This window comes from Enterobacter sp. 725m/11 (assembly GCF_011683705.1).
GTDB classification, from domain to species: Bacteria; Pseudomonadota; Gammaproteobacteria; order Enterobacterales; family Enterobacteriaceae; genus Enterobacter; species Enterobacter bugandensis.
Window position 1 is genome coordinate 1 of sequence record NZ_JAAQOK010000007.1, and the last position, 57,022, is coordinate 57,022.

Sequence of the window (57,022 nt, forward strand, 5' to 3'; positions counted from 1 at the left end):
TCCGTCGTCGGCAGCGTCAGATGTGTATAAGAGACAGCCACTGTACCGTCTGCCACGCTAATGCGATAGTTCATTGTGAACGCCCAGTCGATCATGCACAGCCAGAACCGTTGCCCGTCCCCCGTTTGCTCGCTGTCGGAGACTACGATGTCGTATTCGCTGAGCACCCACTGGAAAAATAATTGCGGTAATCCGCTTATTACGCGCTGGTGGACGGCGCGCGGGGTGCGCCATACCATCACCTGCGTGGCGGCACCGTGGGGAAAGGTAATTTCTTTATGAAATGTAAGCTTCACGGCATACGCCGTATAAGGCTTACCGTCATCGGTAGTCACGAGACGATATTCATCACCATAACGCGATTTTAAAAGCCGGTATCCGACAGGCAGCAAGAACCCCGGCAGATGAAAATCCGCAGTACCCCGCGCCAGAAATGCTTCGGTATGTTCGACGTTTCGGGAGATAAGCCCAAGTTTTTGGCTGAACTCTGCGGAATCAATCATTAGTGGCGACATTAGTTGTTTCTCATCGCATAAGTATAGTCAACTTAACTTCCAATAGAAATCGCGTAAATTCAGCAAGTTGATTAAGCGTCAATAGAGCGTAATCTGCGGATGCTTGATCCCGCACACCAGCGCATAACGCGTTAATGTATCGAGACTTGCCCGGGTAATATTCGCTTCCATTCTTGATACCGTTGGTGCGCTGACGCCCATCCTCTCCGCCACCTGGGCGCGCGTCAGGCCAGCATGATTGCGCCATTGCGCCAGCATCTCCCGCAAACGCTCCTTGAGCTCTTCTGCATCAAAGGAAGCCTGAACCTCTGAATCGCTTAACAGTTCAGCCCTGAGTTCATTCCAGTCAATAATCTTCTTGCTCATCCAACATCTCCTGTTGTCGCTTCAGTGCCAGACGAAGTTCAGCAGAGGGCGTTTTTTGCGTCTTCTTAACAAACACGCGCAAAAGAAAAATCGTCTTTTCCCGCGGGTAAACATAGATACCTCGGGTATGGATCAGCCCAACGGTCCTTATTTCAAACAGGCCATGCGGCAATGGTTTGCTGTCAGGTTCCCGAAGAGCCGTCGGGTTTAAACGCAATTTATCAAGCTGGCGAATCAGCTTCGCCTTCACCCCAGCAGGCAGTAAGAGAATCTCTTCCCTTACCGCCTCATGAACGATAAGTCTGAACACGATCTTTCATCCCTGATGATATTAGCATATAAGGCAATTTGCATTAAAGGCTAATTTAGCTTTTCGTGTCCCACCTTACCCATTTTTAACAGGAAGAACCGGACCCGCTTTGATTCCCTGAAAGCCCCTCGCAAAATACTTATTTCCCCTGCCCGGCCAGCCATTCCATCGCCCTTTCCCCCGCCTCATCCACCGGGAGATACACCAGCAGCCGCGATCCGTTTCGTGGCGCGGAGTACCAGTACATCTGCTGCAGCGTAAAATCTCCCAGTTCTGGATGGGTAAACAGCTTGAGCTGGTTCTCTACGCCGCGCACGTCGTTGCGCTGGTGCCACAGGGTTTTGAACTCTTCGGACACCGCGAAGAAGCGCGCCAGTTTGGCTTCCCACAGCGGGTCGCCCCGGTGCTCGGCCATCGCCGCGCGGAAATAGGAGACGAAAATCGGCAGCACGTCGTCGCGTCTGCCGAGACGCGCGCGCCACGCCGGATGGGTAAGGAACAGGTAAATACAGTTGCGGTCTTCCGGCGGGATATCATTGAAATCAACGCCCATCAGGTGCCCGAAGCTGTCATTCCACGCGACGATGTCGAAGTTGGGCTTCTGAATGCTGGCGGGTTTAGGCATCAGGGTATCGAGCAGGCGGCGCGTGCCTTCGCTGATGCCCTCGCAGCAGACCGCCTGCGGGGCTTCACCCGGCGGCAAGCCGGCGAGCACGAAAAGATGCCGGGCCTCGGTCGGGGTGCACTGCAGCGCTTTTGCGATGGCGGCCATCACTGCGCTGGAGGGGTTGACGTCCCTGCCCTGCTCAAGCCAGGTGTACCAGGTCACGCCCACGTCAGCGAGCATCGCCACCTCCTCCCGGCGCAGGCCCGGCGTGCGCCGTCGACCGCTGCGCGGCAGGCCGAGACGCTGGGGATCGAGGCTTTCCCGCCGGGCACGTAAAAATGCCCCCAGCTGTTTTCGGGTGTCATCCTGAAGTGAGGTGACGGGTTCAGACATCAAGGCCATAAATCCCCCTGCATGGTAGTGCCAGTACCAGTATAAGCAAGAACTGGTACCCGTTTATCAGATGGTTGATGCTACGACCATCTGATGAATGACGCAATGGAGTTACCATGAATACGTCAGTTGTTTCACCGGGTCGCGCAGGCCTGATATTGCTGTTAACCGGCCAGATGCTGCCGATGATTGATACCTCAATCACCAACGTGGCGCTGGACGCCATCACCCACTCGCTGCACGCCACCGCCACCGAGCTGGAACTCATTGTCGCTCTCTACGGCGTGGCCTTTGCCGTCTGCCTTGCGCTCGGCAGCAAGCTGGGGGATAACCGTGGCCGCCGTCGCCTGTTTATGTGGGGCGTGGCAGTTTTTGGGCTGGCCTCGCTGCTGTGCGGGATGGCGGGAAATATTGAACAACTGCTGGCCGCACGCATCGTTCAGGGCGCGGGGGCAGCGCTCATCATGCCGCAGATCCTCGCCACGCTGCACGTCACGCTAAAAGGTAGCGCCCACGCGAAAGCCATTAGCCTGTTTGGCGGCATTGGCGGGATTGCGTTTATCGTCGGGCAGATGGGCGGCGGCTGGCTGGTGTCGGCGGATATCGCCGGGCTGGGCTGGCGTAACGCCTTCTTTATCAACGTGCCGATTTGTCTGGTGGTGCTGGCGTTAAGCCGCCGCTACGTGCCGGAAACCCGCCGTGAAACGCCGTCGCGCATTGACTGGACAGGCACCGTGCTGCTGGCCCTCATTCTTTGCTGCCTGCTGTTCCCGATGGCGCTCGGTCCCCAGTGGCACTGGCCGTGGTCGCTGAAGGTTATGCTTCTTGCCATTATTCCGCTGGCCTGGCTGATGGCGCGGAACGCGCGCAAAAAGGAGCGAGAGAATGCCCATCCGCTGATCCCGCCACGCCTGCTTCAGCTTCGCAGCGTTCGCTTTGGCATCGTGATTGCGCTGCTCTTTTTCAGCGTCTGGTCCGGGTTTATGTTCTGTATGGCGCTGACCATGCAGACCGGTCTGGGGATGGCGCCGTGGCAGTCCGGGAACAGCTTTATCGCCCTGGGCGTGACCTATTTTATCTCTGCCTGGTTCGCGCCACGGTTGATTGCCCGCTACAGTACCAGCACGATTCTGCTGACGGGTCTGGCAATTCAGATAATCGGCCTGCTGGCGCTCATCGCGACGTTCCGGATTTGGGGCGTAAACAACACCGCGCTGACGCTGGCCCCTGCCACCGGGCTGGTGGGCTACGGTCAGGCGCTGATTGTAAACAGCTTCTACCGCATCGGGATGCGCGATATCCAGCCTGACGACGCAGGGGCCGCAAGCGCCATTCTCAGCACGCTGCAGCAGGCCGCGCTGGGTCTGGGACCGGCCATTTTCGGGGCGATTTTGCTGCACGGGCTGCAGCATTACCACGGGGATTACGCGCAGGCGATTACCCTTTTCCTGGCGGTGGAAACCTGCCTGATGATTATCCTGGCGCTGGCGACGCTGCGCATGCGTCATCGTCTCTGCCTGCCGGTAGTGAAGGTCTGTGAGGCCGCCAAATAACCCTGTGAATTTGCATAATAGATCCGCAGCCGCCATTATGGGGCTGCAACAATACAGGAGACGTTATGCAGGAATTAATTGCTCAGGTTGAAGAGTTAGGGATTGAAATTAATCACACCACCTCTTTAGTGATTATCTTTGGTATTATTTTTCTCACCGCCATCATTGTTCATTTTATTTTGCACAAACTGGTGCTGCGCGCATTCGAGAAACGCGCGCAGGCCAGTAGCCATTTATGGCTGCAAATCATTACCCAGAATAAATTATTTCACCGTCTGGCCTTTACCCTGCAGGGGATAATCGTCAACGTTCAGGCGGTACTGTGGTTGCAAAAAGGCAGCGAAGCGGCGGAAATACTCACCACCTGCGCGAAGCTGTGGGTGATGGTGTATGCCCTGCTCTCCTTCTTCTCGCTGCTGGACGTGATATTTAATCTGTCGCAAAAGATGGCGACCGCCTCGCAGCTGCCGCTGAAGGGGATCTTCCAGGGCATCAAGCTGGTGAGCGCTATCCTGGTGGGGATATTGATTATCTCCCTGCTGATCGGCCAGTCCCCGGCGATTCTGATCAGCGGTCTGGGTGCGATGGCCGCCGTCCTGATGCTGGTGTTTAAAGACCCGATACTCGGCCTTGTGGCGGGTATTCAGCTTTCCGCCAACGACATGCTCAAGCTCGGCGACTGGCTGGAGATGCCGAAGTACGGCGCTAATGGTACGGTGACGGACATCGGCCTGACGACCGTTAAAGTACGCAACTTCGATAACACCATCACCACCATTCCGACGTGGGCGCTGGTCTCCGACGCTTTTATCAACTGGAGTGGGATGTCCGCCTCCGGCGGGCGACGCATCAAGCGCAGCCTGAATATCGATACCACCAGCATTCATTTTCTCGACGAGCAGGAGCAGCAGAAGCTGATTCAGGCGAAACTGCTGAAGCCTTATCTGGCCGCGCGCCATGAGGAAATTAGCCTGTGGAATCAGCAGAACGGCGAAGGGGAATCGGTATTAAACCTGCGCAAGATGACCAATATCGGCACCTTCCGCGCCTACCTGAATGAATATCTGCGTAATCATCCGCGTATTCGTAAAGATATGACGCTGATGGTGCGCCAGCTGGCGCCGGATGCCAACGGGCTGCCGATTGAAATATATGCCTTTACCAATACGGTAATCTGGGCGGAATACGAAGATATTCAGGCCGATATCTTCGACCATATTTTCGCGGTAGTGGATGAGTTTGGCCTGCGTATTCACCAGTCGCCGACCGGGAACGATATTCGCTCCCTGGCAGGCGTTATTGCCAGATAATCAGGTGCTGGCGCGGGAAATAAAGCGCCAGTCCATCATCACCCTTTCCGTGGGCGCATCCGGGTTGTCGATTTTGTTTAAGAGAAGATTGACCGCCTTGCGCCCGATATCCCGCGACGGCTGTTCGATGGTGGTAAGTGAAATCATGTCCGCCAGCTCCGTACCATCAAAGCCGACCACGGCAATATCCTCTGGCACCCGCAGACCTGCCTGCTGAATGGCGCGCAGCGCGCCCGCCGCCAGCGTATCGGAAACGGCAAATACCGCATCCGGCGGATTATCTTTTAACAGGTTTTGCATCGCCGCCATGCCCGCCCCGGAGCTGAGATCGCTGGCATACTCCACCGCCTGATAGTCCAGATCCCGCAGGTGGAGCACGCTCTTGTAGCCGCGTTCGCGCAGGCGGGCATATTTGTAGCTGAGATCGTGGTTGATCATCGCGATACGCTTGCGGCCGCCGTCGGCCAGCTGGCTGACGGCATGCTGTGAAGCGTCCACATCATTGATGCCGACGCAGGAGACCGCGCCCGCATCGGCGTATTCGGCGCACTGCACCCACGGTGCAGAACCAATCAGCGCGGCAAGTTCCGGCAGCTTCGAGAAGGCGTCCATGGTGATAATGCCGTCGACGATTTTGCCGGAGAGCAGGCTCAAGCCCGAGCGGGAGCGCTCGATGTCCGAGCCGGAGTTGCATAGCAGAATGCGGTAGCCGTTTTTCTCCGCCTCGGCTTCGATGCCCTTCACCACTTCGGCGCAGAACGGGTTGGCGATGTTGGACACCATCACCAGGATCATATAGCTGCGGGCGGTGCGCAGCTGACGGGCGAGCAGGTTTGGCTGGTAGTTGCTCTCCTGAATCGCCTGCAGAACGCGCTCGCGGTTTTTCGCCTTCACGGTGTCGCTGTTATTCAGCACGCGGGAGACCGTTGCCACGGAAACCCCGGCCAGCTGAGCGATTTTCTGAATTGACATAGCGACGATACATCCTGCGGTTAGCGTTTTGTGCAGGCTACCATAAATTTGTTGCCCGGCGAACCGGGCAATGCGTCAGCATTCCACGCGCACCCAGCGCTGCTGCTGATGGCTTTTCACAATGGCATCAATGATATACATCACGTTTGCGCCATCGTGAAACGTCGCAAACTGCGGCGTCTCCGGCATTGCGCCCGCCTGCACGGCACGGTAGAACTGCGCCATCATATTTTTAAAAGCATCCGGCCAGCCTTCAATGTGCCCGCCGGGGAAATGGGCGCTGTCGGCAACGTCAGGGTTCATCAGCCCCGGATCGTCGGTGAGCGTCTGGTTTGCCTGCGCACGATGGCCGATCCACAGCTGCTGCGGCACCTCCTGGTCCCACGCCAGCGAGCGCTCGCTGCCGTTGATCTCAAACGTCAGGCGGTTTTTACGCCCGGCGCTCACCTGCGAGACGCTAAAGCAGCCCTTGCTGCCGTCGTCAAAGCGGAACAGCACCGAGCCGAAGTCTTCGGTCGTGACTGGTTTGTCTTCATACTCCGCCTGTTCGTCATGGGAGAAGGTTTGATTCCCGCCCTTGCTGGCCCTGCGCGTCGGCCAGACGATGGATAAATCAGCCATCACCTCGGTAATGCGCCGCCCGGTGACGAACTGCACCGTGTCGCACCAGTGGGAGCCGATATCCGCCACCGCGCGCGATGCGCCGCCGAGCGCGGCATCCACCCGCCAGTTGTAGTCGGTTTCCAGCAGCATCCAGTCCTGTAGGTAGCTGCCGTGTGAGGCAAAAATCCGCCCGAGGCTGCCCGCGCGCAGCATGCTCGCCGCCTGACGCACCATCGCAAACTGGCGATAGACGAAGCTCACGCCATGCACCACGCCCACCTGCTCCGCCAGCGCCACCAGCTCGCGCGCCTCCTCAGGCGTCATGCACAACGGCTTTTCGGAAAACACGTGCTTGCCCGCGCGCAGGATCTGGCGGTTAATCTGTGCATGCAGGTGGTTCGGCGTGCAGTTGTGCACCACGTGCAAATCAGGGTGCGCGAGCAGCTCCTCAACGCTGCCGTACGCGTGCGGTACGTTTAGCAGGCGCGCCTTTTCCTGCGCCTTAACGAGCGAGCCGTCGCACAGCGCGACCACCTGAACAAACCCGAGGCGCCTGAGCGCCTCGATATGTGCCGGGCCAATAAACCCGCTGCCGACGATCCCGACGTTAATCATGACTGCCCCCTGCGGCGAAATCATCAAACGCCCGTCCGGAAACGGGAATGATATGGCGGCGGATAAATTCGCTGCCTTCGCGCGCGCCGGTATCGCCATCCTTCAGGCAGCACTCCCACTCCAGCACCGCCCAGCCGTCGTAGTCGTACTGGGTCAGCTTGCTGAAAATGCCCTTAAAGTCGATCTGCCCGTCGCCGGGCGAGCGGAAGCGTCCGGCGCGGTTGATCCACGGCTGGTAGCCGCCGTAGACGCCGCTGCGCCCGCTGGGGCGGAACTCGGCATCCTTCACGTGGAACGCCTTGATGCGCGCATGGAAGATGTCGATAAAGGCCAGATAGTCCATCTGCTGGAGCAGCATATGGCTCGGATCAAAGAGGATGTTGCAGCGCGGATGGTTATCCACCAGCGCCAAAAAACGCTCGAAGGTCACGCCGTCGTGCAGATCTTCCCCGGGATGCAGTTCAAAGCAGACATCCACCCCCTGCTCGCCAAAGGTATCCAGTATTGGCCGCCAGCGGGTTGCCAGCTCCTCGAACGCTTCCTGAAAACGCTGCTCGTTATGCGGCGGCCACGGATAGAAAAACGGCCACGCCAGCGAGCCGGAGAAGGTCGCGTGCGCCTTCAGGCCTAATCTGGCCGAGGCTATCGCCGCCTGCTTCAGTTTTTCGGTTGCCCACGCCCGACGCGCAGCATCGTTACCGCGCACGGACGCGGGCGCGAAGTGGTCAAACGCGTCGCTGTAGACGGGGTTCACCGCCACAAGCTGCCCTTCCAGATGGGTCGACAGCTCGCTGATAACCAGCCCGTGCGCGGCCAGCGTAGCGGCGATGTCATCGCAGTAGGCCTGGCTCTCTGCGGCTTTCTCGACGTCAAAGATGTGCGGATGGTTGCAGGGGATCTGCACCGCCTTATAACCTTTACCTGCCGCCCATTCAGCCAGCCCGTCGAGCGAATTAAACGGCGCTTCTGCGCCAATAAACTGAGACAGAAAAATGCCGGGTCCTTTCATCGTCCTCATACCACCTCCTGAACGTTACGCCTTGTCATCGTCATACTTAAACGTGAGAAGGAAAATCAGCGCGATCGCCGCGGCCGCTACCGCCGGGATCCACCAGAATGTCACCCACGCCTGCGGCACGGTCTGCCCTGCCACCAGGCGGTTATAGAGCGCGCCGGAAATCTGCGAGCCAAGCAGCATGCCGATGCCGTAGGTGAACATCACGATCATGCTCTGGGCCTGGCCTTTGACCTTTTCGCCTGCCACCCGGTCGGTGTAGATAAAGCCGACGACAAAGAAGAAATCGTAGCAGACGCCGTGGAGCAGAATGCCGAGATACAGCAGAATGCGCCCCTCCTCGCTGACGCCCAGCGCGAACATGGCGTAGCGCACGAACCACGCCAGCATGCCGATCAGTAGCATGACCTTCACGCCCAGACGGCGGAACAGCAGCGGAATGACCAGCATGAAGAAGATCTCGGACATCTGCCCGAAGGACATGGCGGTGCTGACGTCGGCAATTCCAGCATCCGCCAGATACGAGGCGGTGTAGGCGTAATAGGTGCCGAGCGGGACGGAGATCAGCATCGCGCAGACGGAGAAGACGAAAAAGTGGCGGGTTTTGAGCAGCGCAAACGCATCCGCGCAGAAGAGATCCCGCACCTTCACCGGCAGGCCTTTCGCGGGCGCAGGCGTGTGCGGCAGCGTCAGGCTGTAAAGCGCCAGCAGCACGGAGCTGGCCGCCGCTACCTGAAAGATGGTAACGCTGGACGCCACGCCGGTGACGCCGATGAAAATGCCCGCCACGATCCAGCCGATGGTGCCGAACACGCGCACCACCGGGAAGGTTTTATCCACGTTTGCCAGGCTATGAAACGCGATGTTGTTGGTCAGCGCCAGCGTCGGCATGTAGCAGAGCGTGTAGCCAAACAGCAGGCCAATCAGCAGCGCGCCGTTCTCGGCAATCAGCGCCCCCGGCACGAACCAGAGGATCGCCGCGCCCGCGAGGTGCATCACCGCCATCACCTTCTGCGAGGCGAAGAAGCGGTCCACCAGCATGCCGAGCACGAACGGCGAGAGAATGGAGGCGATGGGCCCGGCGGAGAAGGCATCGCCAATCAGCAGAGACATGTTGTGCTGGGTCATCACCAGGCCAAGCGTGACCGACCAGCTACCCCAGATAAAAAATTGCAGAAACATCATCAGCGACAGCCGCGGCACCAGCAGCCGGTGCTGCGCTATCGCCTTTTCACTACTTTCAGTTGACACCATGTTAAGCCTCACCCGGAAAAAGTAATCGATTACAAAACAGCTCAAATGAAAAGTAATCGATTACAAAACAAAGATCCTGTGGATCGTAGAAGATTTGGGAGGGGGGTCACGATAAAGATGAAGCTGTGTTTTGTAGGCCCGGTAAGCGCAGCGCCACCGGGCGTGAAGGCAGGTGCGGTCTGGTTTGGCGCGGTCTGTTGCCCTCACCCCGGCCCTCTCCCACAGGGAGAGGGAGAAAAACGGGCTACTTTTTGCGTGAGAGCTTAAACGCGATAAACAGGAACACCACCCATACCGGCAGCAGCATTGCTGAAAGCCGCATCTCATCCATGGTGCACATCAGCACCAGAATCAACGCCAGGAACGCGATACAGAGGTAGTTCCCCGCCGGATAGAGCAGCGCTTTGAACTGCGTCTCGCGCCCCTTGCGGCGCATCGCCGCGCGGAAACGCAGGTGCGCGAGGCAGATCATGATCCAGTTCAGCAGCAGCGTCGCCACAACCAGCGCCATCAGCAGGCCAAAGGCCTGTTTCGGCAGCAGGTAGTTAATTAGCACTACCAGAGACGTAATCGCGCCGGAAAGGAACAGCGAATTGACCGGCACGCCGCGGCGGCTGACGCGGGTAAGGAACTTCGGTGCGTTGCCCTGTACGGAGAGGCCAAACAGCATACGGCTGTTGGAGTAGACCCCGCTATTGTACACCGACAAAGAGGCCACCAGAATGACGAAGTTCAGTGCCGAAGCCACCACGTTGCTGTTCAGATCGTGGAAAATCATTACGAACGGACTGCTGTCGGATTTCACTTCCACCCACGGGTAAAGCGCCAGCAGCACCACCAGCGAGCCGATATAGAACAGCAGAATACGGTACACCACCTGGTTGACCGCTTTCGGAATGCTTTTGTGCGGATCGCGCGCTTCGGCCGCGGTAATGCCAATCAGCTCCAGACCGCCGAAGGAGAACATAATCACCGCCAACGAGAGGATGAGCCCTTTCCAGCCGGTCGCCAGGAAGCCGCCGTGCTGCCACAGGTTGTCGATAGTGGCACGCTCGCCGCCGTGGCCGGAGAACAGCAGCCACAGGCCAAAGCCGATCATGCCGATAATCGCCAGCACCTTAATCAGCGCAAACCAGAACTCGGTTTCACCATACAGGCGCACGTTGACGAGGTTAACGGCGTTAATGATGATGAAGAAGGCCGCCGCCCAGATCCACGTGGGCACGTCCGGCAGCCAATACTGCATGTAGATGCCTGCAGCGGTCAGCTCCGCCATCCCCACCAGCACGAACATCACCCAGTAGTTCCAGCCGGAGAGGAAGCCTGCGAACGGGCCCCAGTATTTATAGGCAAAGTGCGCGAAGGAGCCTGACACCGGCTCTTCAACGACCATCTCGCCGAGCTGGCGCATGATCAGGAAGGCGATAATCCCGGCGATAGCGTAACCCAGCAGAACCGCCGGGCCGGCCATCTGAATGGCGGGGCCGATGCCGAGAAACAGCCCGGTACCGATTGCGCCGCCGAGGGCAATTAACTGAATATGTCGATTTTGCAAACCACGTTGCAGCGTCGGATTCTGATCCGACGAGGCTTCAGCGCGACCATGGCCTGAAGCGGATGACGCGTCTTTCACGCCCTACCCCTGTCTCTTTTTTAGAAGGGGCACGTTTTAACACTTCATGCTGGTGGTAGCAAGCTTAACGCCGGGCCAGCGCGTGCGCCCGGCGGATAAACGTCACGACCCGATAATTCCGCCGTCCGCTTTAACGATCACCACCGTGGACGATCGCGGGCGTCCGTTCGGACTGGCGTCCGGCCAGTTAGAGACGGCGCGAGGATTGGCCGGGTCGGTAATATCATCCCCGCCCTCCCCTGGGTGCTGAATGTTGATAAACAGCGTGCGGTTGTCCGGCGTAAACGCAATGCCGGTGATCTCACACCCGCGCGGCCCGGTCAGGAAACGGCGATACTCGTTGGTGCCCGGAATGGTCGCCACCATCTGGTTATTGCCCATCCCCTCGTACGCTTTCTTATTGATGGTGCTGGAGGAGACGTCGGTCTGGATCCACAGGACGCCCTGATGATCGAAAGAGAGTCCGTCCGGACTGCCGAATGCCGCGCCCTGCATGGAGCCTTTGGCCTTCGGATCGTCGCCGTCGGTGCGTCCGGCCATGACCAGAATATCCCACTTAAAGCGTGCGGCAGCAGGGTCCGCGCCGTCTTCGTGCCAGTGCATGATATGCCCAAACACGTTGTTGGCGCGCGGGTTGGCGGCATCCACCGGCGCTTTCCCCTCTTTCCCGCGATCGCTGTTGTTGGTGAGCGTACAGTAGACGCTGCCGCTGGCGTGCGGATCGACGGCTATCCATTCGGGGCGATCCATTTTGGTCGCCCCCACCGCGTCGGCCGCCAGGCGGGTTTTAATCAGCAGATCGCCCTGGTTTTCAAACCCTTTACTCTTATCCAGGCCATTTTGCCCGAAGATTAGCGGCAGCCAGTCGCCGCTCCCGTCCTCGTTGAACCTGGCGACGTACAGCGTGCCGGAGGTCAGCAGCTGCATATTGGCTTCACGGTTCGCGGGATCGTATTTTTTGTCCGAGACAAACTTATAGATGTACTCAAACTTCTGATCGTCCCCCATGTAGACCACCACGCGGTTATCGGCGGCGAGCGTGACGGCTGCCCCCTCATGCTTGAAGCGGCCCAGGGCGGTGTGCTTGCGCGGTGTGGAGGTGGGGTTGTAGGGATCGATCTCCACGACCCAGCCGAAACGGTTGGGTTCGTTAGGAGTTTTATCGACGCTGAACCGCTCGTCCACCTCGTTCCAGCGGTAGGATTCATCGCTGTCGCTGATGCCGTAGCGTTTTTCCAGCGGATTGAGATCGGCTTTTTTGACAAAAATATCCGACCAGTTTTCCTCGCAGGTGAGATAGGTGCCCCACGGCGTGTGGCCGTTGGCGCAGTTTTGCATGGTGCCCAGCACGCGCTCCCCCTGCGGGTCGGCGGCGGTTTTCATTAAGTCCTGATGCCGTGCCGGGCCGGTAAGCTGCATCGGCGTATTGACGGTGATGCGGCGGGCATATGAAGACGGGCGTACCACCTGCCAGTCTCTGCCCGCTTTTTTCACTTCCACTACCGAAACGCCCATCGCGTTCTGCCCCTTGCGGGCCTTGTCGAGGCTCCAGTTCGCCGTACCGTCGGTAAACAGCATCCCGTTGTCGATGTATTCATGGTTCATCGCCAGCAGGCCATGCTCCGGGTTTTGCTCCCCCTGCGGCAGGCTAAACCACGCCATGCCGTCGTGGTGCATGCCCGCCTGCACGGCCTGTTCGTCCGTGGTGTTGCTGGCGTCCGGCTTAAAGGCCGGCATGTTGTTTTTGATCCCCGTCGGGTCACCCCAGCGATAGAACGGGCGGGCAATATAGCCTTCCGGCACCCTGACCGTATCTTCGGTGGAGACGTCGATGCTGGTAAAGCCCAGGGAAACCGCTTTTGCCAGCGCGGAAGGCTTCGATACCGCGGCAATGGCGATCTCAGGTTTGATCAGAAACGGGAATGATACGGCGGCCCCCGCAACGGCCCCCATCTGGAGAAAACGGCGGCGGGAGAGGAACACCTCCGCCACCTCGGAGAATACCGGGTTTGCGCTGCGGTTAGCGATGTCGTCGCGATGTTCTTTTTTAAAAACGGATTTGAGGGGTCTGCCCATAGCGGCTTCCTGTCATTGGCCAAGAGGTAAAGAGTTGGCGACCAGTGTAAGAAGCTTTTATTACAATTTTATAACACGATGACGGAAGGATGGGGGCATCCGTGCCCCGGATAACGAGGTGGAACGCTTAGAACTCGTAGCCAACCGAGACCTTAAAGGTACGCGGTTCGCCCTGAGTGATGTAGGTACCGGAATCGTCCACGCTGGCCCAGTAGTTCTCATTGGTCACGTTGTCGATGCCCGCGCGCACGGTCATCTGGTTTGCGTTGTGGTTCACCGCGAAGCGATAGCGCATGCCCAGATCCAGCGTGGTGTAACTATCCAGCTTTTTGCTGTTCGCGAGGTCGGCATACTGCGTGCCGGAGTGGTTCACGCGCGCGGTCGCTGTCAGGCCGTCAACCGGCTTGATGTCGTACTCCGCGCCCAGCACGGCGTAGAAGTTCGGAATACCAATTGCATCGTTGCCCTGGTTCACGCCGTTTTTGGTTTTGGTTAGCTCCGCCTGCAGCCAGGTGGCGCTGGCGTTCAGACGCATCCCGAGCATCGGCTCGCCGAAGACGTTCAGCTCCACGCCACGGTTACGCTGCTCCGCATCCAGGCCGTAGTGATTGTTAGCATCGAGGATCGCCGAGGGCATTTTAATCTCAAACAGCGCCAGAGAGCCGCCCACGCGCCCGAAGTCCGCCTTCACGCCCACTTCGTTCTGCTTAGAGTGAACGATGCCGGTGCTCTGGCCGTAGTTGGTGGCGGTGTTAGGTGCGGTTTTGCCCGGCTGCAGCGCTTCGGTGTGGTTGGCGTAGAGGGAAATTTCTTCCCACGGTTTGTAAACCACGCCGTAGGTTGGCATCCAGCGGCTGCCGTCGAAGCCGTCCGCGTCGTTTTCTGCGCCGGTAATTTTGTTATACCCGCGAACGACCACTTTCTGATGGCGCGCGCCTGCGGTGAACAGCAGCTTGTCATCAAGCACGCCCAGGGTATCGCTCAGCAGCCAGCCCTGGGTGCGGGTGCGCCCGCTGGTCAGCGGATCGCTGTATTTACCACCGGAGCCGTTTAAGTTGGTGCTGTCCGGCATATCCACGCCGGTGTTGTGGTAGATGTTGGTGGTCGGGTTATCCTTCGCCGCCGACATTTTCCACGCGATTTTTTCGTTTTTGGTCATCGCGGAATAGCCAACGTTGACCTTGTGCGATACGAAGCCGGTAGTGAAGTTACCGCGAATGCCCGCCATCCCGCTGACGGAATCGCTGATGCGGTTGGTATCCAGACGGCTGACCGTTGCGTTACCGCTCTTGTCCACCAGCTTCGGCGCGCTGTAAATCCCTTCTTCATGCGCGTGCTGCGCGCCGAGGCCGGTATAGGCCGTCCAGCTATCGGTGATGTCGTACTCGCTGCGCCACATCCCGAACTCGTTTTCGATATCGCTGTAGGCCCACTTCTGCGAGAAGTTACGATCGTTCTTCGGTGGTTCTGGCACGAAGTCCACCGCCGAGATGTTGACGCTGGTCGGGCTGCCGTGGAAGGTTTTTTTCTGATAGCCCAGATCCAGCGAGGTGCGGAAGCGGTCGCCTTTGTAGTCCAGGCCGGTGGAGAGCAGCGTGGTGCGGCGGCGATCGTTCGGTACGCCGGTTTCGCCTTCACGATGCACGAGGTTCACGCGCGCGCCGAACTGGTCGTTATCGCCAAAGCGACGCCCCGCATCCAGCGTGGTGCCAATCTGGGAATCCGAGGTGTAGTCCACGCCCACTTTCGCCTGCGGCGTTTCCCCGGCATGCTTTGGCTCAAGGTTAATCATCCCGCCCACGCCCGAGCTTGCCGCGCCGTTCATCAGGGAGTTTGCCCCTTTGAAGATCTCAATGCGGTCAACCATCTGGGCATCCACCACCTGACGCGGCAGCACGCCGGAGAGGCCACCGAAGGTCATGTCGTCGCCGTCAAACTTCAGGCCGCGAATGCGGAAGGTTTCTGCGCTGTTGCCGTAACCCTGCACAAACTGCACGCCCGCGTCGTTGGCGACCACATCAGCAATGGTTTTCGCCTGCTGATCTTCCACCAGTTTTGAGGTGTAGCTGATGATGTTGAACGGCACGTCCATGGCGTTCTGCTGGCCGAGCATCCCCATTCGCCCGCCGTTCGCCACCTGTCCGTCAAGGAAGGCCGGCACCAGCTGGTCGCCACCGGGTTTAAAGTCACCGGCAGGTGCAGACTGCACAACGATGGTGTCTTCTTTTTTATCCTCTGCCGCCCAGGCGGAATGTGTAACCGCGCCAATGGCGAGCGCCAGCAGCGTTTTGTGCATTTTGGTGTTGTTCATCGTTAACTCGTTTGAAAGTGCGCGCAAAAATAGCCCGTGGACGGGCTTTAGAATATATTGGTTGCAATGCAAATGAGAACTATACGCATTATCTATGCTTTGGCAAGCGCAAATCTCTGCAGGATCCTGCTCAAATTAATGCGTGATAAAAGGGGATGCTCCCTTGCGCTGAACCCTTTGAGATCACACGCACGGAAAATGAGGCCATTTTGGCAACCATGACGCAAATACGACACAAGGAGAAAATCAGGATGGTTTGAAACTGGCGTAAGTGCCTGTTTCTAAATGGCACGCCCTGTAGGATTCGAACCTACGACCTACGGCTTAGAAGGCCGTTGCTCTATCCAACTGAGCTAAGGGCGCACTGAGAAGAGTGAACTTCGCGGTGGTGAAACGCGAAGAATTATACGGTCAATGTCAGGTGAGTCAATGCCTTTTCCGTTTTCGGGGGCAATTACCGCTAGCCGATTGTAAATACGGCTATTTTCTCAACATTTCTCGCTGTTTCACCGTAAAATTTAGCGCTGCGAAAAGGCTTAGTTGTATTTAAGTAACGCCTGCTGTTTTCCTGCTCGTCGGCTCGTCACACTAGAGCGAGGTTTCCCGGCCGCCTGGAGGCTGACAGACAACAGGACAATGGAGTGACAGCGCAAAACCCGTTCGATACGCCCCCCCGATTACAGTTTATTTCTCAGGACATCGTCGGCATCAAACTGGAGCCTGTCGTCGCCCTCACCTCTCAGCGTCAGGTTGGCGTGGAGGTGCTTAGCATTCTGTCCGAAACGCAGCACAGCGAGGATTTTTTTCGCCATCAGTCGGCAGGCTGGTCAATGACGCTGCTTGAAGCGCAGCTTGCCGCACTAAAAAAGACGCCGCACGGTAATAACCTTTTTATTAATCTGCCGATAACCGTTATGACAGAGCCAGCGTCTTTTCAGCGGCTCATCAATCTGAAAAACACGCCGCTGAATATCGAGATTGTTGATCTCTCTGCCTTTCTGGCTTTCTCTGCCGCACAGAAGCAGCGCGTCATTCAAAACCTGTCGAAACTCCGGGAACAGGGGCACAGTATATGGCTGGATGACATCGACGAAACGGTCATTCAGCCGTTTTTATTTTGTCGATTACCGTTGAACGGCATCAAAATTGATAAGGGCGCATTCTGGCGTTTACGCGCCACACCCGCGCTGAGGCAGCTGGTTTTACGTTGCTTTCAGCTGGCCGGGAGCGTGCTCATCGAAGGTATTGAGACTGAACGCGATCGCACCTGGGCACTGCAGGCAGGCGCAGATCTCGGCCAGGGATATTACTGGCCGTCCTGGACATGGCCGGAGGATTAAAGAGCCATTTCCAGGAGGGAGACCATGCGAATGACAGTGCGCCGTTACCGGCGGCGGCGTACAGGAAGTGATGCACTGGGATTTACGCGCTCACCTTTTGCTCCCCCCTTTTTCGACCGGCTCGAGTTTTTGAGCCAGTCCATCAGCCAGCCCCGAAAAACCGACGCTCCGTTTATCATTCTGGTCACGGAGGATCATTTTCTGCGCACCGGTTTTCTCAATGGACAGTTTCCCCTGAGCAGCTGTTGCGACTATATCTCACTGGATGATGCGCTCGGCGCTCAGGCACAATGGCCTTCAGCGCGTCTGGTGGTGGATGTAGAAAGCCGTTCCACCGGGCTGATTGATCAACTGGATCAGTTAAGAAGGCATAGCCTGTATCCCCCCTTCCTGACGCCGTGGCTACTGGTCCGGGCAGATAATTATGATACCCGCCTCTTCTGCAAAGCGGCGGGGCCTTTTCACGTGCTGGAACGTCAGATGAACGCGGCAGGGCTTCAACACAGCCTGATGGATGCCCGCCCACCGCAGGGGTCCGATAAAGACTGGTTTTCCCGCAATGAATGGCCCATTTTGCAAGAGCTTGCCCGCGGTAAGACGCTGCGTCAGATTGCCCTTCTGCAGAATCGCCCCTATAGCCGCATTATCTATCGTCTCAGCTGCATCCTGCTTAAGCTGGGGCTGAGCCATCGCCAGGAATTGTTACACCTTCTTAATAACCTCTCTGACTGCACGTTTTAACTTACGCACTAACTTCTTATTTCCTAAAGCGCTTTAGGAATTTACTTACCATGCATGTTATGAAATGGTTAAATTTTAACAATGTATTCGATTTTATAACTATTCCTAATTTATGGTTCGGAACCATGTGAAATGTCACAGAATGAACCAAAGGCAGCACTTTCCTCCATCCGTTAAGTGAATGCAGAAGGCGTTAATAAGATGATAATGATGTAAAAACAAGCAGCTTCGCTTAACTCTCCAGGAGCTGAAAGCAAAGTGGATAGCATGTTCTCCTGCGCGATGATGGCGTGACGTTGATGCGCCTTAAGCACTTTCAGATGAAGGTTTGACACCTTGCGAGGGCACTTTTTCGCCTCTTTGACCCTGGGTCGCCCGCCGAATCGACGGCCTTTTTTATTAACAATTACGCAACATAAAGAGACATCTGTTATTTTTTGTTATTACATAAAGATGAAAAGATGCGGTAAATGGGATAACAGGATATTTCCGCTAAATTTAAAAACATAGCCATTAAGATCCAGAAGATAATACAAACCAATAAGCGGAGACTAATTTACAGGGTTTTCGGAAAAAACTTACTCTGTATAATAAGATGCGTACCAAATCTGAATAAGAAAAATCTTTTTGCCAACACCAGCCAAATGAGATGACCGCGCTGAGGCACTGTTCTTTTCATTACGTAAACAAGGATGCTTTCGCTCTTTCCAGGGAAATACTACGGTATAGGGATCTGCACTTTATATCCTTCCGGCATTTCGAGAGTTTTACAAAACTCTGCATAACGCTTTTAACAATCTGAGGCATTAAAAATGAAACCGGCATCCGTTATCATTATGGACGAACATCCTATCGTCAGAATGTCGATAGAGGTCCTGCTACAGAAAAATAAAAATATCACAGTCAAGCTTAAGTCTGGCGATAGCCATGAAGTTCTTGACTGTATTCGCAATCATCCTATCGATTTGGTGATCCTTGACATCGAACTTACGGGCACAGACGCCTTCGCTTTACTGAAGAGAATCAGAAACTTAAACAAAGACATCAAGATTCTGTTCCTCTCCTCTAAATCAGAGTTATTTTACGCGGGTCGTGCGATTCGCGCCGGGGCCAACGGCTTCGTCAGTAAACGAAAAGATTTGGGTGAGATCTACAACGCCGTAGAGATGATTCTGATGGGTTATTCTTTTTTCCCGTCGGAAACGCTGAATTTTATAAACCATATGGGTTCGGGAAAAGGGATGGCAGCGGATATGCCATTATCGAATCGCGAGGTCACGGTATTACGTTATCTGGCGAATGGATTATCCAATAAGGAGATTGCTGAACAGTTACTGTTAAGCAATAAGACCATCAGTGCGCACAAATCCAATATTTATTCCAAGCTTGGCGTACAAAGCATCGTGGAATTAATAGATTACGCCAAAGCGCACGAGCTGCTATAACCTGAATTCACTCCCTGCAGTTTATCCGAGCTGCAGGGAGTGCGGTCAGTGCTAATTATAATTAATCATGAAGGTAGCATCCGCATCAGCCCGTCCGGGCTGAGGGTTATCGGCCGTGGCAATATAATTGGCATAAAATGATAGGGTCGCATTCCCCTGTGCATCAACCGTCACCGGCTGGCTGGCCTGCTGAAGCGCCAGACGCGTTTTATCCGCATCCCTGATCTCGACGGCGACGTGGCTCGCTGTACTGGCATCATTCAGCGCCAGTAACCCGCTATTGCTCCCGTCAGCCTTACCCGAGAACGTAATGGACGCCGCCCCGGGCGGACAGCCGGTCAGCTTCAGCGTGAAGGGCATAGGTTGCGTGCGGCTCCCCGTGGTGTTGAGTTGCTTCGTGGGCCAGGTGCCCAGCGTGACCGTTTTGTCGCTATCGTTACCCTCTGCGACGCAGGTGAAATCGACAATATTGCCGTAGAGCCGAATATTAATTTCGCCCAATGCGGTTTCCGCCTGAGCCTGGGTGCAAAGCGCAAAGAGCGCCACGGTGATAAAACGGATCCCGTTTCGCATGTCTGCTCCTTAGTCGTAATCCACACGCAAATATCCGCGCGAGGTAAAGCGTCCTTCCGCTGGCTTGTTGCCCGTCACGCTCACCGGCCAGACCCGGATCCCCACCTGCGCCTGCGCGCTGTCGTCCAGGCGGAACGGAATTTTGCTCGTCAGGTTGTTAGGCGTGAGCGGCGCACCGCTCTCGTTGGCAATGATAAACCCCACATCCGGGTTATCCGACACCACCACATTATTGGAGACCTTTTCAGCCTCGACGCGCATCGTCAGCATAGCGTTTGCCTCCACGTTGGTGCATTTAATCGCGATGGTTTTGCTTTGCGATGAGACGCCCTCCGGCTTGTTACCCACGCCCGCCTTGCTGAACAGGGAGGCGCCAATGTCGCCGAAATCAAATTCAACCACATTGCCGGCGTTGATGGCGCAGCTCTGCGGCACCTGAATGGTTCCGCTGTAGCTGATGGTGTAGACCGGCGTGGTCAACGGATCGGAGGAGGTGGTGGTGACGTAAACGCGGAACATGGTGGCACGCGGGATCACCACCATATTGATAAAGCGTCGGGTCACCTTAAGACGGAAAATAAGGCTGGAATCCTGCACGCCAAACGGTTTGTTTTTTGAAACGTTCGGATGGCTCCCCATCTGGATATAGTTTTTGGGTGGATAAAACGCGCCAGCATAGCTATCCGTGATCTTCATCGCCCCGTCCAGATAGTCGTTAAGCTTCAGATACTGATAGCCATCGCTGGTCCCGGTGATCGGGTAATCCGTCACGTAGCTGCGCTTGGTGGTATTCCCGACGGTGCCCTTCGGGCAGACGGCGTTTACCCCCACCCACTGCGATTTCTCGCTGAGGGTGACAACCTGCCCAACCTGGTTATTCGAGCTGTTGAATTTATCCGTCAGGTCGTAATGCACCTCCGTCGGCACGCCCTTTTCATTGACGCACACGGTGGCTAACGCGTTTGTCGCGGGCAGGAGTGCCAGAAGCGACAAGGCAAAGATATGGATTTTAATCACAGCGGATCCCCTTAAGTGTGATCGCCTGTTGCAGGCTCTTTTCAGGCAAGCTGTAAGGCGCACGGCACTGGGACTGCGCCCCGTTACCCCACTGGACCAGCAGTTCGCCTTCCAGCGGCAGCCCACTCAAGTAAATTTGCCCGTCATCCCCCACCATGCTGGTCACGCCGCTCTGGGTTTCGCGCACCACGGCGCCGAACGGCACCGGCTGGTTGCCGCGCGTTACCGTCAGCAGGGCGCGCACGCCAATGCGGGTATCAAAGCTGGCGCGGACCAGCGCGCCTTTGGTCGGCACCACGCTGCTCACGTTGTTTTCGATGTCGGTGTTGTTGCTCATGGTATTGGTATCCAGCGCCACGCGGTTATAGCGGTAGACGGTGGCATACGGCATGACCGCGTAGCCTCGCCAGTCGGTCTTCACGCCGGTCTGGTTTTCCACGCTGACGCCTGATGCCCCCGGCGCCTTAATCAGCACGTTGGTATCGCCCAGCGGCTGGCTGAAGGTCACGCCGTCTGAATGGCCAACCACCCCGCCGGAGAGCTGCCAGTTGAGATCGTGCTGATCGCGGGAATAGTTGTAGCCCACGCCCAGCGTGCCGTAGGTTGCCTGCCAGTTGGCGCTGGCGCTTCCGCTTGAGCCGTTGGTGCTGGCGTGTCCCTGGGTCACGCTGTAGTTCAGGTTGCGGTCCTCAAGCAGCGTGCCGCTGACGCCGGTTTGCCAGCTCGTGTCGCCATCGCTGTTTCGGCTGGCGGATGCGGTGGCATAGGCGCGATCGATCGCGCTGTCCCGGCGATAGCCCTGGCGGGTAAAGAGGCTAAACGGTACGGAGACGTTAAACGACGCGATCCGGTCGGTACCGTCGATCCCGACGGATTTGTTCCACGACCATGACAGGGAGTAGTTGATCCCCTTCACGCCCCCCGCGTAGCCCAGCTGATACCAGAGGTTCGTTTCGTCCGTCCCCCAGTAGGTTTGCTCGCTCCCGGAGATATAGACCGAGCCGTAATCCCCCAGCGACTGGGAAATGTTGAGCTGGAAGCGGCCTTTTTTATTCCACGTCAGGTTGTGATAGCTCTGCACGTCCGGCACATCGTTATCGTCCTGGCTATCGGCATACTGGTAGCCCTCCATTGAGCGCCAGGCCACGTCGTCCAGGGTGTAAAACCCCTTCGTTGAGTAGCGGTAGCCCAGCAGCTGGAAGTTGGTGCCAAACCCGTTCAGCGATTTTGCATAGAGAAAACGCAGCGATTGCCCTTCATGTTTGCTGTCGTCCGCGAGCTGGCTGCGGGCGTGGGTGATATCGACGGAGACTGCGCCCCAGTCACCAAGGTTTTTCCCGGCACCAACGGCCACTGCGGTATAGCGTGACGCCAGCTGGGTGCCGCCATAGAGCGTAACGCCGTTAGCAAGGCCGGTAATCAGGGTGCCCTGGGCGAAAAACGGTGTATCCTGGTCGCTGTTACCGCTGCGGTAATCCCCCGCCACGAGGTCATATTTCCAGCGCCCTTCACGCTGCAGGAGCGGCACGGTGGAGTACGGCACGGTGTAGCGCTGCTGGCTGCCGTCTTTCTCTTCCACCGTGACGTCAAGGTCACCGCTGGAGGAGGTCGGGTTAAGATCGGTAATGGCGAACGCACCGGGCTGGACGTAGCTTTGATAGATAACGTAGCCGTTCTGGCGAACCACCACTTTGGCAGGCGTACGGGCAATACCGCGTACGGTCGGCGCGTAACCCTGCAGGCTGTCGGGGTACATGCTGTCAGACGAATAGAGCCGCCCGCCGCGAAAACCGACGCTGTCGAAAACGTCATTCCCGGTGTTGCTGTCGCCCAGCACCAGCTCACTTTTCAGTGGGATAACGGTGCGCTGCGCCCAGGTGCCAATATTCTGCCACTCGCTGCGCCGCTTCCCGTTATTTTGCGTGTAGCGCCATGCGCCGTTGTTGCGTAAACGCCAGGCACCATAGTTCAGCCCGCTCTGCAGGTTCAGGTAATAGCTGTCGTCTTCGCTTCCCCGGTTGCCCGTAAAGCTGTAGTTCACCAGCGCGGCGGGAATGCCTTCATCCCACTGTTCAGGCGGAATATAGCCGCGCGCGCTGTTTTGCATTGCCACCTGCGGCAGGCTGACGTTCAGGCGCTGTGAAGCAAAGTTAAATACCGTTTCGCTGCCGGGAATAGCCGTGGTCAATGGAACGCACGTTTCACCCTGCACCTTCGCCAGCTCGGGAAATGCGGCAACGTTGACGCCAAAGCGATCGAGCATCGCGCGCGTAATGCACGGCGACAGGCCGCCCGCCACCGGCGGCGTGTTCTCGGCCTGTTCAAAACGCACGTCCTGGGTGCCGATAAACTCATCGTTACGCCAGATATCCACGCGATAGATGCCGGGTGCCTGCTGGTGCCCCTGTTCAAAACGTGACAAATCCGCCACGCTGGCGGTGTCGTCGGATAAGAAGGCCGGGTTGAAGTAGCTTTCGCTCCAGCCAGCCTGCGGCCAGAGCGCGGCCATCAGCGCCAGTGCAACCGGGCAGTAACGTCCCTGGTGGTTTTTCATCGCCCTGACTCTGCTCACAGGTTGACGCTGCGCGCCGGTGTAATGGCACCGTAGTCATTCACGCTCTGCCAGGAGAGCGTACCGCCAGCCCCGGCAGGCAGCACCTGCTGAGCCGAGTTTTTCGGCGCGACCATCAGGTTTTCCAGCGTCTGACCGCCCAGCTTCAGGTTGACCAGAGTGATGTAATACGGCGAGGCGTTGCTGACTTTGAGATGGTTCCCCACGCGCTCAAAGCGCAGCTGGGAAAGCGCCTCATCCGGCTGCATCGCCAGGTTATTCGGGCGCACAAACAGCTTGATGCGCGAAAGGATCGCCAGCTGCAGCACGTTATTGTTTTCCGTTTTCGCTTTGTTCACTGACGGGATCGCCTTCACGTTCATGTAAAAGAGCGATTCGCGATCGGCGGGCAGCGCGGGCCCGGCGTAAATAATACGCAGCGTGTTTTCGCTGTCCGGCTCGCTAACGAACAGCGGCGGCGTGACGGCAAAGGTTTTTTCCTTTTGCCCGCTGGCATTTTCGATCCACGCGTTAATTAAGTAGCGTTCTTGTTTATTGCTGTTGGTGATCGCCAGCGACGTTTGCTTCGCATCCGCCGGATAAATAACGCGCGTGGCCCCCAGCGCAATACCGCCGGAAGCATTCGCGCAAGCAGAAACCATCATTAAAATAAACGATAAAAGCAGTCCTGGTTTAATTAGCATATTCATCAAAACCGTACCTTTAATAATGTGTTCGCAGGTGTTATGGATAAATCAACGTAAACCAGACATCCGACTGAATATTGCCTGGCACGAGGTGTTCGGAAATAGCGCGATAGCGGGCGCTAAAATGAAATGCGAGCTCGCTGGTATTCACGGGCAACCAGCTGACGGCCGTCGCATTCGGGATAATCTGACGCTGCTGCTCATCAAAAAGCGCCAGCCCTACGCCGCTGCTGACAGGCGTTTCACCTGGCCGCGATGTCGCCAGAAAAACCTGCGGATCTTCCGCGGGCGTCACGCCCTGAAACTGGATCCCCACGATGCGAGAGACATCCACGCTGCAGTCCAGCAGCCGCACGGTGAACGGCACATTAACCGTTGAAAAGCTGCCCACACCGGAAAATGAATTGGTTCGGTACTGCCCCATGTCGATGCGCATATTCTGGCTGTCGGGCGCCACGGCGCAGCCGCCGTTTACCAGCTCCCCACGAAGATGCACCTTGCCGCCTTCGATCACCACGGTATGCGCCGATGCCGGGCAGGCCATCGCAAGGGTTAACAGCAGTAGTGTTCCAGTCCTTGTCATCCTTCGTTCCTGGCAGTAGCGTATGACGGGCCTCGTCCCTGAGGCCTGAACATCCCTGTGCGAGGGTATTATTCGTATTTCATTACGAAGGTGGCGTCAGCGTTCGCCTGGCCTGGCTCGGTGGTTGCAGCCGTTGATTTGTAGCGCGCGGTGAATTGCAGGGTGTTAGTCCCTTTAATCAGGTCTTTCGCGGCAGAGAAGGTGGCACCGTCCGGGGTCAGCACGCTGGATTTGCTGTCGAGGATCTCGATACCCACGCCTTTCGCGGTGTTGTCGTTGTTACCGGACGTCACGGCCAGCAGGGTTTTGTCGGTCGCGTCGATCTGGCCGGTGAAAGCAACGGCAGCGGTTTTCGCAACCAGCGGATCGCAGTCATTCAGTTCAATGTTGAACGGAATATTAGAGGTGGTGTCGCCCACTTTGGTGAATTTCGCGGTACGATACTGACCGAGATTAACCGTCTGCTCGGAAGAATCGGTATTTACTGAACAAGCAGCATTAACCAGTTCACCTTTAAAATGCACGGTACCGCCATTTACGGTAACCGGCGTAACGGGATCGGCTGCATTAGCGGCACCCGCGACCAGGGCCAGTGTTGCAATAACAGAAGAAGCAATGTTGCTGAGTTTCATGTCTATTCCTTTAAAATGTAAATAACCCTTCCCGCGAAAAATCGGGAATAAGAAATACGTTCAATTGCGTAATTGAAAACTTATTTCGGAGGAGACAAAGTAGCTCAGGATGTAATTTTTAAATATGTCAAAACACTGCCATTTCGCCAGGTCACATCCTAATCCCGTCTAAGAAATTGACCATCACTTAAGAAGGGTTTTTGCGCCTCACGGATGAAAACTCGTAAAGGGTGACTGACAGCGGCGCTCGCTTCTGACAAAATACAGGCAATCCCCCCTTTCAAACGTTACAGACGGAATCTTCTCTCTGATGGCAGCAAAGATTATTGACGGTAAAACGATTGCGCAGCAGGTGCGCTCTGAGGTCGCGGAAAAAGTGAAGGCGCGTAAAGCCGCCGGAAAACGCGCTCCCGGGCTGGCCGTTGTGCTGGTTGGCAGCAACCCGGCATCACAGATTTATGTCGGCAGCAAACGCAAAGCGTGTGAAGAGGTGGGGTTCGTCTCCCGCTCTTACGATTTGCCGGAAACCACCAGCGAAGCGGAACTGCTGGAACTTATTGACACCCTGAATGCCGATAAAGAGATCGACGGCATTCTGGTTCAGCTGCCGCTGCCTGCGGGCATCGACAACGTGAAGGTATTGGAGCGTATCGCGCCGGATAAAGACGTCGACGGTTTCCATCCGTACAACGTGGGCCGCCTGTGCCAGCGCGCGCCGCGTCTGCGCCCGTGCACCCCGCGCGGCATCGTGACGCTGCTGGAGCGTTATAACATCGACACCTACGGCCTGAACGCCGTGGTCATCGGCGCGTCCAATATCGTGGGCCGTCCGATGAGCATGGAGCTGCTGCTGGCCGGCTGCACCACCACAGTGACCCACCGCTTTACCAAAAACCTGCGTCACCACGTTGAAAACGCCGATCTGCTGATCGTCGCGGTCGGCAAGCCGGGCTTTATTCCGGGCGAGTGGATCAAAGAGGGCGCGATTGTCGTGGACGTCGGGATTAACCGTCTGGAAAACGGCAAAGTGGTCGGCGACGTGGTGTACGAAGATGCGGCGGCTCGCGCCTCTTACATTACGCCAGTGCCGGGCGGCGTTGGCCCGATGACTGTAGCAACGCTGATTCAGAATACTTTGCAGGCATGCGAAGAGTACCACGATGTAGAGGAAGCATAAGATGGCCACATTTTCATTAGGCAAACACCCGCACGTTGAGCTGTGCGATCTGCTCAAGCTCGAAGGCTGGAGCGAAAGCGGCGCGCAGGCGAAAATCGTTATCGCCGACGGGCGGGTTTTAGTCGACGGCGTGGTGGAAACCCGCAAGCGCTGCAAAATTGTCGCCGGCCAGACCGTGAGCTTTGAAGGGCAGAGCGTGACCGTGACGGCCTGAGTCCTCCTCACCCTCTCCCCAAAGGGGAGAGGGGATCAAAAATCCCCCCATATCCATCACGGTTATTTATCGATCAACTTCAAATAATCACTATTTCATCTGTTGAAAGGTGAGATTTCAGTTGCGCGTTTTTCACTCTTTCCCCACGATAAGTAGAACGTTCTACTAAAACGTTCTACTTACAATAACAGCGCTTAAAAAGCGCTACTCGGGGGAAATCAGCATGAGTCTGATATCAGGGTTTGTTAAATCGCTGTCTAAGTTATCGATGATTGGTCGCGCCTTAATGCTGCCAATTTCACTGCTTCCCGCTGCGGGCCTGCTGCTGGCCTTCGGCGATAAGTTCCACCTGCCGCTGATGATGAACGCCGGCGGGGTTATCTTTGATAACCTGCCGATGCTGTTTGCCATTGGCTCTGCTGTCGGTCTGGCGTCGGAATCCGGTATCGCGGCGCTGTCCGCGGCGGTGTCGGTGTTTGTCACTAACATCACCATCAGTACCGTATTAAGCATTACGCCGGAAATGGCCTCACAGGGCGGAAAATATGCCATGGTGGTCGGCATCCCGACGCTGCAGATGGGCGTCTTCGGCGGGCTTATCTGCGGCATTCTCGCAGCCTGGTGCTACAACCGCTTCCACACCATGCAGCTGCCGGAGTTCCTCGGCTTCTTCTCCGGGAAGCGCTTTGTGGCGATCGCCACGGCGTTCCTCTCTTTCCTGATGGGGCTGCTGCTACCGTACGTCTGGCAGCATATTCAGGCCGGTATCGACGCGCTCTCCGTGATCGTAAACGGTGATAACCAGGCGGCATCAACCTTTATCTTCGGGCTGGTGGAGCGCGCGCTGATCCCGCTCGGCCTGCACCACATCTGGTATCCGTCCTTCTGGTATTCGTTCGGGGATTACACCACCCAGGCGGGCCAGGTGATCCACGGTGACCAGACCATCTGGTTCAAGATGCTCGAAGAGGGGGTGAAATCCTTCAGCAGCGACACCTACCAGAACGCCGGTAAGTTCATGCAGGGCGAGTTCCCGCTGATGCTGTTCGCGCTGCCTGCGGCATGCCTGGCGATGTACCACGAAGCGCATACGAAGAATAAGAAAATCGCGGCCGGTATTCTCTTCTCCGCTGCCCTCACCTGCTTCCTGACGGGGATCACCGAGCCGGTAGAGTTCACCTTTATCTTCGTGGCGCCGATTCTGTACGTCTTCAACGCCATCATGGCGGGCCTGGCGTACATGACTATGTACCTGCTGCACGCGCATATCGCCAAATCGTTCTCGGCGGGCTTTATCGACTACCTGTCGTTCGGGATCCTGCCGTCGTTTAACGGCTATCAGACCAACTTCCTGAGTGCCATTATCATCGGCATTCCGATGGCGCTGATTTATTACTTCACGTTCCGCTTCGTGATCCGTCGTTTCGACGTGAAAACGCCGGGCCGTACGGAGGTGACCGCCAGCGCGAATGACAAGTCCGATTCCGAACTTGCCACCGAAATCATCGGTCTGCTGGGCGGCGCGCAGAACATTGACTCCGTCGGCTCCTGCATCACCCGCCTGCGTCTGGAAGTGGCGAAGAGCGATGCGGTGGACAGGGACGGACTGAACGGGCTTGGCGCGCGCGGCGTGGTCTTCGTCGGCGACAACGGGATCCAGGTGATTTTCGGTGCCAGAGCACAGTTTATCGCCCAGACCATGTCCACCATGATCGGCAAATAATAAGATGCCTGAACGACACGTCTCCTGTACGCTGGGAAACGTGTCTTATCCGGCTGATAATCGGTAAATTTCAGGGAGCGGTTTTGAAGAAAGTCAGCATCATTGATGTCGCAAAGCACGCGGGCGTCTCGGTCTCTACCGTGTCGCTGGTGCTACGTCAGAAAGGGAAAATCTCAGAGGCGACGATCGAGAAGGTCAATGCCGCCATCACGACGCTGGGCTATGTTCATAACGTTGCCGCTGCCAACCTCCGCGCCAACACCTCCAATCTTATCGGCCTGATCCTGCGCGACTTCAGCGACAGCTTTTCCATCAAGGTGATGGCGAGCATCGTTCAGGAGCTGGAGAAGCAGGGTTATATGGTGTTTCTCGGCCAGCCGCTGAACGACCAGGAACATCTGGAACGGACCCTGCTGTCGTTTAAGCAGCAGGGCGTCGCGGGCGTTATTTATCTGGCGTCTGACACCCGTAACGCCGCTTTACCGGAGCAGATCCGCCAGTGCCCGCTGCCGCTGGTGGCGGTCTCGCAGTCTCTGCTGGACGAAAAATGCAATCTGGTCATGCGCGATAATCGCCAGGCGGCGAACCTGGCCGCACGCTATCTTATCGAACGCGGACACCGCACGATCGCCTACATTGGCGGGCGCGAGGGCTGTCTTATCCGCGAGCAGCGCCTGCTCGGCTTTCGCAGCGCGATGACGCAAAACGGGCTGGTCTGGCGCGATGATTATTCACCGGCCTGCAGCGACGACACCCAGGCCGCCGCGATGGCAACGCGTCAGCTGCTGGAGAAAAACAGCTCCATCACCGCCCTGCTTTGCCACTCCCCGGATGCGATGATCGGCTCCATTTCCGGCATTCACCAGGTGGGCCGCACCGTGGGGAAAGACGTGTTCCTGACCCAGCAGGTGGCGCTGATCGGTTTTGAAGATATGCTTCACGTCAACCTCACCTCCCCTTCCTTCACCTACGTCTCCTCGGCCAGCGATGAAACCGGACGACAGGCGGCGGGGCTGATTATCCGCAAGCTGAAGGAGCCGGATCTGCAAACCCAGCGCATTACGCTGTCCGGGCAACTTATCGCCCGCGAGTCGGCGTAAAATCAGAATTTGACACAGGTTTGCTGCAGCGAATTCGCTGCTATATTGCTGTGATTTGCCATGGATAATTGCAATGCCTACCGTTATCACTCACGCTGCTGTTCCCCTTTGCCTGGGCTTAGGTCTGGGAACGAAAGTCATCCCTCCCCGCCTGCTGTTTGCCGGGATCGTGCTCGCCATGCTGCCGGACGCCGACGTGCTGGCGTTCAAATTCGGCGTCGCCTACGGGAATATTTTCGGCCACCGCGGCTTTACCCATTCGCTGCTGTTTGCCTTTGCGGTACCGATACTCTGCGTGCTGATTGGCCGACGATGGTTCCGGGCCAGCCTGACGCGCTGCTGGCTGTTCTTAACCGTTTCACTGCTGTCGCACAGCCTGCTGGATTCCGTTACCACCGGCGGAAAAGGCGTCGGCTGGCTGTGGCCGTGGTCAGACGAGCGCTTCTTTGCGCCGTGGCAGGTGATTAGGGTCGCGCCGTTTGCGCTGTCGCGCTACGCCACGCCGTACGGGCATGAGGTCATTATCTCGGAACTGCTGTGGGTGTGGCTGCCGGGGGTGGTGCTGATGGGGATGTTGTGGTGGAAAAGAAGGTAAAAGTAGGCCCGGTAAGCGTTAGCGCCACCGGGCGTTACAGACTTACTTACGACGCCAGGTCGTCCCCTGCGGGCCGTCTTCCAGAATGATGCCCATCTCGGTCAGACGGTTACGCGCCGCATCGGCCGCCGCCCAGTCTTTGGCCTGACGCGCTTCCAGACGCGCCTTGATCAACGCTTCAATCTCCGCCACTTCACCGTCATCCGCCTGCGCGCCGCTCTGCAGGAACGCGTCCGGCTCCTGCTCCAGCAGGCCAAGCACGGAAGAGAGCTTACGCAGATGAGATGCCAGCGCATTCGCCGCTGCCATGTCCTCTGACTTCAGGCGGTTCACTTCGCGCGCCATGTCGAACAGTACGGAGTAGGCTTCCGGGGTGTTGAAGTCATCGTTCATCACCTCAACGAAGCGCGCTTCGAACGCTTCGCCCCCCGCCGCAGGCACAGATTTGTCGGTGCCGCGCAGCGCGGTGTACAGACGCTCCAGCGCCGAGCGCGCCTGCTTCAGGTTCTCTTCGCTGTAGTTCAGCTGGCTACGATAGTGGCCAGACATCAGGAAGTAGCGCACGGTTTCCGCATCGTAATACTTCAGCACGTCGCGCACGGTGAAGAAATTGCCCAGCGATTTCGACATCTTCTCGCGGTCAACCATCACCATCCCGGAGTGCATCCAGTAGTTAACGTACTCGCCGCCGTGGGCGCAGGTGGACTGCGCAATTTCGTTTTCGTGGTGCGGGAACATCAGATCCGAACCGCCGCCGTGAATGTCGAAGTGATTGCCCAGCTGCTTGCAGTTCATCGCGGAACATTCAATGTGCCAGCCCGGACGGCCTTCGCCCCACGGGGATGGCCAGCTCGGCTCGCCCTCTTTGGACATCTTCCACAGCACGAAGTCCATCGGGTTACGCTTCACGTCAACCACGTCCACGCGCGCGCCGGCCTGCAGCTGGTCCAGGTCCTGACGGGAAAGCGCGCCGTAGGTTGGGTCCGTCGGGACGGAGAACATCACGTCGCCGTTTTCCGCTACGTACGCATGACCGCGTTCGATCAGCTTTTCGGTGATCTCGATAATTTCGTGGATATGGTGGGTCGCACGCGGCTCGCTGTCCGGACGCAGAATATTGAGGGCATCAAAATCTTTGTGCATCTCAACAATCATGCGATCCACCAGCGCAACAAAGCTTTCGCCGTTTTCATTAGCGCGCTTGATGATTTTGTCGTCGATGTCGGTGATGTTACGCACGTACTTCAGGTTATAGCCCAGGAAGCGCAGGTAGCGAGAGACCACGTCGAACGCGACAAAGGTACGGCCATGGCCGATATGACAGAGATCGTAAACCGTAATACCACACACGTACATGCCGACTTCCCCGGCATGGATAGGTTTAAATTCCTCTTTCTGGCGCGTCATTGTATTAAAGATTTTTAACATCGAAGATTCCATGTAAACACGTGTGTGAGTTGTTTGTTCCCTATAATACCCATAATTCGGAATAGGATCAGCACACAATGCAAGGTGATCGCGTCCTGTGGTTATGCTATAACAAGCCCCTATATATGACCCGAAGGCGGGTCGACGTACCACAATAACGGAACAGGATGCAAAAATGGTTACTTTCCACACTAATCATGGCGATATCGTAATCAAGACCTTTGATGACAAAGCGCCTGAAACAGTTAAAAACTTCCTGGACTACTGCCGCGAAGGTTTCTACAACAACACTATTTTTCACCGCGTGATCAACGGCTTTATGATCCAGGGCGGCGGTTTCGAGCCTGGCATGCGCCAGAAAGAGACCAAGGAAGCGATCAAAAACGAAGCGAACAACGGCCTGAAAAACACCCGCGGTACGCTGGCAATGGCCCGTACTCAGGCACCACACTCTGCCACCGCGCAGTTCTTCATCAACGTAGCGGACAACGACTTCCTGAACTTCTCCGGCGAAAGCCTGCAGGGCTGGGGCTACTGCGTGTTCGCAGAAGTGGTTGAAGGTATGGACGTGGTCGATAAGATCAAAGCCGTCTCTACCGGCCGCAGCGGCATGCACCAGGACGTTCCTAAAGAAGACGTTGTGATTACAAGCGTGACCGTCAGCGAGTAATTCGTGGCGACACTCTTTATTGCGGATCTGCATCTGCAAACAGAAGAACCGGCGATAACCGCCGGTTTTCTGCGTTTTTTACGCGGTGAAGCGAAAGGCGCCGATGCGCTGTACATCCTGGGCGATCTGTTTGAAGCCTGGATTGGCGACGACGATCCTAATCCGCTGCACCGTGAAATGGCTGCCGCCATTAAAACGCTGGTAGATTCCGGCGTCCCCTGCTACTTCATTCACGGCAATCGTGATTTCCTGCTCGGCAAGCGCTATGCCCGCGAAAGCGGTATGACGCTGCTGCCGGAAGAGCAGGTGCTCGATCTCTATGGCCGCAAGGTGCTGATCATGCACGGCGACACGCTCTGCACCGACGATACCGGCTACCTGGCGTTTCGCGCTAAGGTCCACACCCCGTGGATCCAGAAGATGTTCCTTGCCCTGCCGCTGTTTATCCGCAACCGCATCGCCGCCAGAATGCGTGCGGGCAGCAAAGCCGCCAACAGCAGCAAATCCCTGACCATCATGGACGTCAACCCGCAAGCTGTGGTGAGCGTGATGGAAAAGCATGGCGTTCAGTGGCTGATCCACGGTCATACCCATCGCCCTGACGTGCATTCTCTGAGCGCCAACGGTGAACCGGCCCATCGCGTGGTATTGGGCGCATGGCACACTGAGGGTTCGATGGTCAAAGTCACCCCGGAAGGTGTCGAACTGATCGCTTTTCCGTTTTAACGTTTTCTCGTCGTTTCGCTTGTTTCTCAGCCACGCAACCGTTTTCCTTGCCCGTATAACATGCTATTCTCTGTGCCCTCGAAAGCAGTGTGTTTCGCACCACAGGAGTTTTAAGACGCATGTCTTCCCGCAATAATCCGGCGCGTGTCGCCATCGTGATGGGGTCCAAAAGCGACTGGGCTACCATGCAGTTCGCCGCCGAAATCTTTGAAATCCTGAATGTTCCGCACCACGTTGAAGTGGTTTCCGCACACCGTACGCCGGACAAACTGTTCAGCTTCGCCGAAAGCGCCGAAGAGAACGGGTATGAGGTGATTATTGCCGGTGCGGGCGGCGCAGCACATCTGCCGGGCATGATTGCCGCCAAAACGCTGGTGCCGGTTCTGGGCGTCCCGGTACAAAGCGCCGCGTTAAGCGGTGTCGATAGCCTCTACTCCATCGTCCAAATGCCGCGCGGTATTCCTGTCGGCACGCTGGCAATTGGCAAAGCGGGCGCGGCGAACGCCGCCCTGCTGGCCGCGCAAATTCTTGCTACGCACGACAAAGATTTACACCAACGCCTGGCGGAGTGGCGTAAAGCCCAGACCGACGAGGTGCTGGATAACCCGGACCCGCGGGGTGCGGCATGAAGCAGGTTTGCGTCCTCGGCAACGGCCAGCTGGGCCGCATGCTGCGTCAGGCTGGCGAACCGTTGGGGATTGCCGTCTGGCCCGTCGGGCTGGACGCCGAGCCGGAAGCGGTGCCGTTCCATCAGAGCGTAATCACCGCCGAAATTGAACGCTGGCCGGAAACCGCCCTGACCCGCGAGCTGGCGCGCCATAACGCCTTTGTGAACCGCGACGTGTTCCCGATCATTGCCGACCGTCTGACGCAGAAGCAGCTGTTCGACAAGCTGGGCCTCGCAACCGCCCCGTGGCAGCTGTTGTCTGATAAAAGCGAGTGGAACGACGTCTTCGCCATGCTGGGCGAGCTGGCGATTGTGAAGCGCCGCGTGGGTGGCTACGACGGTCGCGGCCAGTGGCGCCTGCGCGCAGGCGACACCGCCGAGCTGCCGGACGACTGCTACGGCGAGTGCATCGTTGAGCAGGGCATCAACTTCAGCGGCGAAGTGTCGCTGGTAGGTGCCCGCGGGCACGATGGCCGCACGGTGTTTTACCCGCTGACGCATAACCTGCATCAGGACGGCATTCTGCGCACCAGCGTCGCCTTCCCGCACGCCAATGCCGACCAGCAGGCGCAGGCGGAAGAGATGCTTTCTGCCATCATGCACGAGCTGGGCTACGTGGGCGTGATGGCGATGGAGTGCTTCGTCACGCCGTCGGGCCTGCTGATCAACGAGCTGGCGCCGCGCGTGCACAACAGCGGCCACTGGACGCAAAACGGCGCCTCCATCAGCCAGTTCGAACTGCACCTGCGCGCCATCACCGACCTGCCGCTGCCACAGCCCGTCGTTAACAGCCCGTCGGTGATGATCAACCTGATCGGGACCGATCTGAACTACGACTGGCTGAAGCTGCCGCTGGTGCATCTGCACTGGTATGACAAAGAGGTTCGCGCGGGTCGTAAAGTGGGTCATCTCAACCTGAACGACAGCGATACCGACCGCCTGAGCGCCACCCTGGAGGCGATCGTTCCTCTCCTGCCGCCAGAATACGCGAGCGGAATTGTCTGGGCACAGTCAAAGCTCAAGTAAGACATCTGCGCCGGGGAGTTGACCTTCCCCTTCCCCGGCGTACAATCCCCGCCCATTGCTGCTGAGTTTTCTTCTGGAATCACCATGAACGATGGAACGGACTATCGCGCGATCCTCGCGTCTGATACCCCTTTAATCGACGTTCGCGCGCCGATCGAATTTGCCCAGGGTGCGATGCCCGCCGCACTCAACCTGCCCTTAATGAACGACGACGAGCGTGCCGCCGTCGGTACCTGCTACAAGCGCCAGGGACCCGACGCCGCGCTGGCGCTCGGCCATAGCCTGGTGAGCGGCGAGACGCGGGCGGCGCGCATTAACGCCTGGCGCGAAGCCAGCCTTGCGCACCCCGAGGGCTATCTCTGCTGCGCGCGCGGCGGTCAGCGCTCGCATATCTCTCAGGCCTGGCTGAAAGAGGCTGGCATCGACTACCCGCTGATCCGCGGCGGCTATAAGGCCCTGCGCCAGACGGCGATTCAGGTCACCATTGAGCAGTCGCAAAAGCCGATGGTGCTTATTGGCGGCTGTACCGGCAACGGTAAAACGCTGCTGGTGAAGCAGCACGCGCAGGGCATCGATCTGGAAGGGCTGGCGCACCATCGCGGCTCGTCGTTTGGCCGCACGCTTACGCCGCAGCTTTCCCAGGCGAGCTTCGAGAATCACCTTGCGGTTGAGCTATTGAAAAAAGACGCCGCGCGCTGGGTGCTGGAGGACGAGGGCCGGATGATTGGCTCCAACCACCTGCCGGAGTGCCTGCGCGACCGCATGGTTGACGCCCCTATCGTTGTCGTCGAAGACCCGTTTGAAACCCGACTTGAGCGCCTGCGCGAAGAGTATTTTGACCACATGTGGGCGGATTTTTCTGCCGCGTACGGTGAGGAGGCGGGCTGGAAGGAGTACAGCGAGTACCTGCACCACGGCCTGTTTGCCATTCGCCGTCGGCTTGGGCTACAGCGTTTTGCGGAATTTACGGCGCTGCTGGACGCGGCCCTTGCCGAACAACAGCGAACGGGCAGCACCGACGCGCACTTCAGCTGGCTTGTACCGCTGCTGAAGGACTATTACGACCCGATGTACGGCTATCAGCTGGAGAAGAAAGCGGAGAAGATTGTGTATCGCGGGACGTTCGCAGAAATTGCCGAGTGGCTTAATCGCTAAAAAAAGCCGGGTGGCGAGGTAAAAGCAAAACGGCAACCTGGGTTGCCGTTTTTAATGTTTTTTCCCTCTCCCCGTGGGAGAGGGTCAGGGTGAGGGCATCAGGCCGCACCCTACATGACACCTTAGAAGTCGTAACGCAGACGCACCAGGTTCATGTCGCCCAGGTTGTCGGTGCTGGAGGTGAACACGTGTTCGTAATCCACGCGGAAACCGTAATCCAGCTGGAAGCTGATACCCACGCCGTTGTCGATGCGCTGGTAGTTACGGCCGTTCACGTACTCGATGCGGTCACCCATGAAGTAAGGCTGGATGGATTTCACCGCGTACTGACCGATTGGGAATTTGTACCCTGCGAAGTATTCAATACCCCACGCGTCGCCCGCAAAGTAGTCGTTAACAGACACTTTTTTGGTGGTCAGGAAGTTCTGGTACCAGCCGCCGCCAGCGGAGAAGGTCCAGTTGTCCGGCGTCCAGCTCAGCGCAGTACCGACAATATTCTGGTCGTAGGATTTGCTGTCGCCGTTGTCCGGATTACGCATGTCCGCACGGGTGTAGTTCCACGCAGCGCCCCAGGTCAGATCGGTGGTCAGGTGGTAATCGATACCCAGTGAGCCGCCGCCTTTACGCTTGTAGCGCAGGCCGTTGCCCGGCAGGTATTCGCTGTCTTCAAACAGGTAGGATGCATAGATGTCCGCATCGCCCACGGTTTTCTTATATTTCAGCATCTGGCGTGAACGGTAAGAGCCGTCGTAGTCGCCGTTGATCCCGTTACCCGGCGCCTGGCCGATCATGTCGTAGTCCCAGATATCGGTTTTCGCGCCCACCACATCGTAGTACACGCTGTTCTGCTGGCCGAAGGTCAGCGTACCCCAGGTATCGCTCTTCAGTCCGGTGTAGAGCATACGGCGTGAGGTGTCGTGCGCGCCGTCGGCGTAGTGGTTATCCCAGTTAAACTGCGCCGGAATGTTCACCCCCAGCTCGTAGTAGCTGATCCAGCTGATGTCGTCAAACAGGTAGTAGTCTGCCGCGAAACGGAAGCGGGTACCGCCGTCAAAGCCGTTACGCTTGTAGCCGTTTTTGCCGTCATCGCCGGTCATGTTCTGGAACTGAGGACGAATGCTGCCGCCAACGGTGAAGTTCAGGCGGCTCAGCGGGTTACCCGCCTGAGGATCCTGCTTAAGTACGGTGATTTCTGCCTGAGATGCAAAAGTAGTCAATGCCACTGCCGCGCCGATCGTTGCCGCCAGCGCTGATTTTTTTATAGTCATTATTTTTCCTTAATAGACACGCTGCTAAATATTTAGCTGGTGAATATTAACCGGAAATTTTCGGGCTGTGTGGGCGGGTTTTTAATGTTTTGTGCTACTAAATGCGTTGGCATTATCACTTTGTGCTATTTAAGCATTATGCACCGGCATAAAAACCGGTGCGTAATTATTACCATGCCAAATCAATTCACAAACTGCCGGAACAGGGCCTTGCCCTTTAACAATCGCGCCCCGAGCCAGCCCCCGCAGAGTGAGAGCAGCACCGCGCCGCAGAGAGGGAGTACTAGCCAGAGACGCCAGTCAGGCTCCCACGGGAAGTCGAAGACCTTTGTCTGCAGCACCGCCAGCGCCGTCTCCGCGCCAATCGCCGCGACCAGACCCGCCACCAGCCCAAGCAGCGCAAACTCGCTCCAGAGCGTCGCCCGCAGCAGCCGCTTACCCGCGCCGAGCGTGCGGTAGACTATCAGTTCCTGATGACGCTGGCGCATGCCCACCTGCACCTGCGCCAGCAGCAGCAATATGCCGCAGATTGTCACCAGCACCACCATCACCTCCAGCGCGCGGCTCACCTGCTCCAGCACTTGCCCGACCTGTTTGAGGATCGCGCCAATATCCAGCAGGCTCACCGTCGGGAACTCCCGGTTAAGCTGCGTCAGCATGCCGTTGCCGTTTTCCCAGCGGAAGCTGGTCAGCCAGCTCTGCGGCTGCCCGTCCAGCGCGCCCGGCGGGAAGATGAAGAAGAAGTTTGGCCGCAGGCTTTCCCAGTCCACTTTACGGAGGCTGGTGACTTTGGCGGTAAAATCCTGGGTATCACCGGTGAAGGTCACGCTGTCCCCGAGCTTCACGTTCAGGCGCGTCGCCAGCCCCTCTTCCATCGACACCTCTCCCGCTTTCGGCGGCCAGCTACCGGCGGTAATCGGGTTATGGTCGGGACGTTTCGCCTGCCAGGTCAGGTTGAGTTCGCGGTTAAGCGACTCGTCCTTGTTCCCCTCGGTTGACTGGCCGTTGATCTGCGTCAGACGCGCGCGGACGATGGGATAGAACGACTCGGGGATAATGTGATGCTCCGACAGGAAGCCCTTCAGCGGCGTTACCTGTTCCGGTGCGATGTTGATCAGGAAATAGTTCGGGCTTTCCGGCGGAAGCTGCTGCTGCCAGCGATCCAGCAGATCTCCGCGAAGCACAAGAAGCAGCGCCAGCAGCATAAACGACAGCGAAAAGGCCGACAGCTGGCTGAGCGTTGACCAGGGCTGATGCAGCAGGCGGTTGACCGCCAGCCGCACAGGCAGGGATTTTACCGTCAGCGTTTTCAGGACGTTGAGCAGTATCCAGCCCAGCACACCGCACAGCAGCGCCAGTACCACCGCGCCGGCCAGCACGGCCCACAGCAGGGTGCTGCCGCCCATCAGCCAGGCCAGCAGCCCGACCGCAACAGCAATAATCGCCGGAAGATAGAACTTCAGCGGCCAGACGTTCGCCACCACATCATTGCGCAGCACCCGCAGCGGCTGCGTCGCGAGCAGCAGGCGGTACGGGCGCAGCCCCACCAGCACCGAGATCACCGTCATCGCGCCCATCGCCCACAGCCACGGCCAGAGGCTTGCCGGGGGCAAAGCGGCTGGCAGCACCGGTTTCAGCATCACCATCAGCAGTTTTTCAAACAGCAGGCCTATTATTCCGCCGGTGAGCGCAGAGAGGGCCAGCAGCATCAGCCACTGACCGACGATCAGCTTGCGCAGCTGCGCCCGCCCCGCGCCGAGGGTTTTAAGGATCGCCACCAGGTCGTAGCGGCTGCGGCAGTAGTGCCCCATCGCCACGGCAACCGCCGCCACCGCCAGCAGCAGGGTTAACAGCGCCGACAGCAGCAGGAACTGTTGGGAACGTTCGAGGGATTTGCCGAGCGCCCCTTCGTCCTGCTCCAGCCCGTACCAGCGGTGTTCCGGCTTGAGCTGCGGCAGAAGCCATTTTTCATACGCCTCCAGCTGCGCGGGCGTGCCGCCAAACTTGTAGCGCCAGGTGACGCGGCTTCCCGGCTGGACGGCGTTGGTTTTCGCGACATCGGCGGTGTTCATCAGCAGGCGCGGCGCGAGCTGGAACGGGTTAAAGCCGGAGTCGGGCTCCTGCACCACTTCCCCGGCGATTTTCAGCGTGGCATCGCCAACGTCAATACTGTCGCCGGGTTTCAGGTTGAGAAGTGCCATCAGGCGCGATGCCAGCAGCACCGTGCCGGGCGTCGGCTTTAGCCCCGGCGGGCTGGTTTGTAATTCCCCGTACATCGGGTAGATGTCGTCCACGGCCTTCACGCTGGCGAGCTGCGGGGTGTCCCCCGCGAAGGTCATGGTCTGGAAGGTGAGCTGCTCCCCCACCTTTAGCCCTTCCTTGCGCGCTTCCTCAATCCAGCCAGGCGGCACAGGACGCGAGCTTTGCAGCGCCCGGTCCCCGGCCATAAATTCGCGGCTCTGCTGGCTGAGCCCTTTTTCCATACGGTCGCTGACGCTGCCGAGCGCCAGCACACAGGCCACCGCCAGGCTTAACGCCAGCCAGACAATCAGCAGCGAGGGCGAGCGCCATTCGCGCCAGAACCAGCGGGCGATCATGCTTCCTCCTGAAGAATACCGTTCACCAGCCGCAGGCGGCGGTCGCAGCGGGCGGCCAGCTGCGGATCGTGGGTCACGAGGATCAGCGTGGTGCCATGTTCGCGGTTAAGCGAAAACAGCAGGTCAGCAATTTTGTCGCCGGTTTTACGGTCAAGGTTGCCGGTGGGTTCATCGGCAAACAGCACTTCCGGGCGGCCGTTAAACGCCCGCGCCAGCGCCACGCGCTGCTGCTCGCCACCAGAAAGCTGTGCCGGAAGATGGTCGAGGCGCTTGCCCAGGCCGAGCTGTTCCAGCAGCGCCTTCGCATGCGTGCGGCTTTCGCGACTCTTTTCGCCGCGCAGCAGCGCCGGGAGTTCGACGTTTTCCAGCGCGTTCAGGGTCGGGATCAGCATAAAAGACTGAAAGACAAAACCGATATGCCGCGCGCGCAGCGCGGCTCGCGCCTCTTCATCAAGCTGGTGCAGCGGTTGCCCGACCAGGTGGACTTCGCCGCTGCTGCCATCGTCCAGACCGGCCAGAATCGCCAGCAGCGTAGACTTGCCGGAACCGGATTCGCCAATCAGCGCGATGGTTTCGGCGCGTTTGACAACGAGTTCAACTCCGGTAAGGATTGAAAGCTCCTGCTCCCCCTGACCGACGGACTTCTTAAGACGATGAACTTCAACACTGTTTTCCGCTGGCATTTGCCCTTCCTGTTTTTGATGCTGATGACCTTCCGCGCGGCGGCAGCGGACACGTTACTGATTCTTGGCGACAGCCTGAGCGCGGGCTACCGCATGGCGGCCAGCGCGGCCTGGCCGGCTCTGCTCAATGACAAATGGCAAAGCAAGACGACCGTTATCAACGGCAGCATCAGCGGCGATACCTCGCAGCAGGGTCTGTCGCGCCTGCCTGCGCTGCTCAAGCAGCATCAGCCGCGCTGGGTGCTGGTTGAGCTTGGCGGTAATGACGGCCTGCGTGGCTTCCAGCCGCAGCAAACCGAGCAAACGCTGCGTACCATTTTGCGGGACATCAAGGCGGCAAACGCCCAGCCGCTGCTGATGCAAATTCGCCTGCCCGCCAACTACGGTCGTCGGTATAATGAGGCCTTTAGCGCGATCTACCCTAAGCTTGCCAAAGAGTTTGATATTCCGCTCCTGCCATTTTTCATGGAAGAGGTCTATCTCAAACCCCAGTGGATGCAGGACGACGGTATCCACCCCAATCGCGATGCGCAGCCGTTTATTGCCGACTGGATGGCAACGCGGCTGGCTCCTTTAGTTAAACATGACTCGTAATTCAGCGGAGTTCCTGACAGGTAAAGTTATGCAAAAATCGGTCTTAATTACAGGATGTTCCAGCGGAATCGGCCTTGAGAGCGCGCTTGAACTAAAGCGCCAGGGATTTAGGGTGCTGGCAGCGTGCCGCAAGCCTGACGATGTCGAGCGCATGAACGGGCTGGGCTTTACCGGCATACAGCTGGATATGGACTCGCCGGAGAGCGTTGAACGCGCCGCCGACGAGGTGATAGCCCTGACCGAAGGCCGTCTGTACGGTCTCTTTAATAATGCCGGTTACGGCGTGTATGGCCCGCTGGATACGCTCTCGCGCGAAACGCTGGAGAAGCAGTTTTCAACCAATTTCTTCGGCGTCCATCAGCTCACCATGCGTCTGCTCCCGGCCATGCTGCCGCACGGCGAAGGGCGCATCGTGATGACATCGTCAGTGATGGGGCTGATTTCCACCCCGGGCCGCGGCGCCTACGCCGCCAGCAAATATGCGCTGGAAGCCTGGTCCGACGCCCTGCGCATGGAGCTGCGCCACAGCGGCATCAAGGTCAGCCTGATTGAACCCGGCCCGATCCGCACCCGCTTTACCGAAAACGTGAACCAGACCCAGGCGGATAAACCGGTCGAAAACCCCGGCATCGCCGCACGTTTTACCCTCGGGCCAGAGGCGGTGGTTGCCAAAGTGCGCCATGCTTTTGAGAGCGAGCATCCCAAAATGCGCTATCCGGTGACGCTGGTCACCCATGCCGTCGGCTGGTTAAAGCGCCTGCTGCCGGGCAGGATAATGGACAAAATTTTGCACGGCTGAGTTGAAGCGACGACGCTCATCCCCATGTAAAGAGTAAACCGACAAAAGAGAAAGCCGCATGTCCGTACAGAATATCGTCAATATTACAGAAGCAAACCTGCAACAGGTCCTCGAACAGTCGATGGCTAAACCGGTGCTGTTCTACTTCTGGTCTGAGCGCAGCCAGCATTGTCTGCAGCTGACGCCGGTGCTGGAAAGCCTTGCCGCGCAGTACAACGGTCAGTTCATTCTCGCTAAGCTGGATTGTGACGCCGAACCGATGGTGGCCTCGCAGTTTGGTCTGCGCGCCATTCCAACCGTTTATCTGTTCCAGAACGGCCAGCCTGTCGATGGCTTCCAGGGCCCCCAGCCGGAAGAGGCGATTCGCGCCCTGCTGGATAAAGTGCTGCCGCGCGAAGAAGAGCTGAAAGCGCAGGAAGCGATGGCGCTGATGCAGGAAGGCAAATACGACGAGGCGCTGCCGCTGCTGAAAGAGGCGTGGCAGCTGTCGAACCAGGACAGCCAGATCGGCCTGCTGCTGGCGGAAACGCAGATCGCCCTGCACCGTTCAGAAGACGCGGAAGCCGTGCTCAAGACGGTTCCAATGCAGGATCAGGATACCCGCTATCAGGGGCTGGTGGCGCAGATTGAGCTGCTGAAGCAGGCGGCGGACACCCCGGAAATTCAGCAGCTGCAGCAGCAGGTGGCCGACAACCCGGCGGATGCCGCGCTGGCAAGCCAGCTGGCGCTCCAGCTGCATCAGGTGGGACGTAACGAAGAGGCGCTGGAGCTGCTGTTCAGCCACCTGCAGAAAGATCTGGCTGCCGCAGACGGTCAGGCGCGCAAGATGTTCCAGGAGATCCTGGCCGCGCTGGGCACCGGAGACGCGCTGGCGTCGAAGTATCGTCGTCAGTTGTACGCGCTGCTCTACTAACAAAAAATGCCCGGTGGCGCTAACGCTTACCGGGCCTCCAAAAACGGATATTACCCCGTCTTTTTCAACTGCGTCACCACCAGCTGGTGGCGCGGGTTGTAGAACTTCCGATAGGTCAGGTAGCAGGCAATGATAGTGGACAGGCTCGCCGTGGAAAGCAGCATAAACGTCACCATGATCTGATACTTAATCGCTTTTACCGGATCGATACCGGCAAAGATCAGCCCCGACATCATGCCCGGGAGGCTCACCAGCCCCACCGTTTTGGCAGAATCCACGGTCGGGATCAGCGATGAGCGAATGCTCTCACGAATCAGCCGCGCTGAAGCCACTTTTGGCGTCGCCCCCAGGCTTAACTTCTCCTGCAGCTGCTGCTGTTCACTGCTGAAACGCTGGCCGAGGTTGTTGTAGCACAGGCCAACGGCCACCATAGCGTTTCCCGCAATCATCCCGGAGATAGGGATCACCTGCATCGGCGTAAACTCAATCGAGCCAGAGAGCACCAGCACCGCCAGGGTGAGCGCCGTCCCGGTGGTAATCGCGATAAATGACGAGATAAACGCCTTATCAATATATTTACTGCGTTTCTGCGCGTTCCACGCCGCGTTAAAGCAGATGAAGAGCACCATCAGCAGCGTCAGCACCGCGTGGTTGACGTTGAAAATATACTTCAGCACATAGCCGACGATGACGAGCTGTACCACCGCGCGGCAGATACTCCAGACAATATCTTTTTCCAGGCCCAGCTTTTCACGGTAGCTGACGACGATAGCAATCAGCACCAGCACCATCGAAAACGCCAGAGATTCATTGGTAATGTTATGCTCACCCACGGTTGGCCTCCTGCATTTTCCCGCCGTGCGGCTGGAGCGTAATCACGTCATCCGCATGGGTAATTTCGTTTGAGTCGTGCGTCACCCACAGCACGGCAATATTCTGCTCGCGGGCGTAACGATGAATAATCTCGTTGACGTTGCGTTTGTTGGCATCATCGAGCGCGCTGGTGATCTCATCCAGCAGCAATACCTTCGGTAAGAACTGCAGATTACGGATCAGCGAGACGCGCTGCTTTTCGCCGCCCGAGAGCTCACTGATGGATTTGGTCAGCGTCTCCTTCGCCAGGCCAAAACGGGCCAGATCGTCGATGAATTTTTCCGGCTCCGGCGTTTTATTGCGGATTTGCCACGGAAAAATCAGGTTATCAAAAACCGTGTCGCCAAAAAGCACGGGCGTTTGGACGCAATAAGAGACCTGCTGGCGATAGCTTTCCGGGGAAAGTGACGCAATATCCTGCCCTTCAAACAGAATGGTTCCCTCCGTTGGGCTCAGCAGTGAGGCCACAATCTTCAGTAAGGTGCTTTTACCGCAGCCTGACGGCCCCGTTATCAGCTTGAACTCACCGGGGGAAAGGTTAAACCCGACGTGCTGAAGGATCGTGTTATTTGCGACACGAAAGCCGACGTCCTTTATCTGCAAAACTGCATTTTCGTTGTTCATATTTTTTCCAGTAACTCCTGAGCGTTATTAGCATAATCCGTGCCGCACGTTCGTCACAACGCGTTTTAGCGCCCCCTTTCGTCACCAAGACTTCCGATTGTGTTTACCGTGCATTCATTAGACATGCTTTACACTTTCGCTTTACAGTTTACGCCGTGACCTTAGCGACACTTCCGTATCCCTGGTTTAGAACATTCGTTAAAGTGGTGTTAAGCTCTGCCCGCAACACAATAAGGAAGTACAAGAATGTCTAATATTCACACTTTTTATGAGTTTTCTGAACTTGAACCCGGCGTGAAAACCATCGATCAGCTTCTTGCCGCCATTGCTTCAGAATCCGTTACGGCTTATGTGTTCGGGGGAGAGCTTGTCCGGTTCGTTAAGGGCCTGCTGAAGATGAAGCCGGTCATTCAGCTGAAGAATTGCCGCTTTGCGTTTGATAACGGCACTCGCTTCGTTGAAATCGACGGCAGAGGGAATGTCAAAGAGTTCGAGCCGGGCAAGGTTCCGGCCTGGTTCCAGTCTCCCGGTGAGTTTGCCCGCGGCCAGTGGCTGGTCAACCATGATTTTGCGGACCTGATGACGCCGGAATTTATCCGCGCGTTTATTGAGCGCTTCCCGGACGTAAGCAAACGACGCGAACACGCGAACCTGCTGTTCGATCTGCAGCTCAATAAGCTGGCACCCGCGCAGCCCGCGGCGAAAAAGACAGGCAACGTTCAGGGCAAAACGACCAAACCCAAAGTCACCGATCTGCAGTCTTTCGAACTCTTCAGCCAGTTTTATGCGCGTATGAAAACGGCAGTCTGTGCAGACCAGTTCCCGACGCTGCAAATTCTGACGGGACACGACGCCGTCAACGACGCGCCCACCTCTCTGAAGGGCGCGGTTCGCACCTGGTTCAAAGGGATCACCGGTCAGCTTCCGCCGAACAACAAGCGCGTGGGCGCGGGCAATGCGGAACTGTTCTGCGCGCCGATCCGCGAGCAGCTGCGCCAGGTCGAAGAGATTGGGCTGGAGACCTTCTATCACGGCCTGTCGAAAGCCATCGCCGATGCGGGTGACGATGCGCTGATCGCTGACTTTACCTACAGCTACCACTAACGCTCTGCCCCGCCCGTCGGACGGGGCGAATTTTAGCCCATTAGCCGATATACTTACGAATAGCAAACACGCGCTTTTTCTCATCAAAGCATGCAAAACAGGAGGTTTTTATGCTCATCGTTGTTCCCGTCCTTATATTCGTCGCGCTGGTTATCGTGGGCGCAGGTGTCAAAATTGTCCCTCAGGGTTACCAGTGGACCGTAGAGCGCTTCGGCCGCTATACCAACACGCTGCAGCCCGGCCTAAGCCTGATTGTTCCGTTCATGGACCGGATTGGCCGCAAAATCAACATGATGGAGCAGGTGCTGGATATCCCCTCTCAGGAAGTGATCTCTAAAGATAACGCCAACGTTACCATTGATGCCGTCTGCTTTATTCAGGTGATTGATGCGCCGAAAGCGGCCTATGAGGTGAGCAACCTGGAGCTGGCGATCGTCAACCTGACGATGACCAACATCCGTACCGTGCTCGGCTCGATGGAGCTGGACGAAATGCTCTCCCAGCGCGACAGCATCAATACCCGCCTGCTGCACATTGTTGATGAGGCAACGAACCCGTGGGGGATCAAAGTCACCCGTATTGAGATCCGCGACGTGCGCCCACCGGCAGAGCTGATCGCCTCCATGAACGCGCAGATGAAGGCCGAGCGTACCAAGCGTGCCTATATTCTGGAAGCCGAAGGGGTCCGTCAGGCGGAGATCCTCAAAGCGGAAGGGGAAAAACAGTCGCAGATCCTGAAAGCCGAAGGCGACCGTCAGTCCGCGTTCTTACAGGCAGAGGCGCGTGAACGTTCCGCAGAAGCGGAAGCCCGTGCGACACAGATGGTCTCCGAGGCGATTGCCGCCGGTGATATCCAGGCCGTGAACTACTTCGTGGCGCAAAAATATACCGATGCGCTGAAAGAGATCGGCTCCGCGAACAACAGCAAAGTGGTGATGATGCCCCTGGACGCCAGCAGCCTGATGGGCTCTATCGCGGGGATCGCCGAACTGATCAAGGACAGCGGAAACGAGCGTAAAAAATGATTGAGCTCATCGTTGCACATCCTCATGCCTTCTGGCTAAGCCTCGGTGGCTTATTGCTGGCGGCGGAGATGCTTGGCGGCAACGGCTACCTGCTCTGGAGCGGTGTTGCCGCTGTCATTACGGGCCTGCTGGTCTGGATCCTTCCTCTGGGCTGGGCGTGGCAGGGCGCGCTGTTTGCCGTGCTGACGCTGGTTGCCGCCTGGCTGTGGTGGCGCTGGCTTAACCGTCAGGTCAAAGAGCAGAAACCGCTGGACGCGCATCTCAACCAGCGCGGACAGCAGATTGTCGGCAAGCGCTTTACGCTCGACGCCGCACTGATGAACGGGCGCGGGCACATGCGCGTGGGCGACAGCTCGTGGCCGGTGGTGGCCGACGACGACCTCAGTGCCGGAACGCAGGTTGAGGTCATTGCGGTGGAAGGGATTACGCTGCGGGTAAAAGCCTGCTAGACGTGGGTTTTGCGATGGCAGCAGCCGGCAAGATTATCAATAATCGGGCAGTCGGCGCTGTCATCACCCGGACAGGATTCCGCCAGCTGCAGCAGCTGTTCGCGCATCGCCTGTAGCTCGATGATGTGGCGCTCGATCTCCGCCACTTTTTCCAGCGTGCGTTTTTTCACGTCCGCGCTGTGGCGCTTCGGATCGTTAAACAGGTTAACCAGCTCGCCGCACTCTTCCAGGTTAAACCCCACCTGTCTTGCCTGGCGCAGCAGCGTCAGTTCATCGAGATGCAGCTGCGTGTAGCTGCGGTAGCCGTTTTCACTGCGCAGCGGTGGCGTTACCAGCCCCTTCTCTTCATAAAAGCGGATCGCCTTGCTGGTTAAGCCGGTTTTTTTTGCCACGTCACTGATATTCACATTTCCCCCTTGACCTTCCCCTTGATGGAAGGTTTAACCTTCATAACAGTTAGCGAAAAGCGTTACTCCGGTCAACAACTGACCAATATATTATACGGGAGTTTTGTTATGTCTCACACTATCGACCTGACGCTGGACGGCCTCTCCTGCGGCCACTGCGTCAAACGCGTTAAAGAAAGCCTGGAGCAGCGTCCTGACGTTGAAAGCGCTGAAGTGACTATCGACCATGCCGCCGTGACCGGCAGCGCCAGCGCGGACGCGCTGATTGATACCATTAAACAGGCCGGTTATGGGGCGGAATTAAGCCACCCAAAGGCTAACCCGCTGGCAGAGTCATCATCCCCGTCGGAAGCGCTGACAGCGGCCACTCCTGAGCTTCCGGCAGCGGATGATATTGATGACAGCCAACAGCTGCTGATCAACGGCATGAGCTGCGCCAGCTGCGTCTCCCGCGTGCAGAACGCCCTGCAGGCGGTACCGGGCGTCGCACAGGCACGGGTCAACCTTGCGGAGCGTACTGCGCTGGTGATGGGCAGTGCCTCCGCCGCAGATTTAGTGCAGGCCGTGGAAAAAGCGGGCTACGGGGCGGAGGCCATCGAAGATGATGCCGAGCGCCGCGAACGCCAGCAGGAAACGGCTATTGCCACCATGAAGCGCTTCCGCTGGCAGGCGATCGTCGCTCTGCTGGTCGGTATTCCGGTGATGGTGTGGGGCATGATGGGTGACAACATGATGGTCACCGCAGACAACCGCACGCTGTGGCTGGTGATTGGTTTAATTACCCTTGCGGTCATGGTCTTTGCGGGTGGGCATTTTTATACCAGCGCCTGGAAGAGCCTGAAAAACCGCACGGCGACGATGGATACGCTGGTTGCGCTCGGTACCGGCGCGGCGTGGCTTTACTCCATGAGCGTGAACGTCTGGCCCCAGTGGTTCCCGATGGAAGCCCGCCATCTCTATTATGAAGCCAGCGCCATGATTATCGGCCTGATTAACCTGGGCCACATGCTGGAAGCGCGCGCCCGTCAGCGCTCCTCGAAAGCGCTGGAACGCTTGCTCGATTTAACCCCGCCGACGGCCCGCGTGGTCACGGACGATGGGGAAAAAAGCGTCCCGCTGGCGGAGGTACAGCCGGGCATGACGCTGCGCCTGACCACCGGCGACCGGGTGCCCGTCGACGGTGAAATCACCCAGGGCGACGCCTGGCTGGATGAAGCGATGTTGACCGGGGAGCCGATCCCCCAGCAAAAATCACAGGGCGATGCGGTTCATGCCGGCACGGTAGTGCAGGACGGCAGCGTGCTGTTCCGCGCCAGTGCCGTGGGTAGCCACACCACGCTGTCGCGTATTATCCGCATGGTTCGCCAGGCCCAGAGCAGCAAGCCGGAGATTGGCCAGCTTGCTGACAAAATCTCGGCCATTTTTGTGCCGGTAGTGGTAGGCATTGCTCTGCTGAGCGCGGCGATCTGGTATTTCTTCGGCCCGGCACCGCAGATTGTCTACACCCTGGTCATCGCCACTACGGTGCTGATCATCGCTTGTCCGTGCGCTCTTGGCCTGGCGACGCCGATGTCAATTATCTCCGGCGTGGGCCGTGCCGCCGAGTTTGGCGTGCTGGTCCGTGATGCGGATGCCCTGCAGCGGGCGAGCACCCTGGATACGATTGTCTTTGATAAAACCGGCACGCTGACCGAGGGCAAACCGCAGGTAGTGGCCGTGAGTACCGCAGGCATTGCGCAAGAGGACGCGCTGCGCCTTGCCGCCGCGCTGGAGCAGGGCTCCAGCCACCCGCTGGCCCGAGCCATTCTCGATAAGGCGAATGCTTCTGCCCTGCCGCAGGTCAGCAATTTCCGTACCCTGCGCGGGCTTGGCGTCAGCGGTGAAGCCGACGGCCACGCGCTGCTGCTGGGCAACCAGGCATTGCTGAATGAAAACGGTGTTGATACGTCCGCGCTGGAAGAAGAGCTGAAAGCACAGGCGTCTCGGGGCGCCACCCCGGTTCTGCTGGCGGTGGATGGCAAAGCCGCCGCGCTGCTGGCCGTGCGCGATCCGCTTCGCCAGGACAGCGTGGATGCCTTACAGCGCCTGCACCGCGCGGGCTATCGCCTGGTGATGCTGACCGGGGATAACCCGACCACCGCCAACGCCATCGCGAAAGAGGCCGGTATTGATGAGGTCATTGCGGGCGTGCTGCCGGACGGCAAAGCGGACGCCATCAAGAACCTGCAAAGTCAGGGTCGCCAGGTGGCGATGGTGGGCGACGGCATAAACGACGCCCCGGCGCTGGCCCAGGCGGACGTAGGGATAGCCATGGGTGGCGGGAGCGATGTCGCCATTGAAACCGCCGCCATTACGCTGATGCGCCACAGCCTGATGGGCGTTGCCGACGCCCTGGCCATTTCGAAAGCCACGTTGCGCAACATGAAGCAGAACCTGCTGGGGGCGTTCGTCTATAACTCGCTCGGTATTCCGGTTGCTGCCGGCATTTTGTGGCCGCTGACCGGCACCCTGCTGAACCCGGTGGTTGCGGGTGCGGCGATGGCACTCTCCTCCATTACCGTGGTGAGCAACGCCAACCGTCTGCTGCGGTTTAAACCGAAGGATTGAACCTTGTTCTCGTACGCGCTAGCATGACCCTTTCCGGTCATGGAGCGCGTATGAGTCTGTTTAATCGTATAAAAGCATCGTTTCGCGCCCTCTTCCCCCGCCGCTATGCCTGGCCCGGCCTGGATATCTCGCTTCCCGGCGGGCAACACCTGCACCTGGTCGGCAGCATCCATATGGGCACGCAGGGAATGTCTCCTCTGCCATCCGGTCTGATAAAACGCCTGAAGCGCGCCGACGCGCTGGTCGTCGAGGCGGACATTTCCGGCCACGAGTCGCCGTTTGCCGGGCTTGAAAGCGATCTCCCGCTGGCGGAGCGCCTGAACGACGACCAGCTCGCGGAGCTGAGGCGCGTGGCGGCAGAAACCGGCGTGTCGCTCTCCATGATTGACACCCTGCCGCTGTGGCAAATTGCGATGGTGCTGCAGGCCACGCAGGCGCAGCGTCTGGGCCTGCGCGGTGACTACGGCATTGATTACCAGCTGCTGAACGTGGCGCGGGCGCGCCGTATGCCCATCATCGAGCTGGAAGGAACGGACAGCCAGATTGCGCTCCTGCGCCAGCTTCCTGACGACGGTCTGATGCTGCTGGATGATACCCTGACCCACTGGCACACCAACGCGCGTCTGCTGCAAACCATGATTGGCTGGTGGCTGGATGCGCCGCCCGCGGACGGTAAGCTGGCGCTACCGTCGACGTTCAGTGAATCGCTTTATGATGTGCTGATGAATGCGCGCAACAAAGCCTGGCGAGAGACGCTGCATGCTTTACCTGCGGGGGAGTACGTGGTCGCGGTCGGGGCGCTGCATTTATACGGCGAAGGGAATTTGCCGTCGCTGTTGAAATAAAAAAATGGCCAATATCTCTATTGGCCCGTCAAAGAGGAATTTCATCGTTTTTATTATACCGAAGTGACCTTCGGCTGAGCCGATTGTCGCTCAAAGTGACCATCACTGCCAACACTATTGCGCAAGATGGTGCTATTTTTTAGACAAACGTCAGGCGTATGCTGGCTGCATGAATTGTCTGCCGTAAGAAGGATAGCTATGACTCCCGCCGTTAAATTACTCGAAAAAAACAATATTTCTTTCCGGATCCATACTTACGATCACGATCCGAACGAAACCAACTTTGGTGATGAAGTGGTGCGCAAGCTGGGGCTGAACGCTGACCAGGTCTATAAAACACTGCTGGTGGCGGTGAATGGCGATATGAAGCACCTCGCCGTGGCGGTAACGCCCGTTGCCGGACAGCTCGATCTCAAAAAGGTAGCGAAAGCGCTGGGGGCGAAAAAGGTGGATATGGCGGACCCGATGGTTGCGCAACGCACCACGGGCTATCTGGTGGGCGGGATCAGCCCGCTCGGACAGAAAAAACGCCTGCCGACGCTGATCGATGCGCCTTCGCAGGAATTTGAGACGATCTATATTTCGGGCGGTAAACGCGGGCTGGATATTGAACTGGCCGCGGGCGATCTGGCGAAAATGCTGGACGCGAAGTTTGCGGATATTGCCCGCCGGGAGTAAAAAAAGCCGGGTGGCGGCTACGAGGTAAAAGCAAAACGGTAACAGGCGTTACCGTTTTTTGTGTTCGCGCCCTCTCCCGGTGGGAGAGGGTTGGAGTGAGGGCATCAGGCCGCACAACACTACTGCCAGCTCACCTCACCTTTCGGCTCATAGGCATTCACGTCAATCGGCGAGTTCTGCTCGATGTACTGCTTCAGCACTTCCGCATCAATAAAACCGGTGTTTACGTAGCCCGGTTTATTATCGATGTGCGGATAGCCGTCGCCGCCGGTGGCGTTAAAGCTTAACGTCGCCAGACGGTAGGTTTTCGCCGGATCGACCGGCTCGCCTTTGATTTTGAGATCGTTGAGCTTGCCGTCCTTCGCCACAAAGCTGACGTTGGCAAACTGCGGATAGGCACCCGAGTCCGGCTTCATCTGCGCTACGGCGGTCAGGTAGTCAACGACCTCTTTCCCGCTCATATCCGCATACACCACCACGTTGCCGAACGGCTGCACCTTCAGCACGTCTTTATAGGTGATGTTTCCGCCTTCGATGGAGTCACGAATGCCGCCGCCGCTCATCACGCCGAAGTCCGCATTCGTGCGCGCCATCTGCGCCGCCAGCACCAGATGGCCCATGTTGGTCTGCACGAAGCGGACTTTACTGCGGTCCCCTTCCAGACGACCGTTCAGCGTGCCGATTTTCACGTCCAGCTGCGCCTTGCCTTTGTTCTGGAACGGCGTCAGCAGGGAGAGCATCTGCTGGTTTTCAGCAATCTCTGGCGTGTAAAGTACGCGCTCGCTTTTCCCGTCCGGGTAGGTGACTTTCTTCTTCAGGTTCACCGGGATAAGCTGATAGCGCACCAGCTTCATCTCACCGTTACGAAACTCAAAGTCCGCCCGACCCACGTATTTACCCCACTCGTGGGCCTGCACAATCCAGATCCCGTTCTGACGATCTGGCGCACATGGCGTGCCCGGCACGTAGTCCACCTGCTTTTTGTTCTCCGACGCCATGCACACCGGATCCTGCGAGTGACCGCCCACAATCATCGCCAGCGAGCCCGCTGGCAGGCTGCGCGCCATCTCCACGTCGCCGGGCGCATTGGAGCCGTGCTCGCCGTTATCGTAGTGTCCCATGTGGGTAGTGGCGATAATCACGTCCGGCTTTTCGTTCTGCTGCAGCTCCTGAATCACCAGCTTCGCTTCGTCTGCCGGTTTGCGGAATTCGATATCGGTGAAGAACTCAGGGTTACCGATTTTTGCCGTATCGTCGGTGGTTAAGCCGATGACCGCGATTTTGAGATCCTGACGCTTAAACAGCGCCCACGGTTTAAACAGACGTTCGCCGGTGCTTTTCTGGTAAATATTGGCGGAGAGGAACGGGAATTTGGACCATTTCTCCTGCTGGCGCAGCACGCTCAGCGGATTGTCAAACTCGTGGTTGCCGACGGCCATCGCGTCGTAACCGATTAAATTCATGCCGCGGAAATCGGGTTCAGCATCCTGTAAATCCGATTCCGGCACGCCGGTATTAATATCCCCGCCCGACAGCAGCAACACGCTGCCGCCCTGGGCCGCCACCTCTTTGCGAATGCCGTCCACCAGTGTTTTTTGCGCCGACAGACCATACTCGCCGTATTCACTGCGCCAGAAATGACCGTGATGATCGTTGGTATGCAGAATGGTGATTTTATAGGTTTTATCTTTTTCATACGCCTGCGCGGGCAGGCTTGCCAGGCCCCATGCGGCAATAAGCGCCAGCGCGACGCCCCGCTTCATTAACTTCATCTTCTCTCTCCCTGACCAATAGACAAAGGCAAAAATTACAGTGACTAACAAGAATAGACAAATAAGTTTTCAGAATTGCGACTTTCTTCAAATGTCACGGACGAGTATGTTAGTCGGATAATAATTACTCCCTGCATCTCTAATAACAAATTGACGTGGTATTTATGGCAATCAGTGAATCAACCCAGCCCGCTCCGGGCGCGCCGGCGTCGCGCACCTCTTTTAAAGTTTTAGGCGCAATCAGCCTCTCGCACCTGCTCAACGACATGATCCAGTCGTTGATTCTGGCGATCTACCCGCTGCTGCAGTCCGAGTTTTCGTTAACCTTCGTACAGATCGGGATGATCACCCTGACCTTCCAGCTGGCCTCGTCGCTGCTGCAGCCGGTGGTGGGTTACTGGACGGATAAATACCCGATGCCGTGGTCGCTGCCGATAGGCATGTGCTTTACCTTAAGCGGGCTGGTGCTGCTGGCCATGGCAGGCAGTTTTGAAGCGGTTCTGCTCGCCGCCGCGCTGGTGGGAACCGGCTCGTCCGTCTTCCATCCGGAATCGTCCCGCGTGGCGCGTATGGCCTCCGGTGGCCGTCACGGGCTGGCGCAGTCACTCTTCCAGGTAGGGGGCAACTTCGGCAGCTCCCTCGGCCCGCTGCTGGCGGCGGTGATTATCGCCCCGTATGGCAAAGGCAATGTGGCCTGGTTTGTGCTGGCCGCCCTGCTCGCCATTGTCGTGCTGGCACAGATCAGCCGCTGGTACGCCGCCCAGCATCGCGTGAATAAAGGGAAACCTAAAGCGAAGGTTATCAATCCCCTGCCTCGTAATAAGGTCATTCTTGCGGTCTCCGTGCTGCTGGTGCTGATTTTCTCCAAATACTTCTATATGGCGAGCATTAGCAGCTATTACACCTTTTATCTGATGCAAAAATTCGGATTATCGGTACAAAACGCGCAGTTTCACCTGTTTGCTTTCCTCTTCGCGGTGGCCGCAGGAACGGTCATTGGCGGGCCGGTGGGGGATAAAATTGGCCGTAAATATGTCATTTGGGGCTCTATCCTCGGGGTGGCACCGTTTACCCTTATTTTGCCGTACGCAAGCCTGGAATGGACCGGGATTTTAACCGTGATAATCGGTTTTATCCTCGCCTCCGCGTTTTCCGCCATCCTGGTCTATGCTCAGGAGCTGCTGCCGGGCCGTATTGGTATGGTTTCCGGGCTCTTTTTCGGTTTCGCCTTTGGGATGGGCGGCCTTGGCGCAGCCGTATTAGGGATGGTTGCGGATCACACCAGCATCTTCCTGGTTTACAAAATCTGTGCTTTCCTGCCGCTTCTTGGGATGTTGACCATATTCCTGCCTGATAATCGTCATAAAGCGTGATTTACGGGTAGCTAAAGTTATGCTTTGGCTACCCTCCCCCCTTATGCGATAAGGGTTTCCTATTCATCCCCACTCTGAATTTATCAATATGCGCCTTTTTAATCGCATATTGCCGTTTTATTCAAACTTCAACAATTATTCATAAACATAAGGGCAAAAATTGTCATAAACTATTACCTGGCTTTTTGGTATTCACGCCAAAAATGGAACACTCACCACGAAAGGAGACGGAATGCACCACGCCACACCGCTTATTACCACCATTGTTGGTGGACTTGTGCTCGCTTTTATCCTTGGCATGATTGCCAATAAGCTGCGTATTTCTCCTCTTGTCGGCTATTTGTTAGCGGGTGTACTGGCGGGGCCTTTCACGCCAGGCTTCGTGGCGGATACCAAACTGGCGCCAGAACTGGCGGAACTGGGCGTGATCCTGCTGATGTTTGGCGTCGGTCTGCATTTTTCGCTGAAGGACCTGATGGCGGTAAAGTCGATCGCCATACCCGGAGCGATCGCCCAGATAGGGGTGGCGACGCTGCTGGGCATGGCGCTTTCGGCCTTGCTGGGCTGGTCGCTGATGACCGGCATCGTCTTTGGGCTGTGCCTCTCCACCGCCAGTACCGTGGTGCTGCTGCGCGCGCTTGAAGAGAGGCAGTTGATAGACAGCCAGCGTGGGCAAATCGCGATCGGCTGGCTGATTGTGGAAGATCTGGTGATGGTGTTGACGCTGGTGCTGCTGCCCGCCGTCGCCGGGATGATGGAAAAAGAGAACATTGGCTTCGCCTCGCTGGCGCTGGATATGAGCATCACCATCGGTAAGGTGGTGGCCTTTATCGCCATCATGATGCTGGTGGGCCGCCGTCTGGTGCCGTGGATCATGTCCCGCAGCGCGGCGACCGGCTCCCGCGAGCTGTTTACTCTCTCCGTGCTGGCGCTGGCGCTGGGCATCGCCTTCGGTGCCGTTGAGCTGTTTGATGTCTCCTTTGCCCTGGGGGCGTTCTTCGCCGGGATGGTGCTGAACGAATCCGAGCTGAGCCACCGTGCGGCGCACGACACGCTGCCGCTGCGCGATGCGTTTGCCGTGTTGTTCTTCGTCTCCGTCGGGATGCTGTTCGACCCGCTGGTGCTGATCCAGCAGCCGCTGGCCGTGCTGGGCACGCTGGCGATCATTATTTTTGGTAAGTCGCTCGCGGCTTTCTTCCTGGTGCGAATGTTCGGCCACTCCCCGCGCACGGCGCTGACCATTGCCGCCAGCCTGGCGCAGATCGGTGAGTTCGCCTTTATTCTGGCCGGCCTGGGTATGGCCCTGAACCTGCTGCCGCAGGCGGGGCAAAATCTGGTGCTGGCGGGGGCAATCCTCTCCATCATGCTAAACCCGGTATTGTTTGCCCTGCTGGAAAAATACCTCGAGAAGACCGAAACCCTCGAAGAGCAGACGCTGGAAGAGGCAACGGAAGAAGAGAAGCAGATCCCGGTGGATATTTGTAATCACGCCCTGCTGGTGGGCTTTGGCCGCGTGGGTAGCCTGCTCGGCGAGAAGCTGATGGCGCAGGGCATTCCGCTGGTGGTGATTGAGACGTCACGCACCCGCGTGGATGAGCTTCGCGAGCGCGGGATTCGTGCGGTGCTGGGCAATGCGGCGAACGAAGAGATCATGGAGCTGGCGCATCTGGACTGCGCCCGCTGGCTGCTGCTGACCATTCCAAACGGTTATGAAGCGGGTGAGATTGTGGCCTCCGCGCGTGAGAAGTGCCCCGGTATTGAGATCATTGCCCGAGCGCACTATGACGACGAGGTGGAGTACATTACCGAGCGCGGCGCGAATCAGGTGGTGATGGGCGAGCGTGAGATTGCGAACACCATGCTGACGCTGCTGACGAAGCCGCCAGTTGAAGAGGCAGTTACGGGGTAAGTTTGCTGCGGCCTGATGCCCGCACCCTGGCCCTCTCCCACAGGGAGAGGGAACAAATACTAAAAACGGCAACCACAGGTTGCCGTTTTGCTTTTACCTGTCCCAGTACGCCTCTTCGAGGCTGTCTTCTCGTTCCGGCAGACCCCGCGTTAAGCGCGGCGAATGCTGGTTCAGTACCTGGTAGCTCACGCGGTTGGCGTACTTACACACCTGCGCCAGCGACGAATAGGTCAGCCAGCTGAACTTGTGCTTGCTGGAGTTCGGCACGTTAGTTTTGTGATAGGCGTTCGCGGTAATGTCATGCAGCAGCGCGGCAAGCGCGCCGTCGCCCGCGCCGTTAGTGTTCATGATCTTCTCCGGCCCGCCCATATACGGCGCAATGTGGGAGTAGATACGCAGCGGATTCACGCAGTCTTTGTGGCGCATGCCGCGGCTGAACTCGTACTGGTTGAACTCCGCAATCGCCCCCGGCAGCAGCGGGTGCTGGGTTTTGCGCTTGCTCTCTTCTTCGGTGAAGCCCGCCATATACAGCCCAACCGGACCGGCGGTGCAGAGCACCAGATCCACCCAGTCCAGCGCTTTGTCGGACGCCAGCAGCGGATCGCTTTCACCGGTCAGCGCCTCGGCCTCTTCTTCGTTCATCGCCAGAATCGAGACGTGCTCTTTCAGGAAGGTCTGCCACCACTCCGGGTTATCGGCAATCACAAATTTGGTGCCCAGGGTTAACACTACCGGCACATCGTACTTTTTGGCGTACTCAATCGCCTTCATGGTCGCTTCCGGCATCGGCTCGCCCGGCTTGCAGCGCACCAGGTAGGAGGTCAGCACCAGCGCAGACGCGCCCGCGATCACCTCTTCGGGAATGCTTTCCGCGCGCAGCTTGTTCATGTGGCCCGGGC

The 57,022-nt window shown here is 57.7% G+C and carries 52 protein-coding genes and 1 tRNA gene (1 of these 53 cut by a window edge); 26 read left to right on the forward strand and 27 right to left on the reverse strand.

The window, feature by feature from the left end; genetic code table 11:
• From HBA26_RS04325 to HBA26_RS04340, 4 genes are all read right to left on the reverse strand, one after another.
• On the reverse strand, positions 1-515 hold a 515-nt coding region (locus tag HBA26_RS04325), incomplete at its 3' end, for a hypothetical protein (RefSeq protein ID WP_166720813.1).
• Positions 516-593: 78 nt separating this feature from the next.
• The gene (locus tag HBA26_RS04330) at positions 594-881 is read right to left on the reverse strand and encodes a helix-turn-helix transcriptional regulator (protein ID WP_166720814.1); all 288 of its coding nucleotides are present in this window, start codon (positions 879-881) and stop codon (positions 594-596) included.
• Positions 862-1,191 (reverse strand): type II toxin-antitoxin system RelE/ParE family toxin, encoded by a 330-nt coding sequence (locus tag HBA26_RS04335; protein ID WP_088205198.1) that lies wholly within the window; start codon positions 1,189-1,191, stop codon positions 862-864. Before HBA26_RS04335 ends, HBA26_RS04330 begins: the two co-directional genes overlap by 20 nt.
• A gap of 139 nt (positions 1,192-1,330) precedes the next feature.
• Complete coding sequence (locus HBA26_RS04340; RefSeq protein WP_028012245.1) at positions 1,331-2,200, reverse strand: helix-turn-helix transcriptional regulator; 870 nt, start codon at positions 2,198-2,200, stop codon at positions 1,331-1,333.
• Positions 2,201-2,307: 107 nt separating this feature from the next.
• On the opposite strand from HBA26_RS04340, the gene HBA26_RS04345 reads away from it, so the two are divergent.
• Both HBA26_RS04345 and HBA26_RS04350 read left to right on the forward strand, forming a co-directional pair.
• Positions 2,308-3,744, forward strand: a complete 1,437-nt coding sequence (locus HBA26_RS04345) for an MFS transporter (RefSeq protein WP_126345077.1) — start codon at positions 2,308-2,310, stop codon at positions 3,742-3,744.
• Positions 3,745-3,809: 65 nt separating this feature from the next.
• The gene (locus tag HBA26_RS04350) at positions 3,810-5,054 is read left to right on the forward strand and encodes a mechanosensitive ion channel family protein (protein ID WP_041911005.1); all 1,245 of its coding nucleotides are present in this window, start codon (positions 3,810-3,812) and stop codon (positions 5,052-5,054) included.
• On the opposite strand, the gene HBA26_RS04355 is transcribed toward HBA26_RS04350, so the two are convergent.
• The 8 genes from HBA26_RS04355 to HBA26_RS04390 form a co-directional block, all read right to left on the reverse strand.
• Positions 5,055-6,026, reverse strand: coding sequence for a LacI family DNA-binding transcriptional regulator (locus HBA26_RS04355; protein WP_047367645.1), 972 nt, complete (start codon positions 6,024-6,026; stop codon positions 5,055-5,057). It abuts the gene before it with no gap.
• A gap of 75 nt (positions 6,027-6,101) precedes the next feature.
• Positions 6,102-7,244 carry a Gfo/Idh/MocA family oxidoreductase gene (locus tag HBA26_RS04360; protein ID WP_126345078.1) on the reverse strand — a complete coding sequence of 381 codons (1,143 nt, stop codon included), beginning with the start codon at positions 7,242-7,244 and terminating at the stop codon, positions 6,102-6,104.
• Complete coding sequence (locus tag HBA26_RS04365) at positions 7,237-8,262, reverse strand: sugar phosphate isomerase/epimerase (RefSeq protein ID WP_126345079.1); 1,026 nt, start codon at positions 8,260-8,262, stop codon at positions 7,237-7,239. The genes HBA26_RS04360 and HBA26_RS04365 overlap by 8 nt, the downstream gene beginning before the upstream one ends.
• 15 nt (positions 8,263-8,277) lie before the next feature.
• Entirely contained in the window at positions 8,278-9,513 is a 1,236-nt protein-coding gene (locus HBA26_RS04370) for an MFS transporter (RefSeq protein WP_126345080.1), read from the reverse strand.
• A gap of 244 nt (positions 9,514-9,757) precedes the next feature.
• Positions 9,758-11,146 carry a phenylalanine transporter gene (gene pheP / locus HBA26_RS04375; protein ID WP_047367642.1) on the reverse strand — a complete coding sequence of 463 codons (1,389 nt, stop codon included), beginning with the start codon at positions 11,144-11,146 and terminating at the stop codon, positions 9,758-9,760.
• 102 nt (positions 11,147-11,248) lie between these two features.
• Complete coding sequence (locus tag HBA26_RS04380; RefSeq protein ID WP_126345081.1) at positions 11,249-13,222, reverse strand: PhoX family phosphatase; 1,974 nt, start codon at positions 13,220-13,222, stop codon at positions 11,249-11,251.
• 127 nt (positions 13,223-13,349) lie between these two features.
• Entirely contained in the window at positions 13,350-15,533 is a 2,184-nt protein-coding gene (locus HBA26_RS04385; RefSeq protein ID WP_126345082.1) for a TonB-dependent siderophore receptor, read from the reverse strand.
• Between the two features lie 286 nt (positions 15,534-15,819).
• Positions 15,820-15,896 (reverse strand) — tRNA-Arg (locus tag HBA26_RS04390).
• A gap of 278 nt (positions 15,897-16,174) precedes the next feature.
• On the opposite strand from HBA26_RS04390, the gene HBA26_RS04395 reads away from it, so the two are divergent.
• From HBA26_RS04395 to fimZ, 3 genes are all read left to right on the forward strand, one after another.
• A complete protein-coding gene (locus tag HBA26_RS04395; protein ID WP_126326935.1) occupies positions 16,175-16,873 on the forward strand; it encodes an EAL domain-containing protein in 699 nt (232 codons plus the stop codon).
• A 24-nt stretch (positions 16,874-16,897) separates the two neighbouring features.
• Positions 16,898-17,614 carry a response regulator transcription factor gene (locus tag HBA26_RS04400; protein ID WP_028012233.1) on the forward strand — a complete coding sequence of 239 codons (717 nt, stop codon included), beginning with the start codon at positions 16,898-16,900 and terminating at the stop codon, positions 17,612-17,614.
• A gap of 812 nt (positions 17,615-18,426) precedes the next feature.
• The gene (gene fimZ / locus HBA26_RS04405) at positions 18,427-19,059 is read left to right on the forward strand and encodes a fimbria biosynthesis transcriptional regulator FimZ (protein ID WP_028012232.1); all 633 of its coding nucleotides are present in this window, start codon (positions 18,427-18,429) and stop codon (positions 19,057-19,059) included.
• Positions 19,060-19,110: 51 nt separating this feature from the next.
• Here fimZ and sfmF read toward each other — a convergent pair whose 3' ends face one another.
• The 6 genes from sfmF to fimA all read right to left on the reverse strand — a co-directional run bounded on the left by sfmF (position 19,111) and on the right by fimA (position 25,122).
• Positions 19,111-19,632 (reverse strand): fimbria assembly protein, encoded by a 522-nt coding sequence (gene sfmF, locus HBA26_RS22855; RefSeq protein WP_028012231.1) that lies wholly within the window; start codon positions 19,630-19,632, stop codon positions 19,111-19,113.
• Positions 19,633-19,641: 9 nt separating this feature from the next.
• A complete protein-coding gene (gene fimH / locus HBA26_RS22860) occupies positions 19,642-20,649 on the reverse strand; it encodes a type 1 fimbria D-mannose specific adhesin FimH (protein WP_041911033.1) in 1,008 nt (335 codons plus the stop codon).
• Entirely contained in the window at positions 20,642-23,203 is a 2,562-nt protein-coding gene (locus HBA26_RS04415) for a fimbrial biogenesis usher protein (protein ID WP_126345083.1), read from the reverse strand. The genes fimH and HBA26_RS04415 overlap by 8 nt, the downstream gene beginning before the upstream one ends.
• 14 nt (positions 23,204-23,217) lie before the next feature.
• A complete protein-coding gene (gene fimC / locus HBA26_RS04420) occupies positions 23,218-23,910 on the reverse strand; it encodes a type 1 fimbria chaperone FimC (RefSeq protein ID WP_028012228.1) in 693 nt (230 codons plus the stop codon).
• Positions 23,911-23,944: 34 nt separating this feature from the next.
• The gene (gene fimI / locus HBA26_RS04425) at positions 23,945-24,490 is read right to left on the reverse strand and encodes a type 1 fimbrial protein subunit FimI (protein ID WP_028012227.1); all 546 of its coding nucleotides are present in this window, start codon (positions 24,488-24,490) and stop codon (positions 23,945-23,947) included.
• 68 nt (positions 24,491-24,558) lie between these two features.
• Positions 24,559-25,122 carry a type 1 fimbrial major subunit FimA gene (gene fimA / locus HBA26_RS04430; RefSeq protein ID WP_028012226.1) on the reverse strand — a complete coding sequence of 188 codons (564 nt, stop codon included), beginning with the start codon at positions 25,120-25,122 and terminating at the stop codon, positions 24,559-24,561.
• Between the two features lie 310 nt (positions 25,123-25,432).
• On the opposite strand from fimA, the gene folD reads away from it, so the two are divergent.
• The 5 genes from folD (at position 25,433) to HBA26_RS04455 (ending at position 29,931) form a co-directional block, all read left to right on the forward strand.
• On the forward strand, positions 25,433-26,299 hold the full coding sequence (gene folD, locus HBA26_RS04435) for a bifunctional methylenetetrahydrofolate dehydrogenase/methenyltetrahydrofolate cyclohydrolase FolD (RefSeq protein ID WP_028012225.1): 867 nt from the start codon (positions 25,433-25,435) through the stop codon (positions 26,297-26,299).
• 1 nt (position 26,300) lies between these two features.
• On the forward strand, positions 26,301-26,513 hold the full coding sequence (ybcJ, locus tag HBA26_RS04440) for a ribosome-associated protein YbcJ (RefSeq protein ID WP_045356450.1): 213 nt from the start codon (positions 26,301-26,303) through the stop codon (positions 26,511-26,513).
• A gap of 223 nt (positions 26,514-26,736) precedes the next feature.
• The gene (locus HBA26_RS04445; protein WP_028012223.1) at positions 26,737-28,236 is read left to right on the forward strand and encodes a PTS transporter subunit EIIC; all 1,500 of its coding nucleotides are present in this window, start codon (positions 26,737-26,739) and stop codon (positions 28,234-28,236) included.
• 83 nt (positions 28,237-28,319) lie between these two features.
• Positions 28,320-29,336, forward strand: coding sequence for a Mal regulon transcriptional regulator MalI (gene malI, locus HBA26_RS04450; RefSeq protein ID WP_028012222.1), 1,017 nt, complete (start codon positions 28,320-28,322; stop codon positions 29,334-29,336).
• Between the two features lie 73 nt (positions 29,337-29,409).
• Positions 29,410-29,931 carry a metal-dependent hydrolase gene (locus tag HBA26_RS04455; protein WP_126345084.1) on the forward strand — a complete coding sequence of 174 codons (522 nt, stop codon included), beginning with the start codon at positions 29,410-29,412 and terminating at the stop codon, positions 29,929-29,931.
• A gap of 42 nt (positions 29,932-29,973) precedes the next feature.
• Here HBA26_RS04455 and cysS read toward each other — a convergent pair whose 3' ends face one another.
• Complete coding sequence (gene cysS, locus HBA26_RS04460) at positions 29,974-31,359, reverse strand: cysteine--tRNA ligase (protein ID WP_041911037.1); 1,386 nt, start codon at positions 31,357-31,359, stop codon at positions 29,974-29,976.
• 175 nt (positions 31,360-31,534) lie between these two features.
• On the opposite strand from cysS, the gene ppiB reads away from it, so the two are divergent.
• The 5 genes from ppiB (at position 31,535) to mnmH (ending at position 35,603) form a co-directional block, all read left to right on the forward strand.
• Complete coding sequence (gene ppiB / locus HBA26_RS04465) at positions 31,535-32,029, forward strand: peptidylprolyl isomerase B (RefSeq protein ID WP_000256009.1); 495 nt, start codon at positions 31,535-31,537, stop codon at positions 32,027-32,029.
• A gap of 3 nt (positions 32,030-32,032) precedes the next feature.
• Positions 32,033-32,755 (forward strand): UDP-2,3-diacylglucosamine diphosphatase, encoded by a 723-nt coding sequence (gene lpxH, locus HBA26_RS04470; protein ID WP_126345085.1) that lies wholly within the window; start codon positions 32,033-32,035, stop codon positions 32,753-32,755.
• A gap of 119 nt (positions 32,756-32,874) precedes the next feature.
• Positions 32,875-33,384, forward strand: a complete 510-nt coding sequence (gene purE / locus HBA26_RS04475) for a 5-(carboxyamino)imidazole ribonucleotide mutase (protein ID WP_006809824.1) — start codon at positions 32,875-32,877, stop codon at positions 33,382-33,384.
• Positions 33,381-34,448 carry a 5-(carboxyamino)imidazole ribonucleotide synthase gene (purK, locus tag HBA26_RS04480; protein ID WP_028012218.1) on the forward strand — a complete coding sequence of 356 codons (1,068 nt, stop codon included), beginning with the start codon at positions 33,381-33,383 and terminating at the stop codon, positions 34,446-34,448. The genes purE and purK overlap by 4 nt, the downstream gene beginning before the upstream one ends.
• A gap of 84 nt (positions 34,449-34,532) precedes the next feature.
• Entirely contained in the window at positions 34,533-35,603 is a 1,071-nt protein-coding gene (mnmH, locus tag HBA26_RS04485; RefSeq protein WP_059357447.1) for a tRNA 2-selenouridine(34) synthase MnmH, read from the forward strand.
• 122 nt (positions 35,604-35,725) lie between these two features.
• On the opposite strand, the gene HBA26_RS04490 is transcribed toward mnmH, so the two are convergent.
• The 3 genes from HBA26_RS04490 to ybbA form a co-directional block, all read right to left on the reverse strand.
• Entirely contained in the window at positions 35,726-36,871 is a 1,146-nt protein-coding gene (locus tag HBA26_RS04490) for a porin (protein WP_047367634.1), read from the reverse strand.
• A gap of 182 nt (positions 36,872-37,053) precedes the next feature.
• Entirely contained in the window at positions 37,054-39,468 is a 2,415-nt protein-coding gene (gene ybbP, locus HBA26_RS04495) for a putative ABC transporter permease subunit YbbP (RefSeq protein WP_126345086.1), read from the reverse strand.
• Complete coding sequence (gene ybbA / locus HBA26_RS04500) at positions 39,465-40,151, reverse strand: putative ABC transporter ATP-binding protein YbbA (RefSeq protein WP_041912055.1); 687 nt, start codon at positions 40,149-40,151, stop codon at positions 39,465-39,467. The genes ybbP and ybbA overlap by 4 nt, the downstream gene beginning before the upstream one ends.
• On the opposite strand from ybbA, the gene tesA reads away from it, so the two are divergent.
• From tesA to HBA26_RS04515, 3 genes are read left to right on the forward strand one after another with little or no spacing between them, the layout of a single operon-like run.
• Positions 40,122-40,745 (forward strand): multifunctional acyl-CoA thioesterase I/protease I/lysophospholipase L1, encoded by a 624-nt coding sequence (tesA, locus tag HBA26_RS04505; RefSeq protein WP_028012213.1) that lies wholly within the window; start codon positions 40,122-40,124, stop codon positions 40,743-40,745. The genes ybbA and tesA overlap by 30 nt on opposite strands.
• Entirely contained in the window at positions 40,735-41,544 is an 810-nt protein-coding gene (locus HBA26_RS04510; protein ID WP_102863616.1) for an SDR family oxidoreductase, read from the forward strand. Before tesA ends, HBA26_RS04510 begins: the two co-directional genes overlap by 11 nt.
• A gap of 58 nt (positions 41,545-41,602) precedes the next feature.
• A complete protein-coding gene (locus HBA26_RS04515; RefSeq protein WP_049137546.1) occupies positions 41,603-42,457 on the forward strand; it encodes a co-chaperone YbbN in 855 nt (284 codons plus the stop codon).
• 50 nt (positions 42,458-42,507) lie between these two features.
• On the opposite strand, the gene fetB is transcribed toward HBA26_RS04515, so the two are convergent.
• Positions 42,508-43,290: an iron export ABC transporter permease subunit FetB gene (fetB, locus tag HBA26_RS04520; RefSeq protein ID WP_047367630.1), complete on the reverse strand. Its 783-nt coding sequence runs from the start codon at positions 43,288-43,290 to the stop codon at positions 42,508-42,510.
• Complete coding sequence (fetA, locus tag HBA26_RS04525) at positions 43,283-43,954, reverse strand: iron ABC transporter ATP-binding protein FetA (protein WP_028012209.1); 672 nt, start codon at positions 43,952-43,954, stop codon at positions 43,283-43,285. The genes fetB and fetA overlap by 8 nt, the downstream gene beginning before the upstream one ends.
• A 246-nt stretch (positions 43,955-44,200) precedes the next feature.
• On the opposite strand from fetA, the gene HBA26_RS04530 reads away from it, so the two are divergent.
• The 3 genes from HBA26_RS04530 to HBA26_RS04540 all read left to right on the forward strand — a co-directional run bounded on the left by HBA26_RS04530 (position 44,201) and on the right by HBA26_RS04540 (position 46,532).
• The gene (locus HBA26_RS04530; RefSeq protein WP_041911048.1) at positions 44,201-45,058 is read left to right on the forward strand and encodes a hypothetical protein; all 858 of its coding nucleotides are present in this window, start codon (positions 44,201-44,203) and stop codon (positions 45,056-45,058) included.
• 110 nt (positions 45,059-45,168) lie between these two features.
• Positions 45,169-46,083: an SPFH domain-containing protein gene (locus HBA26_RS04535; RefSeq protein ID WP_008499312.1), complete on the forward strand. Its 915-nt coding sequence runs from the start codon at positions 45,169-45,171 to the stop codon at positions 46,081-46,083.
• The gene (locus HBA26_RS04540; protein ID WP_126345087.1) at positions 46,080-46,532 is read left to right on the forward strand and encodes an NfeD family protein; all 453 of its coding nucleotides are present in this window, start codon (positions 46,080-46,082) and stop codon (positions 46,530-46,532) included. Before HBA26_RS04535 ends, HBA26_RS04540 begins: the two co-directional genes overlap by 4 nt.
• On the opposite strand, the gene cueR is transcribed toward HBA26_RS04540, so the two are convergent.
• On the reverse strand, positions 46,529-46,939 hold the full coding sequence (cueR, locus tag HBA26_RS04545; RefSeq protein WP_028012206.1) for a Cu(I)-responsive transcriptional regulator: 411 nt from the start codon (positions 46,937-46,939) through the stop codon (positions 46,529-46,531). The two genes, HBA26_RS04540 and cueR, sit on opposite strands and share 4 nt — an antisense overlap.
• Before the next feature lie 108 nt (positions 46,940-47,047).
• On the opposite strand from cueR, the gene copA reads away from it, so the two are divergent.
• From copA to ybaK, 3 genes are all read left to right on the forward strand, one after another.
• Positions 47,048-49,546 (forward strand): copper-exporting P-type ATPase CopA, encoded by a 2,499-nt coding sequence (copA, locus tag HBA26_RS04550; RefSeq protein WP_126345088.1) that lies wholly within the window; start codon positions 47,048-47,050, stop codon positions 49,544-49,546.
• A gap of 50 nt (positions 49,547-49,596) precedes the next feature.
• Entirely contained in the window at positions 49,597-50,391 is a 795-nt protein-coding gene (locus tag HBA26_RS04555; protein ID WP_045631425.1) for a TraB/GumN family protein, read from the forward strand.
• Positions 50,392-50,589: 198 nt separating this feature from the next.
• On the forward strand, positions 50,590-51,069 hold the full coding sequence (gene ybaK / locus HBA26_RS04560; RefSeq protein ID WP_008499307.1) for a Cys-tRNA(Pro)/Cys-tRNA(Cys) deacylase YbaK: 480 nt from the start codon (positions 50,590-50,592) through the stop codon (positions 51,067-51,069).
• 119 nt (positions 51,070-51,188) lie between these two features.
• On the opposite strand, the gene ushA is transcribed toward ybaK, so the two are convergent.
• A complete protein-coding gene (ushA, locus tag HBA26_RS04565; protein WP_028012202.1) occupies positions 51,189-52,841 on the reverse strand; it encodes a bifunctional UDP-sugar hydrolase/5'-nucleotidase UshA in 1,653 nt (550 codons plus the stop codon).
• A gap of 164 nt (positions 52,842-53,005) precedes the next feature.
• Here ushA and HBA26_RS04570 point away from each other — a divergent pair, with 164 nt between their 5' ends.
• Positions 53,006-54,214, forward strand: a complete 1,209-nt coding sequence (locus HBA26_RS04570) for an MFS transporter (RefSeq protein WP_028012201.1) — start codon at positions 53,006-53,008, stop codon at positions 54,212-54,214.
• Between the two features lie 232 nt (positions 54,215-54,446).
• On the forward strand, positions 54,447-56,123 hold the full coding sequence (ybaL, locus tag HBA26_RS04575; protein ID WP_126345090.1) for a YbaL family putative K(+) efflux transporter: 1,677 nt from the start codon (positions 54,447-54,449) through the stop codon (positions 56,121-56,123).
• A gap of 93 nt (positions 56,124-56,216) precedes the next feature.
• Here the strand turns inward: ybaL and HBA26_RS04580 are convergent, their stop codons facing one another.
• Positions 56,217-57,022: the 3' portion of an inosine/guanosine kinase gene (locus HBA26_RS04580; RefSeq protein WP_045260696.1), read on the reverse strand. It continues 499 nt past the right edge of the window; 806 of the gene's 1,305 nt are visible here — the last part of the coding sequence; its start codon lies beyond the right edge, outside the window — the gene reads right to left on this strand; its stop codon occupies positions 56,217-56,219.

Bases quoted from the DNA above. Each gene is read 5' to 3' on its own strand.
- HBA26_RS04330 (WP_166720814.1), bottom strand. From the start codon at position 881: ATGAGCAAGAAGATTATTGACTGGAATGAACTCAGGGCTGAACTGTTA.
- HBA26_RS04340 (WP_028012245.1), bottom strand. From the start codon at position 2,200: ATGGCCTTGATGTCTGAACCCGTCACCTCACTTCAGGATGACACCCGA.
- HBA26_RS04345 (WP_126345077.1), top strand. From the start codon at position 2,308: ATGAATACGTCAGTTGTTTCACCGGGTCGCGCAGGCCTGATATTGCTG.
- HBA26_RS04350 (WP_041911005.1), top strand. From the start codon at position 3,810: ATGCAGGAATTAATTGCTCAGGTTGAAGAGTTAGGGATTGAAATTAAT.
- HBA26_RS04355 (WP_047367645.1), bottom strand. From the start codon at position 6,026: ATGTCAATTCAGAAAATCGCTCAGCTGGCCGGGGTTTCCGTGGCAACG.
- HBA26_RS04360 (WP_126345078.1), bottom strand. From the start codon at position 7,244: ATGATTAACGTCGGGATCGTCGGCAGCGGGTTTATTGGCCCGGCACAT.
- HBA26_RS04365 (WP_126345079.1), bottom strand. From the start codon at position 8,262: ATGAGGACGATGAAAGGACCCGGCATTTTTCTGTCTCAGTTTATTGGC.
- HBA26_RS04370 (WP_126345080.1), bottom strand. From the start codon at position 9,513: ATGGTGTCAACTGAAAGTAGTGAAAAGGCGATAGCGCAGCACCGGCTG.
- HBA26_RS04380 (WP_126345081.1), bottom strand. From the start codon at position 13,222: ATGGGCAGACCCCTCAAATCCGTTTTTAAAAAAGAACATCGCGACGAC.
- HBA26_RS04385 (WP_126345082.1), bottom strand. From the start codon at position 15,533: ATGAACAACACCAAAATGCACAAAACGCTGCTGGCGCTCGCCATTGGC.
- HBA26_RS04400 (WP_028012233.1), top strand. From the start codon at position 16,898: ATGCGAATGACAGTGCGCCGTTACCGGCGGCGGCGTACAGGAAGTGAT.
- fimZ (WP_028012232.1), top strand. From the start codon at position 18,427: ATGAAACCGGCATCCGTTATCATTATGGACGAACATCCTATCGTCAGA.
- sfmF (WP_028012231.1), bottom strand. From the start codon at position 19,632: ATGCGAAACGGGATCCGTTTTATCACCGTGGCGCTCTTTGCGCTTTGC.
- HBA26_RS04415 (WP_126345083.1), bottom strand. From the start codon at position 23,203: ATGAAAAACCACCAGGGACGTTACTGCCCGGTTGCACTGGCGCTGATG.
- fimC (WP_028012228.1), bottom strand. From the start codon at position 23,910: ATGAATATGCTAATTAAACCAGGACTGCTTTTATCGTTTATTTTAATG.
- fimI (WP_028012227.1), bottom strand. From the start codon at position 24,490: ATGACAAGGACTGGAACACTACTGCTGTTAACCCTTGCGATGGCCTGC.
- fimA (WP_028012226.1), bottom strand. From the start codon at position 25,122: ATGAAACTCAGCAACATTGCTTCTTCTGTTATTGCAACACTGGCCCTG.
- folD (WP_028012225.1), top strand. From the start codon at position 25,433: ATGGCAGCAAAGATTATTGACGGTAAAACGATTGCGCAGCAGGTGCGC.
- ybcJ (WP_045356450.1), top strand. From the start codon at position 26,301: ATGGCCACATTTTCATTAGGCAAACACCCGCACGTTGAGCTGTGCGAT.
- HBA26_RS04445 (WP_028012223.1), top strand. From the start codon at position 26,737: ATGAGTCTGATATCAGGGTTTGTTAAATCGCTGTCTAAGTTATCGATG.
- HBA26_RS04455 (WP_126345084.1), top strand. From the start codon at position 29,410: ATGCCTACCGTTATCACTCACGCTGCTGTTCCCCTTTGCCTGGGCTTA.
- cysS (WP_041911037.1), bottom strand. From the start codon at position 31,359: ATGTTAAAAATCTTTAATACAATGACGCGCCAGAAAGAGGAATTTAAA.
- ppiB (WP_000256009.1), top strand. From the start codon at position 31,535: ATGGTTACTTTCCACACTAATCATGGCGATATCGTAATCAAGACCTTT.
- purE (WP_006809824.1), top strand. From the start codon at position 32,875: ATGTCTTCCCGCAATAATCCGGCGCGTGTCGCCATCGTGATGGGGTCC.
- purK (WP_028012218.1), top strand. From the start codon at position 33,381: ATGAAGCAGGTTTGCGTCCTCGGCAACGGCCAGCTGGGCCGCATGCTG.
- mnmH (WP_059357447.1), top strand. From the start codon at position 34,533: ATGAACGATGGAACGGACTATCGCGCGATCCTCGCGTCTGATACCCCT.
- HBA26_RS04490 (WP_047367634.1), bottom strand. From the start codon at position 36,871: ATGACTATAAAAAAATCAGCGCTGGCGGCAACGATCGGCGCGGCAGTG.
- ybbP (WP_126345086.1), bottom strand. From the start codon at position 39,468: ATGATCGCCCGCTGGTTCTGGCGCGAATGGCGCTCGCCCTCGCTGCTG.
- tesA (WP_028012213.1), top strand. From the start codon at position 40,122: ATGAACTTCAACACTGTTTTCCGCTGGCATTTGCCCTTCCTGTTTTTG.
- ybbA (WP_041912055.1), bottom strand. From the start codon at position 40,151: ATGCCAGCGGAAAACAGTGTTGAAGTTCATCGTCTTAAGAAGTCCGTC.
- HBA26_RS04510 (WP_102863616.1), top strand. From the start codon at position 40,735: ATGACTCGTAATTCAGCGGAGTTCCTGACAGGTAAAGTTATGCAAAAA.
- HBA26_RS04515 (WP_049137546.1), top strand. From the start codon at position 41,603: ATGTCCGTACAGAATATCGTCAATATTACAGAAGCAAACCTGCAACAG.
- fetA (WP_028012209.1), bottom strand. From the start codon at position 43,954: ATGAACAACGAAAATGCAGTTTTGCAGATAAAGGACGTCGGCTTTCGT.
- HBA26_RS04530 (WP_041911048.1), top strand. From the start codon at position 44,201: ATGTCTAATATTCACACTTTTTATGAGTTTTCTGAACTTGAACCCGGC.
- HBA26_RS04535 (WP_008499312.1), top strand. From the start codon at position 45,169: ATGCTCATCGTTGTTCCCGTCCTTATATTCGTCGCGCTGGTTATCGTG.
- HBA26_RS04540 (WP_126345087.1), top strand. From the start codon at position 46,080: ATGATTGAGCTCATCGTTGCACATCCTCATGCCTTCTGGCTAAGCCTC.
- copA (WP_126345088.1), top strand. From the start codon at position 47,048: ATGTCTCACACTATCGACCTGACGCTGGACGGCCTCTCCTGCGGCCAC.
- HBA26_RS04555 (WP_045631425.1), top strand. From the start codon at position 49,597: ATGAGTCTGTTTAATCGTATAAAAGCATCGTTTCGCGCCCTCTTCCCC.
- ybaK (WP_008499307.1), top strand. From the start codon at position 50,590: ATGACTCCCGCCGTTAAATTACTCGAAAAAAACAATATTTCTTTCCGG.
- ushA (WP_028012202.1), bottom strand. From the start codon at position 52,841: ATGAAGTTAATGAAGCGGGGCGTCGCGCTGGCGCTTATTGCCGCATGG.
- HBA26_RS04570 (WP_028012201.1), top strand. From the start codon at position 53,006: ATGGCAATCAGTGAATCAACCCAGCCCGCTCCGGGCGCGCCGGCGTCG.
- ybaL (WP_126345090.1), top strand. From the start codon at position 54,447: ATGCACCACGCCACACCGCTTATTACCACCATTGTTGGTGGACTTGTG.